The organism is Gaetbulibacter sp. PBL-D1, assembly GCF_050509525.1.
GTDB classification, from domain to species: Bacteria; Bacteroidota; Bacteroidia; order Flavobacteriales; family Flavobacteriaceae; genus Gaetbulibacter_B; species Gaetbulibacter_B jejuensis.
The window spans coordinates 57,672-115,342 of sequence record NZ_JBNWKB010000005.1 but is presented as its reverse complement, the minus strand read 5'-3'; the positions used below and the strand labels follow the sequence as shown (position 1 = coordinate 115,342).

General features: G+C 32.2%; 52 protein-coding genes (2 of these 52 cut by a window edge). 24 read left to right on the top strand and 28 right to left on the bottom strand.

The window, feature by feature from the left end; genetic code table 11:
- A protein-coding gene (locus ACQ0RB_RS05755) for a helix-turn-helix domain-containing protein (protein ID WP_430497136.1) crosses the window boundary here: on the bottom strand, positions 1 to 766 show its 5' portion. 107 nt of this gene lie to the left of the window's left edge; 766 of the gene's 873 nt are visible here — the first part of the coding sequence; it begins with the start codon at positions 764 to 766; its stop codon lies beyond the left edge, outside the window.
- A 92-nt stretch (positions 767 to 858) separates the two neighbouring features.
- On the opposite strand from ACQ0RB_RS05755, the gene ACQ0RB_RS05750 reads away from it, so the two are divergent.
- Positions 859 to 1,215 (top strand): DUF983 domain-containing protein, encoded by a 357-nt coding sequence (locus ACQ0RB_RS05750; RefSeq protein WP_430497134.1) that lies wholly within the window; start codon positions 859 to 861, stop codon positions 1,213 to 1,215.
- On the opposite strand, the gene ACQ0RB_RS05745 is transcribed toward ACQ0RB_RS05750, so the two are convergent.
- The 13 genes from ACQ0RB_RS05745 to ACQ0RB_RS05685 all read right to left on the bottom strand — a co-directional run bounded on the left by ACQ0RB_RS05745 (position 1,216) and on the right by ACQ0RB_RS05685 (position 14,508).
- A complete protein-coding gene (locus ACQ0RB_RS05745) occupies positions 1,216 to 2,472 on the bottom strand; it encodes a S41 family peptidase (protein ID WP_430497132.1) in 1,257 nt (418 codons plus the stop codon).
- 5 nt (positions 2,473 to 2,477) lie between these two features.
- A complete protein-coding gene (locus ACQ0RB_RS05740) occupies positions 2,478 to 3,602 on the bottom strand; it encodes a serine hydrolase domain-containing protein (protein ID WP_430497130.1) in 1,125 nt (374 codons plus the stop codon).
- 36 nt (positions 3,603 to 3,638) lie between these two features.
- Complete coding sequence (locus ACQ0RB_RS05735; protein WP_430497129.1) at positions 3,639 to 4,283, bottom strand: hypothetical protein; 645 nt, start codon at positions 4,281 to 4,283, stop codon at positions 3,639 to 3,641.
- Between the two features lie 111 nt (positions 4,284 to 4,394).
- The gene (locus tag ACQ0RB_RS05730; RefSeq protein ID WP_262732919.1) at positions 4,395 to 5,369 is read right to left on the bottom strand and encodes an alpha/beta fold hydrolase; all 975 of its coding nucleotides are present in this window, start codon (positions 5,367 to 5,369) and stop codon (positions 4,395 to 4,397) included.
- Between the two features lie 166 nt (positions 5,370 to 5,535).
- The gene (locus ACQ0RB_RS05725; RefSeq protein ID WP_430497127.1) at positions 5,536 to 6,153 is read right to left on the bottom strand and encodes a CatB-related O-acetyltransferase; all 618 of its coding nucleotides are present in this window, start codon (positions 6,151 to 6,153) and stop codon (positions 5,536 to 5,538) included.
- A gap of 3 nt (positions 6,154 to 6,156) precedes the next feature.
- Positions 6,157 to 7,017, bottom strand: coding sequence for an SDR family oxidoreductase (locus ACQ0RB_RS05720; RefSeq protein ID WP_430497126.1), 861 nt, complete (start codon positions 7,015 to 7,017; stop codon positions 6,157 to 6,159).
- Between the two features lie 9 nt (positions 7,018 to 7,026).
- Positions 7,027 to 8,109: a serine hydrolase domain-containing protein gene (locus ACQ0RB_RS05715; protein ID WP_430497124.1), complete on the bottom strand. Its 1,083-nt coding sequence runs from the start codon at positions 8,107 to 8,109 to the stop codon at positions 7,027 to 7,029.
- 110 nt (positions 8,110 to 8,219) lie between these two features.
- Positions 8,220 to 10,016: a helix-turn-helix domain-containing protein gene (locus tag ACQ0RB_RS05710; protein WP_430497123.1), complete on the bottom strand. Its 1,797-nt coding sequence runs from the start codon at positions 10,014 to 10,016 to the stop codon at positions 8,220 to 8,222.
- A 78-nt stretch (positions 10,017 to 10,094) separates the two neighbouring features.
- Positions 10,095 to 11,240 carry an aspartyl protease family protein gene (locus ACQ0RB_RS05705; RefSeq protein ID WP_430497122.1) on the bottom strand — a complete coding sequence of 382 codons (1,146 nt, stop codon included), beginning with the start codon at positions 11,238 to 11,240 and terminating at the stop codon, positions 10,095 to 10,097.
- A 130-nt stretch (positions 11,241 to 11,370) separates the two neighbouring features.
- Positions 11,371 to 11,775, bottom strand: coding sequence for a hypothetical protein (locus ACQ0RB_RS05700; RefSeq protein ID WP_131507497.1), 405 nt, complete (start codon positions 11,773 to 11,775; stop codon positions 11,371 to 11,373).
- A gap of 21 nt (positions 11,776 to 11,796) precedes the next feature.
- Entirely contained in the window at positions 11,797 to 12,393 is a 597-nt protein-coding gene (locus tag ACQ0RB_RS05695; RefSeq protein ID WP_131507495.1) for a hypothetical protein, read from the bottom strand.
- A gap of 22 nt (positions 12,394 to 12,415) precedes the next feature.
- Positions 12,416 to 13,855 (bottom strand): SDR family oxidoreductase, encoded by a 1,440-nt coding sequence (locus ACQ0RB_RS05690; RefSeq protein ID WP_430497119.1) that lies wholly within the window; start codon positions 13,853 to 13,855, stop codon positions 12,416 to 12,418.
- 80 nt (positions 13,856 to 13,935) lie between these two features.
- Positions 13,936 to 14,508, bottom strand: a complete 573-nt coding sequence (locus tag ACQ0RB_RS05685; protein ID WP_430497117.1) for a sugar O-acetyltransferase — start codon at positions 14,506 to 14,508, stop codon at positions 13,936 to 13,938.
- A gap of 302 nt (positions 14,509 to 14,810) precedes the next feature.
- On the opposite strand from ACQ0RB_RS05685, the gene nhaA reads away from it, so the two are divergent.
- The 10 genes from nhaA to ACQ0RB_RS05635 all read left to right on the top strand — a co-directional run bounded on the left by nhaA (position 14,811) and on the right by ACQ0RB_RS05635 (position 22,730).
- Positions 14,811 to 16,115, top strand: a complete 1,305-nt coding sequence (gene nhaA / locus ACQ0RB_RS05680) for a Na+/H+ antiporter NhaA (RefSeq protein WP_131507490.1) — start codon at positions 14,811 to 14,813, stop codon at positions 16,113 to 16,115.
- Positions 16,116 to 16,178: 63 nt separating this feature from the next.
- Positions 16,179 to 17,273, top strand: a complete 1,095-nt coding sequence (locus ACQ0RB_RS05675) for a sensor histidine kinase (RefSeq protein WP_134200174.1) — start codon at positions 16,179 to 16,181, stop codon at positions 17,271 to 17,273.
- 7 nt (positions 17,274 to 17,280) lie between these two features.
- A complete protein-coding gene (locus tag ACQ0RB_RS05670) occupies positions 17,281 to 18,612 on the top strand; it encodes a sigma-54-dependent transcriptional regulator (RefSeq protein ID WP_430497115.1) in 1,332 nt (443 codons plus the stop codon).
- Between the two features lie 187 nt (positions 18,613 to 18,799).
- On the top strand, positions 18,800 to 18,976 hold the full coding sequence (locus ACQ0RB_RS05665) for a hypothetical protein (protein WP_161566744.1): 177 nt from the start codon (positions 18,800 to 18,802) through the stop codon (positions 18,974 to 18,976).
- 22 nt (positions 18,977 to 18,998) lie between these two features.
- Complete coding sequence (locus ACQ0RB_RS05660) at positions 18,999 to 19,130, top strand: hypothetical protein (RefSeq protein ID WP_262732930.1); 132 nt, start codon at positions 18,999 to 19,001, stop codon at positions 19,128 to 19,130.
- Positions 19,131 to 19,171: 41 nt separating this feature from the next.
- Complete coding sequence (locus ACQ0RB_RS05655; protein ID WP_430497112.1) at positions 19,172 to 20,476, top strand: Glu/Leu/Phe/Val family dehydrogenase; 1,305 nt, start codon at positions 19,172 to 19,174, stop codon at positions 20,474 to 20,476.
- A gap of 22 nt (positions 20,477 to 20,498) precedes the next feature.
- A complete protein-coding gene (locus tag ACQ0RB_RS05650) occupies positions 20,499 to 20,918 on the top strand; it encodes a GreA/GreB family elongation factor (protein WP_129760651.1) in 420 nt (139 codons plus the stop codon).
- A gap of 8 nt (positions 20,919 to 20,926) precedes the next feature.
- Entirely contained in the window at positions 20,927 to 21,346 is a 420-nt protein-coding gene (locus ACQ0RB_RS05645) for a hypothetical protein (protein ID WP_129760652.1), read from the top strand.
- 16 nt (positions 21,347 to 21,362) lie between these two features.
- Positions 21,363 to 21,749 carry a hypothetical protein gene (locus ACQ0RB_RS05640; RefSeq protein WP_129760653.1) on the top strand — a complete coding sequence of 129 codons (387 nt, stop codon included), beginning with the start codon at positions 21,363 to 21,365 and terminating at the stop codon, positions 21,747 to 21,749.
- A 150-nt stretch (positions 21,750 to 21,899) separates the two neighbouring features.
- Positions 21,900 to 22,730, top strand: a complete 831-nt coding sequence (locus tag ACQ0RB_RS05635) for a universal stress protein (protein WP_129760654.1) — start codon at positions 21,900 to 21,902, stop codon at positions 22,728 to 22,730.
- A gap of 20 nt (positions 22,731 to 22,750) precedes the next feature.
- Here ACQ0RB_RS05635 and ACQ0RB_RS05630 read toward each other — a convergent pair whose 3' ends face one another.
- From ACQ0RB_RS05630 to ACQ0RB_RS05590, 9 genes are all read right to left on the bottom strand, one after another.
- On the bottom strand, positions 22,751 to 23,140 hold the full coding sequence (locus ACQ0RB_RS05630) for a DUF6122 family protein (RefSeq protein ID WP_430497109.1): 390 nt from the start codon (positions 23,138 to 23,140) through the stop codon (positions 22,751 to 22,753).
- A gap of 95 nt (positions 23,141 to 23,235) precedes the next feature.
- Positions 23,236 to 24,075 carry an NmrA family NAD(P)-binding protein gene (locus ACQ0RB_RS05625; RefSeq protein WP_430497107.1) on the bottom strand — a complete coding sequence of 280 codons (840 nt, stop codon included), beginning with the start codon at positions 24,073 to 24,075 and terminating at the stop codon, positions 23,236 to 23,238.
- Positions 24,076 to 24,087: 12 nt separating this feature from the next.
- Positions 24,088 to 24,573, bottom strand: a complete 486-nt coding sequence (locus tag ACQ0RB_RS05620) for a DUF1772 domain-containing protein (protein ID WP_430497105.1) — start codon at positions 24,571 to 24,573, stop codon at positions 24,088 to 24,090.
- A 142-nt stretch (positions 24,574 to 24,715) separates the two neighbouring features.
- The gene (locus ACQ0RB_RS05615) at positions 24,716 to 25,567 is read right to left on the bottom strand and encodes a helix-turn-helix domain-containing protein (protein ID WP_430497103.1); all 852 of its coding nucleotides are present in this window, start codon (positions 25,565 to 25,567) and stop codon (positions 24,716 to 24,718) included.
- Positions 25,568 to 25,643: 76 nt separating this feature from the next.
- Positions 25,644 to 26,531 (bottom strand): helix-turn-helix domain-containing protein, encoded by an 888-nt coding sequence (locus tag ACQ0RB_RS05610; protein WP_430497101.1) that lies wholly within the window; start codon positions 26,529 to 26,531, stop codon positions 25,644 to 25,646.
- Between the two features lie 15 nt (positions 26,532 to 26,546).
- Positions 26,547 to 27,575, bottom strand: coding sequence for a hypothetical protein (locus tag ACQ0RB_RS05605; RefSeq protein WP_430497099.1), 1,029 nt, complete (start codon positions 27,573 to 27,575; stop codon positions 26,547 to 26,549).
- A 21-nt stretch (positions 27,576 to 27,596) separates the two neighbouring features.
- Positions 27,597 to 28,052, bottom strand: a complete 456-nt coding sequence (locus ACQ0RB_RS05600) for a DUF1348 family protein (protein ID WP_430497097.1) — start codon at positions 28,050 to 28,052, stop codon at positions 27,597 to 27,599.
- A gap of 48 nt (positions 28,053 to 28,100) precedes the next feature.
- Positions 28,101 to 28,550, bottom strand: coding sequence for a hypothetical protein (locus ACQ0RB_RS05595; protein WP_187347853.1), 450 nt, complete (start codon positions 28,548 to 28,550; stop codon positions 28,101 to 28,103).
- Positions 28,551 to 28,618: 68 nt separating this feature from the next.
- Complete coding sequence (locus tag ACQ0RB_RS05590) at positions 28,619 to 29,164, bottom strand: carboxymuconolactone decarboxylase family protein (RefSeq protein WP_131507464.1); 546 nt, start codon at positions 29,162 to 29,164, stop codon at positions 28,619 to 28,621.
- A gap of 348 nt (positions 29,165 to 29,512) precedes the next feature.
- Here ACQ0RB_RS05590 and ACQ0RB_RS05585 point away from each other — a divergent pair, with 348 nt between their 5' ends.
- From ACQ0RB_RS05585 to ACQ0RB_RS05555, 7 genes are all read left to right on the top strand, one after another.
- Positions 29,513 to 33,067: a PAS domain S-box protein gene (locus tag ACQ0RB_RS05585; protein WP_430497095.1), complete on the top strand. Its 3,555-nt coding sequence runs from the start codon at positions 29,513 to 29,515 to the stop codon at positions 33,065 to 33,067.
- 191 nt (positions 33,068 to 33,258) lie between these two features.
- Entirely contained in the window at positions 33,259 to 33,672 is a 414-nt protein-coding gene (locus ACQ0RB_RS05580) for a hypothetical protein (protein WP_129760664.1), read from the top strand.
- Between the two features lie 3 nt (positions 33,673 to 33,675).
- Positions 33,676 to 34,095, top strand: a complete 420-nt coding sequence (locus tag ACQ0RB_RS05575; RefSeq protein ID WP_129760665.1) for a hypothetical protein — start codon at positions 33,676 to 33,678, stop codon at positions 34,093 to 34,095.
- Positions 34,082 to 34,885, top strand: coding sequence for a PAS domain-containing protein (locus tag ACQ0RB_RS05570; RefSeq protein WP_430497092.1), 804 nt, complete (start codon positions 34,082 to 34,084; stop codon positions 34,883 to 34,885). The genes ACQ0RB_RS05575 and ACQ0RB_RS05570 overlap by 14 nt, the downstream gene beginning before the upstream one ends.
- A 32-nt stretch (positions 34,886 to 34,917) precedes the next feature.
- Complete coding sequence (locus ACQ0RB_RS05565) at positions 34,918 to 35,391, top strand: response regulator (RefSeq protein WP_262732942.1); 474 nt, start codon at positions 34,918 to 34,920, stop codon at positions 35,389 to 35,391.
- A 33-nt stretch (positions 35,392 to 35,424) separates the two neighbouring features.
- Entirely contained in the window at positions 35,425 to 37,389 is a 1,965-nt protein-coding gene (locus ACQ0RB_RS05560) for a T9SS type A sorting domain-containing protein (RefSeq protein ID WP_430497090.1), read from the top strand.
- Positions 37,390 to 37,391: 2 nt separating this feature from the next.
- The gene (locus ACQ0RB_RS05555; protein ID WP_430497088.1) at positions 37,392 to 38,825 is read left to right on the top strand and encodes a cell wall anchor protein; all 1,434 of its coding nucleotides are present in this window, start codon (positions 37,392 to 37,394) and stop codon (positions 38,823 to 38,825) included.
- 50 nt (positions 38,826 to 38,875) lie between these two features.
- Here the strand turns inward: ACQ0RB_RS05555 and ACQ0RB_RS05550 are convergent, their stop codons facing one another.
- The 5 genes from ACQ0RB_RS05550 to ACQ0RB_RS05530 are packed head-to-tail and all read right to left on the bottom strand — an operon-like array spanning position 38,876 to position 45,664.
- Positions 38,876 to 39,478, bottom strand: coding sequence for a TetR/AcrR family transcriptional regulator (locus ACQ0RB_RS05550; protein WP_430497086.1), 603 nt, complete (start codon positions 39,476 to 39,478; stop codon positions 38,876 to 38,878).
- A gap of 2 nt (positions 39,479 to 39,480) precedes the next feature.
- A complete protein-coding gene (locus ACQ0RB_RS05545; RefSeq protein ID WP_430497084.1) occupies positions 39,481 to 40,878 on the bottom strand; it encodes an efflux transporter outer membrane subunit in 1,398 nt (465 codons plus the stop codon).
- 5 nt (positions 40,879 to 40,883) lie between these two features.
- Positions 40,884 to 44,018, bottom strand: coding sequence for an efflux RND transporter permease subunit (locus ACQ0RB_RS05540; RefSeq protein WP_430497082.1), 3,135 nt, complete (start codon positions 44,016 to 44,018; stop codon positions 40,884 to 40,886).
- A gap of 19 nt (positions 44,019 to 44,037) precedes the next feature.
- Positions 44,038 to 45,162, bottom strand: a complete 1,125-nt coding sequence (locus tag ACQ0RB_RS05535) for an efflux RND transporter periplasmic adaptor subunit (protein ID WP_430497080.1) — start codon at positions 45,160 to 45,162, stop codon at positions 44,038 to 44,040.
- Positions 45,163 to 45,181: 19 nt separating this feature from the next.
- Positions 45,182 to 45,664, bottom strand: a complete 483-nt coding sequence (locus ACQ0RB_RS05530) for a GbsR/MarR family transcriptional regulator (protein WP_430497078.1) — start codon at positions 45,662 to 45,664, stop codon at positions 45,182 to 45,184.
- A 196-nt stretch (positions 45,665 to 45,860) separates the two neighbouring features.
- On the opposite strand from ACQ0RB_RS05530, the gene ACQ0RB_RS05525 reads away from it, so the two are divergent.
- From ACQ0RB_RS05525 to bglX, 6 genes are all read left to right on the top strand, one after another.
- Positions 45,861 to 48,674, top strand: a complete 2,814-nt coding sequence (locus ACQ0RB_RS05525; protein ID WP_430497076.1) for a triple tyrosine motif-containing protein — start codon at positions 45,861 to 45,863, stop codon at positions 48,672 to 48,674.
- 241 nt (positions 48,675 to 48,915) lie between these two features.
- Positions 48,916 to 51,942, top strand: coding sequence for a SusC/RagA family TonB-linked outer membrane protein (locus tag ACQ0RB_RS05520; RefSeq protein WP_430497074.1), 3,027 nt, complete (start codon positions 48,916 to 48,918; stop codon positions 51,940 to 51,942).
- 12 nt (positions 51,943 to 51,954) lie between these two features.
- Positions 51,955 to 53,433, top strand: a complete 1,479-nt coding sequence (locus ACQ0RB_RS05515; RefSeq protein WP_430497072.1) for a RagB/SusD family nutrient uptake outer membrane protein — start codon at positions 51,955 to 51,957, stop codon at positions 53,431 to 53,433.
- A gap of 11 nt (positions 53,434 to 53,444) precedes the next feature.
- Positions 53,445 to 55,553: a hypothetical protein gene (locus tag ACQ0RB_RS05510; RefSeq protein WP_430497070.1), complete on the top strand. Its 2,109-nt coding sequence runs from the start codon at positions 53,445 to 53,447 to the stop codon at positions 55,551 to 55,553.
- Between the two features lie 11 nt (positions 55,554 to 55,564).
- On the top strand, positions 55,565 to 57,196 hold the full coding sequence (locus ACQ0RB_RS05505) for a glycoside hydrolase family 16 protein (protein ID WP_430497068.1): 1,632 nt from the start codon (positions 55,565 to 55,567) through the stop codon (positions 57,194 to 57,196).
- A gap of 3 nt (positions 57,197 to 57,199) precedes the next feature.
- On the top strand, positions 57,200 to 57,671 hold the 5' portion of the coding sequence (gene bglX, locus ACQ0RB_RS05500; protein WP_430497066.1) for a beta-glucosidase BglX. 1,832 nt of this gene lie beyond the right edge of the window; the window shows 472 of its 2,304 coding nt (coding positions 1-472); its start codon is at positions 57,200 to 57,202; the stop codon falls past the right edge of the window.

Genomic DNA, 57,671 nt, shown 5'->3' with positions numbered 1-57,671 from the left:
CTAAGTTATCATGAGAATGCACAATTAATCGTTTGGCTTCTAGGATAATTCGCTCTGAGATAAGCTGACTTGTAGTTTTGTTAATGGTTTTTTGAACTACTCTATTAAGATGCTTGGTAGTTATATTAAGTTCTTGTGCATAAAACTTTGGTAGTTTTTCTTTAAGGAAATGGTTGTTTATTAAATGCTCTAGCTTCTCTAATATTTGCGAATACTGAGATGTTTTAAGCTTTTCTAAATTAATATTAGTGGTATATGCTCTAGTAAGTTCAATATAAATGTCACTAAACAAGTTTACTATTTTTAATTCTCTTAAAAGGTTAGGTTGCATATATTCGGTGTAAGCCTCTTTAAACTTAAGTTGTAGTAATGAGAGTTGTTGGCTTGTTAAATCTACTACAGGAGGATTTTGATAGGAGTAATAAAACGGAAATGAATGTAGGGTATGATTTAAAAACTTTAGGTCATAAAATTCTTGCGAATGAAAAAAGATATACCCTTCGGGTTGTGTCTTAAATTTCCAAAAATGAGTTTGTCCTGGTTTTAAGAAAAACACTCTACCTGGATTAATCGTATAAGAATCAAAATCTATTTCATGAGTACCAGTACCTTTGGTAAATAGTACACAAAGATAGAAATTATGACTGTGTGGTTTATTTATTAAATCTTTATTACGCTGTATATGTTTTGAAAATGAATTGATATACACTTCATTAAGAGGTGCTGATTCTTTAAACTGACTAATATTTAAAACAGGAATTTGCATAATATGTCCTAAAAGTACAAATAATAGTGCAAATTCTATATATGTAAAAAGGATTAGAGGTTTTACTTTTGTTGCTAATAAAATAGTTGCTTATGCGTAATGTCATTGCTGCGTTGACTTGTAAATGTCCTAAATGTAAAAACGGTAAAATTTTTAGTAATAGAGGTAATCTCTTATTGTTGAATATTCCTAAAATGAATGATAAATGTCCTGTTTGTAACTATAAGTTTGAGCGCGAAACTGGTTTCTTTTTTGGAGCTATGTTTGTGAGTTACGGACTTGCCGTAGCGCAAATGATTGCGAGTCTTGTGGTGTTCTGGTATTTTATTGATTTATCACCTTTACGAGTTTTTGCTATTATTGCTACAATAGCTGTTTTGTTAGGGACAATTAACTTTAAATTGTCGAGGTCTATTTGGATTTATATATTTTACAAGGATAAGGCATAATTATTCCTTCTTTTTAATGTCTTTTATAACCCATAGGAGCATAGTGTCTAAACCATTTTGATAGTCTTTCCAATTGTAATTTAATATTACATCTGGATAAATACCTTGGGTTATCGTTTCTGATAAATTGAATCTTCGTTTAGAATACGTAATAACAAGTTTAGAGTTTGGTAATTCAAACTGATCCATGTCTTGATAACCAGTTGGGTTGGAACCTGTTGGTTGTCCAATTATTTTTGCATTTAGTAACTGTTTAAAAAGAGCAGAATTACTAGTTCCTGCTGAAAATGTTACAGCGTCAGTCATAACATAAACGCCTTGTTTCCAATCTACAGTATCAGACAAATTTAGAGCATAGGCTAGTGCTATGCCAACATACAAATCGCCACCACCATTATTGCGCATGTCAATTACAATTTTTTCAATTTTATTTTTAGAAATAAAGCCTAACAGTTCTTCGCTAAAACGTTGCATTTTTTCAAAAGAAGGGTAGCTATCAAATCGGATATAAACCGCATTTGTGTTTTGAATAGGAGCATACCATAAATACTCAAAAGAGAGGTTTTCAGGCTTAATGATTTCAGGAATACCGATAACAAGTTCTTGAAAAGAATCAGAGTTTGAAGTTGTTTGATTTAAAGCGTCAAGTCTTAAATCTATACTTTGATGGTTTATGTCTTGAAAAGTAAATGTTGCTGAGTTTGATTTTTTTGTAATACCAAGAGCATATAACAATTCGCTTATGGTTGCATAGTTTCCAGTTCTAACTAATAATGAATGTTCGTTTTCGACAAATTGAGCAACTTTTGAAACCTTAGACATAACCTCGTCTATTGGAACACCATCAATAGCTACAAGTGTAGATTTTAATAGGTTTTTGTTAGTATTATTAATTTTTACAACGCGCCATTGATTTTCTATATGTTTTATTTTTAAGGGATAGTCGTGGATATCATAGTTACGAAGTGATACAGCTGTATGCCCATCATTTATAAGCCTTGTTAATTGCATTAATTTTAAGGTAATTTCAAAATCGTTTAATAAACCAATGCTGTCATAAATTTTACTCCATTCTGCATTAAATTTTTCTTCAGTTACAGAATGGTAAAGGTCTATATGTTTGTCTTCTAAAGATGCTTTGTAAATTTGTAAGTCTTCTTTCCAATCTATTTTGTTTGGTGTTTGAGCTAACATTGTACTTAACATCGAGACAAAAAGAATTAAAAGACAGGTTGTTTTTTTTTGAAATGTATTCATGAAACTTATTTTCTTTTTACTGCTTTTAGTAAATCAATAACCAAAAGTAAAGCATTTTTTGAAACTTCTAATTGATTATAAGTACCCGAAATATATGTATCTAATTGTGGGCAGTACCATAAGAAGGAAGCTGTAGATCCTGAATGTCCAATGAGTTGTAAGTCGCTTTCTGTATTAGTTAATTCACCAACAGAAACTTGTCTTATCCCATAACCGTATTCCATACCTTTAGTTTCAGTTACCCAATTTTGCATAGCTAAACGTGTGTCTTTTTTTACAATTTTATAGGTATTAAAGGCTTTAAAAAATGCAATTAAATCGTGAGTGGTTGATACTAAACCGCCTCCGCCCCAATCGGCACTCAGACTTTTAAGAGACGATAATTCATATTGACTAGCATAAAACTTAACAACAGGAAGTTTGTTTTCTATAGAAGACGATTTTAAGTTGACATAAGAACTATGCATGTTTAAAGGTTGAAAAATATGCTGCTTAAAGAACTTATCTAAAGATAAACCACTCACATTTTCAATAATCAACGCTAAAAGCACATACTCTGTGTCTGTATAATGATAGTCTGTCCCGGGAACAAAATGTGGTGTCATCTTGTCTTTTGAAAACTGAATCAGTTCTTCTGCAGACCACAATTTATTAGGATTCATTAATAGTTGATTAATGATATTTGGACTTCCGTCTTTAGTTTCGTCTGTGAAATAATCAGGTAAGCCAGAGGTGTGTTGCAATAAATGTGCAATGGTTAACTCTTTTGAATAGTTTTTACCATCCAATACATGAAGATTATTTACTAATGAATCTGGTAAATATTGAGCAATTTTATCTTCAAAATTTAATTTATTCTGATCCTTTAAAATACCAATTGCTGTTCCGGTGAACATCTTGGTAATGCTAGCTGTGTAAAATGGGTAATCTATTGAAATAGAATCCTCTTTACTTTCCGCAATCTGAATGTTAATACCACGAGATTCAGAATATACGTGCAGTATTCCACTTTTTATATTCTCTTTTTCTAATTCAGTTTCAAAGCGTTGTTTAATTGTTGTTTCTGTTGTTTGCTGAGCAATAGCTGATAATCCAACTAAAAATATTAAACTTAGAAATAGATGTTTCATAATGTTAGTTTTAGAATTTTAAGATGGTCTTATAGGTTAAAATTTTATACCAATATAAAGATTAGGCTCAAATAGGAAATAAGAATCCCATTTGTTGTCGAGTTGCTTAAATGAATCTGGCGTATTGGTGTCAAAATGCCAAACATTACAATGAAATTGTGGTTCTATAAAAAACTGTTTCTTTTTACCAAAAGCAAAATGGTAGCCTACATGATACGAGTTGTAAAGTTTAAATCCGTTGGCTATTTTCTTATCATCAAGATCTAAATAGGTTTTATACAACGGTAAAACTTCAACCGAAGCAAATAGTCCTTTCCAAAGCATGCGCTGATAAGATATACCAACACCTGTTTCGCGTAAATAACCAGGATAAAATTCGGTTTCCGAATCTATTTTGTCTCTAAGTCCATCCCACCATTGTATACCCATAGGTTGAAATAAGCGCCAAGTGGCTAATTTAACACCAATAATGTTTTTTGCATCAAGCTCGCGTTTAACATGTAATTCAATGTGTTGCGTGTTGGTTCTTTCACCACCTTTTCCTATATTTCCTATAATAATGGCAGGAAAACTGACTCTATATTTTAAATCAGCGTTATTGTGTTTTTCTGGTTCTGAAATCTGTTGAGCAAAACCATGAATTGTGAAAAGTGTTAAGCAGATAATTACTAATTTTTTCATTGTGATTGATGTTTAAATTGTTCGTTTTTTGATTGATTATTTGATGTGACAAAGATGAGACAGAAGTGAATGTCAATCGTCCTGAATTATGATTTGAAACCTTTTAAATATTTAGTTGTAGTTTCCTTTAAGTAGAACTTTAAGAAGTAGCTCTTGCATACTCTTGGATGCTTCCATCGGTATTTGATGACCTACATCTTTAAACCTATAAATTTCCTTTTCTTTAGATTTTATACCCTTAAAGAACTTTTTGGTTAACTTATAGTAAGCAGTATAGTCTTTATCTCCATAGAAAATAATCGTTCTACCTTGTATTAAAGGTTTGTTTTTTAGTTTGTTTATCTTATAAAGTTGGCTGTATAATAAACTCCATTTGGTGTACCATTGCTCGAAAAACTGTAAATATTGGCTGTAGAGAGTATCATTAATTGACTCGCCTTGGTATTCAGAGAGCCATTTGAACTGAATGGCCATATCTTTTGCATTATGATAAGGTATATTAATAGTTTTTAGTTGCGTAACTGCTTTTTGGTTTTTAGATTTCCTAAAATGTCTAATAAGCATCTTATTCAGACTTTTTTGACTTGACAAAAGATTTACAATCGGGCTTATGGCAACCAATGTTGAAATTTTGTCAGGATGTGTTTCTGATAAATGAAAAGCTAATGAAGTACCCCAAGAATTTGCCACTAAAATAATTTGTTGACGATGAAACGTATTTAAAATATAATTAAGTAACTCTTCAGCATCTGATTGCATTAATGCTAATGTTGGTCTTTGTTTTATATTATTTTGTTTTAAGGTTTTGCCTGCGCCTCTTTGATCCCAATGAATCACTAAAAAATCTTGTTCTAATGATGCTGTTATTTTTTCACTATGAGCAGATGACGCTGCACCAGGACCACCATGTAAATACAATACTATTGGTTTGTTCTTAATCCCTTTAAGACTAATGTATTGGTCTATATCTCCAATCTTTACAAAGTAGGATGTGTCTATTTTTTGATGAACGTTTTGTATATTTTGTGCATTCATTTTATATATAAACACACTTATAATTATTAAGATATTTGTTTTAAAATTCATTTTTAATTGTTTTTAGTTTATTGATACAAAGGTGCTTTGAAAAGTATTTTTTTTCGTTTTAGATTATAATTCAGTACCTATTTAGTCTATCCATCAAGTTTTTATAAACAAAAAAAGGCTTAACACAATTAGTGCTAAACCTCTTATTCGTTCTTAGGGTAATATTTTATAACAATGTTTCAGGATGAGATGAAAGTTTATCTACATGTTGAGTGATTTTCTCGATATCCCAATCCCACCATTTAAGTTCTAATAGTTTTGAAATGGTATCTTCAGAAAACCGCTTTTTAATAGGTTTTGCAGGATTTCCACCAACAATAGTATAGGGTTCTACGTTTTTTGCAACCACTGCTTTTGTGGCTATAATAGCGCCATCACCAATGGTTACACCAGGCATAATGGTAGCATCGTGACCAATCCACACATCATTACCAATAACGGTATCACCTTTGGTTGGATAGCTTTTACCATCCATAGCATGTTGCCACGCACCACCAAAAATGGCAAATGGATATGCTGATGTGGCTTCGGTTAAATGGTTGCCGCCATTCATAATAAAAGTTGCACCAGAAGCAATCATACAAAACTTACCAATGATGAGTTTATCTCCTATAAAATCGAAATGATATTTCACATTTTTTTCAAAGTTTGAAACCGTTTCAAAATCGTCGTAATAGGTGTAATCACCAACCTTAATGTTCGGATTTTTAATGTAGTTTTTCAAAAAACAAAGCTTATTGTAATTGGCCAACGGGAAAACGGTATTTGGATCTGGAATATTCATAATTTATAGCGTTTTAGCTTCTTCTCTAAAATAGTCTTTTAAATGGTATCTTCCATAGGTAGGTGCCACATTATCGTCTGCCATTAATGTTAAGAAAAATTCAATCGGACCATAGATTTTAACGCTGGTAAAAGTTCTTAAAGTCCAAATAGTGAATCGTCTTATCCAATCTGGTAAATGTGTTATTTTTATAGGCTTGTTTAATGAAGTCAGAGCGAGTTTACTAATATCATTTAAGCTTAATATATCAGGACCTCCAACGGTTAATTCGTTATTGTAATCTTCTAAGTTATCGACAATAGCTTTTGCTAAATCCTCTCCATGAATTGGATTGAATTTTTGATTTCCTGATCCAAATAAATACACACGACCCGATTTTGCCATTTGTAAAAAGTCTTTCATATCAGAGAAAAAACCATTAGGTCTAACAATGGTATAATTTAATCCTGATGTTTTTAAAGCATCAACAAACTTTTCTTTGGCTTCAAAAATTTTCAAATGTCGATGTTTATCGCCATTAATAGCAGACACATAAACAAAGTGGCTTACACCAGACTTTTTAGCTTCAGCAAGTAAATTCATATTTGCTTGATAATCGACGTCCATATACGTTAAACCATCCTTTTGTCTCGTAATACCAACGGTTGAAATGACCGTGTCTATGCCCTTACAGATGTCTCTTAAAGTTTCTGGTTTGGTGACTTCGGCGTGTTTAATTTCTAGATAGTTTTCATTAGGATTATCTATCTGATTTGGCTTACGGACAATAGCAACGACCTGGTTTTGTTTTTCAATTAAAACCTTTAATAAATGTCTGCCAAGATAACCAGTAGCACCTGCCAATAAAACGTTGGTATGTTGCATATCTGTAATTTATTGGTTAAACTCGTTTGTTAATAGTTGTTCAATAATGGTATTACGCTGTATGCCTGTATCATCCTGCTTATTGCTTAATAGCACAATGGTAGCGTTATGCTCTGGCACAAAACCAATCATACTCCAATACCCATTGATATCGCCACCATGCCAATAGAGTGTGGTATTGCCTTCTTGTGTAGTAAACCAACCTAAACCAAAATCTACATAGCCACTTGGTACATCTTGAACGAATATGTCTTCTTTTTCGGTAGTCGTAAACCAGTTTGTTTTTACCGCATTTGTCCACGTTTCCATATCTCTTGGTGTGCTACTAAAATCGCCTGCGCCAAACGCTAAATTCATCGGGTAAACACTGTTTACATTACCATTGTTGTAGCCTTCTGCATGTGTATTTGGGTTAATATTGTCTGTGCCTCTGTACGTGTTTGTCATTTGCAAAGGGTTAAGAATATTTTGCTGAATGTACTCGTGGTAAGACATATCTGTAAGTTCTTCAACCAACAACGCAGCGATAAGGTAGTTGGAATTACTGTATTGTTTACTTGCGCCTGGTGCAAAGTTGAGACCGTTTTCTGTAATTAGTTCAATAATAACTTCATAGATATCTTCTTCATCAAAAAAGTTTCCTTGTGTTGCAGCATCTTCAACAACAAATTGATAATCTGGAATACCGGATTGGTGTGATAAAAGTTGAGTAATACTAATTTGATTACCGAAAGGAAACTCAGGATCGAATTCGTTTAACGTTTGGTTGTAATTAGAAATATAGCCATCGCGTTTTAGCTGAATAATTGCTGCTGCAGTTAAGGTTTTTGATACTGAACCAATACGATATGCTATTTCGTAATCTTGAGGAAGTGCTGTGTTTTCATTGGCTAAGCCAAAACCTTGTCGTACCAAATCGTTTCCATTTTTTGTGATAATAGCATAACCTTGAAAGTTGATGTCGGTTAATAAATTTTCAGCAGTTGTGTAATTAATGGAAGCTGTGTTGTTGTCATCATCGGTTGAACATGATGTGAAAAGCATTAAAATTGCAATTATAAATGCCATTAAAAGTTTGTGTAAAGTTGTCATAACTGTTCGTTTTTAATTGATTATTTGATACTGCAAAATTGAAGTATAAACAGTTATGCGTCGTGCTAAATTATAATTTAGAACGTTCTGAATTTATAAAAAGAAGCGGTTTATTGAGAATGCTGTTGCACCCATTTACTAGGTGTAATGCCTTCAGTTTTTTTGAAAAAAGTATTAAAAACGCTTTTAGAATTAAAGCCACTATCGTAAGCTAAACCTAGGATAGTTATGTGTTTAAACTCAGGTTTTAGTGCAATGGATTTAAAATATTCTAAACGATAAGTATTGATAAAATCGTTGAAGTTTTTCTTGAAACTCGCATTAAGCAACCATGATAAATGATTTGGATGAATATCGATTTTATCAGCTAATGTTCGTAAAGACAATGTGGTGTCCAGAAAACACTCTTCGTTTTTCATTAGGTCCAAAATAGCGGTTTTACAGTGTGCTATTTGGTCTTTAGAAAGTAGTTGTTTTTCAGTGGTTTCTGTTTGTGGTTTACTTTCGTTAGACAAAGCGAAAATAATTTCAAGTTGATTTTTGAAACGCTCAAGATTACGCAAAGGCTCTAATAAGGGATCAACTTTAACCAAAGTCATTAAAGGTTCTTTGTGCAAAATGCCTTCATCAATTAAATCTAAAGCCTTGTTATATTGCTTCAAAAGCGTGTAAATATAAATCAAGAAAAAGCGTACTCGCTCACGACTATCAGAATTTAGTAAAGGCTTTAGTTTACTTATGTTAGACTCAACTTTTGCTTTGTCTTGCATTACTGCATGCGCTAAAGATGTCATTATTAATTGCTCCATTTTAGAGCCTTCCATTTCTGGAATACTCTGTGCAACTTCAATAATGTGTTCTGGTTGTTTGTGATACGCTAAGGCCAATGCATAAATGCCATAACCAACAATGAATTTGTTGTTGATTTCAAAACACCTTTTAAAATGCCTTTTTACAGCGTTTTCATCTTTATTGATATAGGCATTATAGCCCATAAAATAGTTGTTTAAATCGTTAAGCGGATCTAGTGTGTATGCAGTATTTATATGTGTGTTTGCTTCTTCTAGATTTCCTTCTAAAATTAAGGTTATAAAAAGCTTTTGATGTGCATCGGAATAACCAGGTTTTAATTCTAAGGCTTTTTTAAGATGGCAAGCAGCCGCTTTAAAATCCCATTTTTTATTAAGGGCGTCCCAACCTAATGAATGATGTACTTCAGGTAAATCTACTTTTAGGTTATGTGCTGTTTCAAGATAATTCCCGCCAATTTCAAAAGCTTCTTTTACAGGCATTAATCCACCAGCAGCAAGTATATTGTATGCGTAATGGATATTAACATGTGCTAATGCGAAAGTAGGATGCTGTTCTATAATTTCTTTTAAAATCGAAATTCCTTTAAACACATCGACCTTATTAAAGCGAGAGATAAGTTTTTTAGCCCTTAAATAATTGTGATATGATTCTGTAGAAATATTATGATGTGTTACCAGAGAATCGTCAACATTGAAATGCCCAAAGTTTTCTCTTATTTTATCGGCAATTAAAAGACTAATTTCATCTTGCAACTTGAAGATATCATCAAGCTCGCGATCAAAATTTTTAGACCAATAATGCGCACCATCTGATGTGTCAATTAATTGTGCAGAAATACGAACACGATTATTGACTTTTCTTACACTTCCTTCTAATATGGTTGAAACATTGAGTTCTTTTCCAACTTCTCTAACATCAACTTGTTTTCCTTTAAAGGCAAAAGAAGACGTTCGCGCAATCACTTTTAGTGCTTTAATATTAGATAAAGCATTAATGATTTCTTCAGTTATACCATCACTAAAATATTCATTATCAATATCATTACTCATATTGACAAATGGCAGAACAGCAATAGATTTAGAAGATGCTTTCAACTATAATGGTGTAATTAAATGTTTTACACTTCGAAAATAAATAATTTGATATAATCAGAGTAAGAATATGTTAATATTTTAATCACTTATGGCAACTGGTAATAGTTGTTTCTTATTAAGTTTAAACTCATGGGTTTTGTCATTTCGCATTACAGTTATTATAATACTGTCTTGTTTTTCATAATCCCAATCATTGTTTTTAAAAGTGGTGCAAATGGTGTCGATACTTAAGTTTTTAAATTCTTGATTATTGATTTTTAGTATTTTATCGCCTATTTGTAAATTATTTGTAGCATCAGAGTTTGTATAAATAGAGCCAATGTATATACCATCGTCTTGCCAATCAATACCAAAGCCAAAATCGATTAAGGAGTCGTGTTGGTAATTTCGTAATTCTTTCATGTAAATTTTTTCATTTTTCCAATCTAAAACTACATTATAATTCTCAAAGTACTTATTTCCAATATTATCGCTATGAGTGCTAAATTTTATAATTTTCTTCTCAAGATTTAAATTTCCAATTTTAATTGTATCTATAACACCATAAAAGAGAGTGTCATTTTTAGCTTTTCCGCCAACACCATAAGTTGTTGAGCCTATTGAATACGTTGAACTCACAGTTTTAGTTTTTTGTAGCGCTTGTAAAGCACTTGTGGGTATTGACATTTGACCATTTGATCCTGTATCAAATGTTAAGTTTTTGACTTTTACACCATCTATATCTAAATCTATTAAAGGTGTGCCTTGAGTTTTGGTCTTAAAATTAATTATTGAATATTCGTTTGTTAGTTCAAAACGATTTAAATCGTCAGTGATTTCAATTTTTTTGTTTTGGTAATCAATTCTCCAAAAGGCATTTCGCATTAAATTAGCACCAATAATTCCATCAATATTTAAGCATTTCATAGCCTGTGATGTTCCTAAGTCTTGAATAATTGCTCCTGTGTTTTTAAAAGTAACCTTACCTAAAGTAATAGTTTCAATTTGTATAAAAGCTTGATTGTTTAAAACATTCCCTCCAGAATCGCCAACACTACCATAGGCTAATTTTTTTAAATTAAGTTTTTGGGAAAACTCTTTTGATAGCACATTTGGTGCTCCTGTATCAAAAAGAAATCTACCTTTATGCCCATTTATAGTGGCTTCTACAATAGGAAGTTTAGCACCATAGTCAAAACTGATGCGTTCCATAAAGTTACTATTACTAACTTCGCCAGATTTCATTAGTTGTATTTTTTTTAACGAGCTACAGCTTACTAAAACTACTAATACGAAGAGCATTAAAATATTTTGTTTCATAGATATTTATTGGTGTTCTCTTGTTGGAGGATTAAAGATAGTGTATTTGTAATTGTTAGTTCTCAATTTTGATAACCTCAGGACCATACGAATACATACATATTTTTTTGTTGTTTGCTATAAATGTAAGTTTTGCTAAATGATAGTTGTTGTTTTCTTCAGGTAGAATACTAATAGTGTCTAAAAAAATGTTAGTATTTATTTTTAGTGTTTTGTCTATGGTTTTTAATTTTTTCTGAAAATGAGCTTTTATGTTAGTGTTTGGTGTTTCAAAAAAAGTAATTGTTTTTTCCTCTTTTTCAGTGGCATCATGAATAAATGAAGCGATGATACTTTTAAATTGCAACAAAGCCATTTCAGGATAATCTTCTGTTTTTTTACCAATATAGTCATCGTAATGCATAATAGGTTTTTCAGCAAATTCAGGGACTATAATAAATGAGTCAAATTCTCTAGGCATGTTTATAATGTTTGAAAAATCTTAAATCTCATTATTTACTTGATTAATAAATTCAGTCAATTTTTCAGGTTGAGTTTTAGCTTTTTCTAGTATTCCAATATTATTAATTATAAAACTTGTCAAAATTTCATTTGGTTTTTCAGTTCGATTATTTTTTTTCATTTTTGAGTTAAATATAAAAGACCTTATTGTGTGAATTGGTCCCCAAGGAATTCCCCACCAACCCAAAAGTGCAGATTTTGTATTTGCTTTATTGTGCATTTCATCAAGACAATTGGAACAAGAAACTTTTAAAGATTTTTCATAGTTTGTAATAATTAAAATACTAACAACTTGTCCAATAAAAGTAGCGTTAATTTTTTGTGTTCTAGATTTACAATTCGGACAAGGAAGGTTTCTTAAAATAGTATAGTATTCAATAAATTCAGATTCAGATAATTCTCGTCTTTGAGAATCAATACTATCAATTAAATTTAGGTTTAAATTTCTTTTTGTTATTTCGGATTTTAGGATTTCAATCACTTCAGGTTTTAGAGCGCTAGCTTCTTTTGAAGCTATTTTTTCGATTTCCCAATTATCATAATTTTTATAATTTTCTTTTATGCTGTTTAAATCCATTTGGTTTTAGATAATTAAATCATTAATTATTTTTTGCTGCATCATTTTTAGTTAACTCGGTTATTAAGCCTTTAAAAATGAATCCGTGAAATGGTAATACTAAGTACCAATAGAGTCGACCTAATAAGCCTTTTGGGCGAAATGTAGCAGTTTGAATAAGTGTGTTGTTTTGTATTTTAAATTCTAACCAAGCTTCACCTGGTAATTTCATTTCAGCAAATAATAAGAGACGTTTTTCAGTTTTATCAGCATAAAGTACTCTCCAAAAATCTAAAGTATCACCAGAGTTTATGTCGTAAATATTTGTGCGTCCTCTTCTTAAACCAACACCTCCAAATAGTTTGTCAAAAAAACCTCTAAGTTTCCATAACCAATTGCCATAATACCATCCTGTTTTTCCACCTATTTTCCATATTTTTTCAAGGCATTTTTCTTGATTTTCAACTGGTCTTTTTCGAACATCAATAAAGCATCCAAATTGAGGTACTTTTATATAGTCAGATATTCTGTAATTTATTCTTCCGCTTACTGTGGAATCTTTCCAGCTAGAAACCACTTCATTTTGCTCTATTTTACTAAATGCTTTTTTGATAGCCTCTTCATAACTAAGAGGTGTAATGTTGAGCAATTTTATGATGCTGTCATCTTTAGCAATAACTTCAACCTTCATACTGTCAACTAATGAAACAGCAAGTTTGTAAGAAGTAGAGGTGATAAAATACAACCAGTATGAAGATAGCTTAGGTGTCATTACTGGCACTGTCCAAATCATTCTTTTTAAACCACGCACTTTAGCAAAGCCTAATAACATTTCTTTGTAAGTAAGTATTTCGTTACCTGCAATATCAAAGCTTTTGTTATAGGTGTGGTTATGCCCTAAAACACCAGTTAAAATTTTAATAACATCTGAAATTCCTATTGGTTGACATCTGGTTTTTAGCCATTTGGGTGTAACCATTATTGGTAGTTTTTCTACCAAATCTCTAATAATTTCAAAAGAAGCGCTACCAGACCCAATAATTATTCCTGCACGTACAGTAGTTTGTGCATAATTGCCTTTGCTGAGTTCAATTTCAACGTTTTTTCTAGATTGTAAATGTTTAGATAGAGAGTTTGAGTTTACTATACCACTTAAATAAATTACTTGTTTTGCACTTGTAGTATTTATGGCTTCTCTAAAATTTATGGCTGACTGCTTTTCTAATTCAAAATAATCATCTGAAGTTGACATTGAATGCACTAAGTAGTAAGCAGCATCAATATCTTTAGGAATATTGTTAAAGGTATCTTTTTTAGTGAGGTCTAATTCAATTACTTTAATGCTGTCTTTAATAGAATCTTCAATATGAAATTTATTTTTGTCTCTAACACAACATACAACAAAGCATCCTTTTTCTATTAGAACAGGTAATAACCGTTTTCCAATATATCCTGTAGCTCCAGTTAATAATACTTTATTCATTAATCACAGCAGATTAGTTGCGGTATTAAAGATAATAAATCTGATTGGTAATTAATTTTATTACAGATTGTATGTAATTGCTATAGTTGCTTAACAACTTTACAAGGGTTTCCAAAAGCTAATACGTTATCAGGAATATCTTTAGTAACAACACTGCCAGCTCCAATGGTTACATTATTGCCAATGGTTACTCCAGGAAAAATTACTGAGTTTCCACCAATCCATACATTGTCTCCAATGGTTACAGGTTTAGTAGAGGTAAGGTAACGAGAATTATCTTCAGTTTCAATTATACGATCAGAAGCTTTTAAAGGGTGTGTAGCTGTGTATATTTGAACATAAGGTGCAATCAAACCGTTTTTACCGATAGAAATTTTGTTGTTATCTAAAAACATACAGTTGGTGTTTACAAATGTGTTTTTTTCTATTGAAATATTAGCACCATAATCACAAAAAAAAGGAGTTTCAATCCAAACGTTTGCACCTTTAAACTCAAAAAGCGTGTCTAAAATAGTATTGCGTTCATCAAGTAATTTAGAGTCTAGATTATTGTATGCTTTTAATAATTTTCGGGCATTGTGATACATTTCTATTAATTCAGGATATCTAGAGTTGTAAAAATCTCCATTCAGCATTTTTTCTTTTTCAGTCACGAGTTATTGGTGTTTTTTTATGATTTCTAAAAAATTATGGAATAAAGATACAGCTTTTGGCATTTTACTTAAAGAGCTGTGAGGATAATTATAGTCAACAAATTTTAAGGTTCTACTGAGTGAAATTTACTCTAGTGGGTAAAATTTACCCAGTGCGATTTAGTTGAGCTAAAAAGTTTTTGTAAAGAACCACTTAAATATAAAGTATTTGACGATAAGCGTTCAGTTTTTAAAACGAATTTGGTATATTATCTGTGATAAAAAGAGAGTCAAAATTTAATCGTTTATAAATATAATTGCCTATGCTTAAAAGAGTATTTCTTTCACCATTTCAAAAATTCATAAAAATTGAAGGATTGAGTGGTATTTTATTGTTATTAACGACTGTAATCGCTTTGGTTTGGGCCAATTCGGGTTATGGTGATTTGTATAAGTCAATTTGGGAGTATAAAATTGGAATTGCTTCTGAAAATTTTGAGCTTAAAAAACCATTGTTACTTTGGATTAATGATGGGTTAATGGCAATATTCTTTTTCCTTATTGGGTTAGAAATAAAACGAGAAGTATTAATAGGCGAGCTAAACTCATTTAAAAAGCTAGCTTTTCCTTTATTTGGAGCTTTAGGAGGTGCAATAATACCAGTAGCGTTATTTGTGCTGCTTAACAATAACCCAGAAACATTTTCAGGTTGGGGAATACCTATGGCTACTGATATTGCATTTTCTTTAGCAGTATTAAATGCTTTAGGTAAACGAGTTCCTTTAAGTTTAAAAGTGTTTTTAATAGCATTTGCTATTGTTGACGATATTGAAGCTGTTTTGGTAATTGCCATTTTCTACAGTGGTACTATTAATACTGTGTTATTGTTAATAGGGTTAGCCTTACTTGGTTTTTTATACATACTGTCTTTTAGAGGGTTTTACTCTAGGTTTGTAACCTTTTTTACAGGTGTTATTATATGGTTATTGTTTTTAAAATCGGGAGTGCATCCTACAGTAGCAGGTATTTTATTAGCATTTTCAATTCCTATAAGACAAAAGATTGATACATCAACGTTTTTAACTCAGTTGGAAACTATTTTCAATGACATAAAATCAGCTAGTGTTTTACAAAAACCTATTTTATCAAAAGAACAAATTGAACACATGGATGATTTAGAAGATTGGTCGAGCAAATTTCAGTCTCCATTACAGCATTTAGAACATAATCTTCATGGTTGGGTAGCGTATTTTATCATTCCGCTATTTGCACTTGCTAATGCTGGTGTGGTTATAAATAGTTCAGTCGAGCTTGATGTTCCTTTAATTGTAAATATTGTATTGTGTTTGGTACTTGGTAAAGGTTTTGGAATTCCGCTTGTTGTGTTTTTAGCTCAAAAACTTAACTTAATACAAATTCCAAATGATATCACTACAAGACATATTTTTGGTGTGTCTTTTATAGCAGGAATAGGGTTTACTATGGCTATTTTTATTGCTAGTTTAGCATTTGCTTCAACACCAGAATTTATTTCGTCTGCTAAAATTGGCATTCTTATAGGTTCTTTAATTTCAGCTGTTTTAGGATATCTTATTTTAAGAAAACGAACAGTTAAATCTTCAAATTGAGTAAATTTGTTTGTGTAATAAGAGGTTGAATTTAGAAGGATATAAAAATAGAAGTAGTATATGATGAATGAAACAGAATCAGCCTTAAAAGAGCGAATAAAAGAATTAACTTGCCTATATGAGGTGTCTTCAATTATAGCAAATTCTGATTATGAATTGGTTGAAGACACCTTAAAAGCCATAGCGTTTAGTTTAAAAAAAGCGTTTCAATACCCTAAAAAAACTAATGTTTTAATTGATTGCGAGTCTATAAAAATCGCAACAAATGATTTTCTTGATAAAGATTTAAAGATAAGCTCAACTATCAATATTTTTAATACTGAAAGAGGGAAGCTAGAGGTTTATTTAGAGAAGTCTAAAGCACAGCACATTAATTTTTTAAGAGAAGAAAAACAACTATTAGACAGTGTGGCTTTAAAAATAGGAAGCCTTTTGGAGCGTATAGAAATTCAAAAAAACGAGATTTCATTAAAGCGCCAAATGGAGCATGCTGACCGTTTAAATATTTTAGGAAAAATAACCGCAGGAATATCACATGAACTCAATACACCTTTAGCTAACATTCTAGGATTTGGTGAGTTACTTAGAGAAGATTTAAAGTCTAATAAAAAAGCGGTTTCCGACTTAGATAAAATAATTCAAAATGCTATTTTTTCGAGAGAAGTAGTTAAAAAGCTAATGTTTTTTGCATGCGAAATGCCTCAGGAAATGAAACTGATAGATTTAATTCCAAGTATTCATAATGCCATTAAACTTTTAGACGCAACTTTTAAAAAAGAACAAGTTAATTATGAATTGAAAATTTTTGAAGACGAATTGTTTTTGCGCGCAGACCAAATTCAAATGACTCAAATCCTTTTCAACTTATTAATTAATGCTATTTATTTTTCACCAAAAAATAGCATGATAACGATAGAAGCTTACAGTACAAAAAGCGATATAGTTTTAAAAATTTCTGACCAAGGTATCGGGTTTAAAAAAACCGATTTAGATAGAGTCTTTCAGCCTTTTTTTACGACCAAACCTCATGGAGAAGGAACAGGTTTAGGGCTAAGTGTTGTGCATGGTATTGTTGCGTCTCATAAAGGTTCTATAGTAGCTAAAAACAATCCAGATAAAGGAGCATTATTCATTATAAAATTGCCTATAAACAAGTAGCAGTATTATGAAATTAAGAAAGGAAAATATACTTATAGTTGATGATGATATTCATATTTTAGAATTATTACAACGACATTTACAATCTTGGAATTATCATGTCTTTAAGGCTGTGTCTGTAAAAGAAGCTGTAATGATTTTGAGAGATACACATATACATTTATTAATTACAGATTTAAAAATGCCAGAGGTTGATGGTTTTGAGCTTATTAAGTTTGCTTCAGAGCATTATCCTAAAATGCCAGCATTGGTAATAACAGGTTATCCTTCGGTACAAGGGTCGTTGCAAGCTATAAAATCTGGTGTTGTAGATTATCTTACTAAACCATTTACAAAAGAAGAATTAAAAGAAGCTTTACAAAAAGCGATAGGAACTTCTGAAACCACTGCAGACGAAAAAAACACAATCACTACAGAGCAAAAGCAAAAGGCTTATGGAGATATTATAGGAAATTCTGAAAGCATAAAAACTGTTTTTGAAATTATTGATCGTGTAAAAAACAATAAAGCAACAATCTATATACAAGGTGAAAGTGGAACAGGTAAAGAGCTTGTCGCAAGAGCTATTCACTATCAAGGGAAATTCTCAAGAGCACCTTTTGTAGCAGTAAACTGTGGTGCAATTCCTGAAAATCTTTTGGAAGCTGAGTTATTTGGTTATGTAAAAGGTGCGTTTACTGGAGCAGAAACTAACAAAGACGGGTTTTTTCAAGCAGCACATGGAGGTACAATTTTTTTAGATGAAATAGGTAACGCTTCATTGGCAGTTCAGTCTAGATTACTACGCGTACTTCAAGAAAAAGAAGTAATTAAAGTAGGAACAACCAAAGCCGAAAAAATAGATGTGCGTATTATAGCTGCTACAAATAATGATTTGTTGAGTATGATAAAAAATCAAACCTTTAGAGAAGATTTGTTTTATCGATTATCAGTAGTAGAAATAAGTATTCCTCCTCTAAGAAACCGTAAAGATGACATTGGTTTATTGGTAGATAAGTTTCTTTTAAAGTATGGTATTGAATATAAAGATAGGTTTTTAAAAATAACTCCAGAAGCACTACAAATACTAAAACGATACGATTGGCCAGGAAATATTAGAGAGTTAGAAAACATTGTTCAACGAGCAGTAATTATGAGTGACAAAATAATTGATGTTGAACATATTCCTGAGCGGTTAAAATATACAATTGACACACCAACTGATGAGCTTGTACCACTTCGTGTTATGGAGAAAAAATACATAGAAAAAGTGCTAAGAGCTACAGGAAACAATAAAACTAAAGCAGCAGAGATTCTTCAAATAGATAGAAAAACTATCCGACAAAAACTTATGGATTAAAATTTAGCTGATACGTTTTTACACATTAGGGGAAATAAGTACCAGTGTAAAAAAGTGAAAAGCAATTTTTAAAACCTCAAAACACCTTGTAAATAAAGGGTTTTGAGGTTTTTTATATACCTGTGTAATTCGTTTGGCACATGCATTGCCTATAGTGGTACATAATAAATACTAAATCATTTTTTATATGAATCACATTAATATTTGTCCAAGTTGTTTACACATGTCTAGTTGTGTTTTAACAACTCAAAAGGATAAGGTATGGTCTTGTAGTGAGTATGATGAAAAAGGTTTTGAAGAAAACCATTTACCAGAGAACGAAGTTTTAAATAAGACAGCAAAACTCGAAACAGAATTAGTTTAATTTTTTTAAAAAGAAAGAGAAGATGAACTTAAATACATTAATAGCAGCTGTTATTCCAAAGCAAGCAATAAGCAGTAAAAAAGCCTCTAGAATTAACAAGTATTTAAACGAGAAATATCACGAAAGAAGCATAAGCAACAGATATTTTAAATAACAATTAAAAAAATAAATTCAATAAAAGAAGTAGCAAAAAGAATGACAACATTAACAAAAGAAATAAAAAAAGAAGAAAAGAAAGTGCCTGTAAGAGGCATGATGGATAATGTTATGGAGCAGTTTGAAAGTGCTGCAAGCCAAATAAAACTACATCCTAACATCAAAAAAATATTAAGCATTACCAATAACGAAATTATTGTGAATTTCCCTGTAAAGATGGATAATGGTGATGTTGAGGTTTTTACAGGTTACCGTGTGCAACACAATAATGCTTTAGGTCCATATAAAGGCGGACTTCGTTATCATCCAACAGTTGATATTGATGCAGCTAGAGCATTAGCAATGTGGATGACTTGGAAAACCTCTTTGGCAGGATTGCCTTATGGAGGAGGAAAAGGAGGTATTAAATTAGACCCTTCAAAATATTCTCAATCAGAACTAGAGCGTATTACAAGACGTTTTACTTATGCGTTAGCAGATAATATTGGTCCAGAACACGATATTCCAGCTCCAGATGTAAATACTAATAGTCAAACAATGGCGTGGATGGCTGACACGTACATGAGTACGCGTCCGCCAGCGCAACGTTCGGCAAACCAGCATGTAGTAACAGGAAAACCTGCAGGTAGTGGTGGCTTAGAAGGACGTGACAGAGCAACTGGTTATGGAGTTTACCTTTCTATAAAGTTTTGGGCCGAAAAAAATGCTCAAGTATTAACCGATAAAAAATTTATTGTACAAGGCTTTGGCAATGTTGGTTATTGGGCAGCTTACTTTTTAGAGCAAGATGGTGCAAAATTAGTAGCAGTACAAGATGCAAACGGAAGTATACAAAATCCAAAAGGAATAAAGGTTGAAGACTTGTATAATTACAGTCAAATTAACGAAGGAAGTATCGTTAATTTTCCTCAAGCTCAACCTGTAGATAACGATAAATTTTTTGGACTTGATTGTGACATCTGTATTCCTGCTGCATTAGGCAATCAAATTACCAAAGACAATGCTTCAAAAATTAAAGCACAGTTAATTGCTGAAGGAGCTAATGGACCAACTAATGTTGAAGGAGAGAAAATTCTTTTAAAAAGAGGTATAACTATAATACCTGATATTTTATGTAATTCAGGTGGAGTAGTAGGAAGCTATTTTGAATGGTTGCAAAACCGAAACGGAGAATTGTGGCAACTTAATGAGGTTATGGCAAAACTTGATAAAAAGCTTAAAGAGTCGTTTGATAAGGTGTATGACTATTCAAGACAAGAAGGTATTGATATGCGTACAGCTGCTTACTGTATTGCTATTCAACGTATAGAAAGAGCTTATGTTCAAAGAGGTATTTTCCCTTAATTAATTTTAAATAGAAAAGAAGATGAAATATGGAAGTCTAATACTAGAAAAAAAAGAGTATGTGTATTTAAAACGCATACTCAACATATCAGGATATGCTGAAGATCACGAAACACAGAAGTGCTTAATGAGTTTTTCTGAAGAGTTAAAGACTGCTCATATTGTTGATCACGAATTAATGCCTACAGATATAGTAAGGTTTAACAGTATGGTTACTGTAGCTTTTAGTAATGACATACAAAGAACAATACAAGTAGTTACTCCAATAGAAAAAGACTTTAAGAGCAATAAAATTTCTGTTTTAACGCCTTTGGGTTCAGCGCTATTTGGTTATTCTGAAGGTGATACGGTTCTGTGGGATTTTCCAAATGGTAAGCAAGAAGTTAAGATTGTAAAAGTTGAACAAGAAGAGACGCTTAGTGACGTAGGTACAGTAATTTAAGGTAAACTATGAAAAAAGTAGAAAACGAAATTTATAATCATGATACTGATGTTGATTTAACACACAAAATCAATAGTGTAGAGTTAGATAACTGGATAGCTCATCTAGAATACATAAAAAAAGAGCTTGCTAATCTGGTGTCTATTTGTACACACAATATGGATGATAAAATAAATAATATAAACGTTTTAGCACATTTTAAGAAAAAACAAAAAGAAAACGATACACTTCTAAATGCTTTAGTGAAATACTCTGTATCTCGAAGTCATATTGTTGAGTGTGAAGACACACAATGTGATATGGTATATATAACAGAACACGAAAGTTACCGAAGAAGTTACCTCTATCATTTAGATAAATATAGACGTTTAAAAGATGATTTTTTTAAAAAAGTGAAAGGCAAGTTTGCGCTTTTAAAAATGACTTAATTCCTCAGTTTGTTTAATGCAATTTCAACAAACAATAATAGATGCCTATAGAAGGCTTTGTATAAAAAAGGATATTAAAGAAATAGAGCAGTGGCTTGAAGTTTTAGAAAATAACAATGAAGATTTAACCTACTTAAATACTATAGGTACTCAATTAATAAAAAGCTTAGCTGTTGTAAATCATGTAAAGTCTATAAGGCGAAAAAATGTTTTAATGGTTGCTGCTTTGTGTAAATATGAGCAATCGTTAAAAACCGAGTTTGAATATGGTAAAGTGCCTTATGATGAAGTTAGAGCAAAACAGCATGAAAATAAAAGACAGCAATATCAACAATTGATAAAAGATTACAATGAGTTGAAAACAGCTATTTATAAAACATTGATAACCTATAAGAGAAGGTAAGTTAAAAAAGAAAAATACTTAGGCGGTTTTAACATCATTCATTAGTTAATAGTGAGTTATAGTGTTGTTAGTTTTGTTTTTATAACCGCAAAGAGATTGACTTTGCGGTTAGCCTAAGTATAAAGAGTAATATTTAAAACTGAAGAAAAGATGAAAAAAATTTTAATTCCAACTGATTTTTCGACTGCAAATGAAAAAGCTATTGACGCTATTTTAAAACTCTTTAAGCACGAAGTATGTGAATTTTATTTTTTACATGCCTACTCATTTAGTGTTAATGGATTAGATGCTTTAGAGTTGCTGCATGCCGATGAAGAGTGGTATGAAAAACCTAAACAAGAGTCTGAGAGTAAATTAGGCAAACTAATAGAACGTTGTATTTCTTTAAGTAAAGTAGAGTCTCATAATTTTCATGCAATAACTGAATGTTCTAGTTTAGTTAATGCTGTAAAAAAACATCAAGCTCATTTGGGTGTCGACTTAGTTTTATTAACCAGTGGAGGAAACAAAAAAGTAGAAAAAACTAATGATGAAATTTTAAACAGTGTTAGAGACTGTCCAATTTTAATAATTCCTTCAAATGTTAAGTTAGGCAAACGCTTAAGTTTAACCATAGCTTCAAATTTTAAGCAAAAACTAAACAATGAGCAACTTGATCAATTTAGAAAAAGCCTTGGAGGTTTAGAAGTTGAAATAGGAATACTAGTTTTAGAAGAAGAACATAAACTTTCAGAGCAAATCAAGGATAACTTAGAAGCCTTTATGCTGTATTTAAGTAAGTTTCAAAATGCACATGTTGATTTAAAATATGCTAAAACTAATAATCAGCTTAAGGCTTATGCACAATCTCATCGCAATGAAATAATGTGTGTTGTAGATAAAAAACCAAACTTTTTTAGAAAAATAGGACTTTTTAAGTCTGATGTTATTTTAAAACTAAAACAGTTAAATACAAACACTGTATTAACATTGCATCAGTAATTTTATAACAATCTTGTTTTTCAGTTTAATCCAATTATTTTAGATATACCTTCAATAAGTTTAATAGCAGGAGCATTATTTAAACAAGATTTGCAGCTACTATAAGTAAAGACACAATCAATCAAGTCAGTTAATAAATGCAGCAGTAAACCAATGCCTATAATATTTAGTGGTTTTTTAAGAAACAGCAATACAAAGTAACCAATAGCAGCATAGTAGGTGTGTAGTGGATGAAAATTAATACTACATCTATTGTCTTGAAATATTGGGTTTGCAAAAAGATGATCTAAATCAATAAGCATTGTCGCTAATAAAATAAAGTATACTCTTTTCCAGTCTTTCCTAAAGAATATAAAGGCTATTAAAAACGGAAACACTAAGTGTAAAAAGTAATGTGTAAAGTGTTGCATATTTTTGCGCTAGCTCATTAAAGCGTTTTAACTTTTAGTGAGCGTTGAAAAAGCAAAGATAGTGTAATAAATAGTATACCTTTTTTTGAAAAAAATTATTTGATAATTTCAGCAGTACTCCAAACTTCGGTATCAGCAGTTTCTCTAGCGTATTCCAAAAATGTTCTAGCTTTTCTACCTAATACTTGTTCTATATCATTGCTGATTTTTTGATTATTTGGATTAGTAAGTACATTACTAAATAAATACTCAATTAGCCAAATTACATCTTCAGGTAACTGCATTTGCCTCATGCCTTCAATATACTGTTCTAAAGTTATCTCATGAAAGGTTAAATTTCTATTTGTAACTGTAGAGATTGTGTGAATAATGTCTTTAAAAGTAATTAGTTCAGGACCTGTTACTTCAATTGTTTTTCCATTGTAATCATTATCTAATAGTACTGTTGCTGCTACTTCAGCAATATCGTTAGCATCTACAAACGGAATTAAAACATTAGACATTGGTAGAGCCACTTCTCCTGAAAGTATTGGGTCTAAAAAGAAGCTTTCGCTCCAATTTTGGTTAAACCAAGATGCTCTTACAATGGTATAATCTACACCAGAATTCTTTACAATGGTTTCGCAAGCTTCAGCTTCAACTTCGCCTTTTCCTGAAAGCAAAACAATTTTTTTTACACCAAGTTCTTTAGCTAAATAAGTTAAACTTTCTATTGCTTCTTTAGCTCCTGGTACTGCTAAATCAGGGTAATAGGTGATGTACATTTTTTCAATGCCTTTTAAGGATTCAATCCAAGTGTTTTTATCGTTCCAATCAAAGCTTGGTGTTGCTTGTCTTGATCCAATTCTAGGTTGTATACCTTTCTTTTGTAATTGCTCTACTACTCGACGACCAGTTTTTCCTGTTCCTCCGATAATTAAAATGTTACTGTTCATAATTTGATTGATTTAAAATAGTTTTTGAATAAAAATTGAAATAAGTAAAAGAATAAATGAAATCATATTTGATAGGGTTCTTATGTTATGATATTGGTTCCAGTTACTTTCGTAATAGTCTCTGAAGTTTTTTATTTCGTTTATATTTAATGCTTTGATGTCTAATGCATCTAATTCATTGTTTAAGGGCACATTTCCAAATGCAGTAACACCAAAAGTGCCTATGAGATATATAATTGCAGAAGTTAATAAGAGCCAAAACATTAGTTTATTATTGTTTTGTAGAGCTGCATTTAAAATTAGAGTGATTAAGCTCCCGAAAAAAACGATAAAAAATACAGGATTAAGAATTTCTTTATTAATGCTTTGCATGGTTTCTAGATAAGTGAAATCTCCAACTTTTTTTGTTCCTAAAATCACCGAAACTGACCAAGCAAAGAAGAATCCAACAGAAAGTGCATTTAGTAAAACTGTGATAAAAAATACTGAAGTTTTCATTGTGCTTTGCTTTTTATTGAATGGTTACCGAAATAGAGTATTGCTAATCATAATTTTTGATTTTTTAATTATGATACAAATCTATAGCTATTGTAAATCAGCTACTTATTTAAAAAGCATTAAGATTTATTTGAAAAGCATTTTAGACTTGACTGGGTCTGTAGCCAAATTTTTTTTCAAAAGCATTTGAGAATGAGCCTAAGCTGTCATAACCTACAGCCCAAGCAGCTTCTTGGATGGTTGTGCGTTCTTTTTTTATGAGATTGTGTGCCTTATTTAAACGCTCATTTTGTAAGTACTTAAAAACAGGAACACCAAATTGGGCTTTAAATTCTTTTTTTAGAGTGTTAGTGTTGGTGCCTATTTTATGAGCAAGTTCGGTAAGTGAAGGTGGGTTTTCTAAATCAGATAATAGGATTTCTTGCGCAAGATTAATTTTTTCAAGTTGTTCAACATTTATTTTTGTTGATTGTTGACTTGCTAATTGTCCGAAGTAATGTGAAAGTAAAGCCGTCATATGGCTTTTGTAAAACATCATTTTAATGCCTCCTTCATAAGTGTTGCTAAAAAACTGTTCAACTAATAGAAACATTTCAGGGCTCATTTTAAAAACAGGACCTTCAACATAATGATCTTTTGGATGTACTAGTTGGTGTAAAAATTGTTCTAGAAATTGACCTTCACCATTAGGTAGCTTATCTAAATTTCTTAAACTCGTTGCTATCACCAAGCATTGTAATGGTTTTTGTGATGAAACTAGGTGCTCAAATTCTACTTTTTCATCAGCATAAAACGAAAGCACCATACCTTTTGTATGATGAAATGTTTTAGTTTTTTCGTTGTATTTTACATTTAAACCAACATCGCCAGCACCATAAAAAGCTATAGCTATTACTGGTTCGTCAAAAAAGCAGGAATCAACTAAAGTAGTATTAGTTGAAGCTTCTTCTAATAAAATTGTGTAGTCGTTTATGTCTATTATTTCACGATTCATTAACTTTTCAAGGTTGCCCAAACACCAATAGTAGTAATTGAAATAGTTTGAATAAAGATACTATTTTTGAGTTATATTATTGTAAGGCAGATATTCTATCAAATCCTACAGTGTCTCTATACAATTGAGGAGATACTTCGGCATTTTTCTTAAAAAATCTACTAAAGTAATATTCATCATTATAACCTAATTCAAAAGCTATTTCTTTTACAGTTTTGTTAGTTAAATAGAGTTCTCGTTTGGCTTCTATAATTATACGTTCAGAAATTAAATCGGTTAGTGTTTTGTTAAAGTGGGCTTTGGTTAACTTGGTAAGAGCTTTGGGTGTTATTGCAAGCATATCAGCATATTCACTAGCAGAGTGCTTGGTTTTATAATGTGTTTCAATGTAGTTTTTTAAATTTTGAAGTATAAATGGTTCTTCTGTATCACTACGTTCTTTTTGTATTTCAGACTGTTGCTCGGTTTTTAATCTTGATGCAGTAATTAAAAAAATCTTTAAGTAAGAAACCAATAATTCATATTGTGCTAGAGCAGGATTTTGCATCTCAGTTTTAATTTGTTCTACTACCATATTAAAATTGGCTTGAGCTTTAGCATCTACATCTACAAAAGGAGGATTGTAAATATTATTAAATAATACACCATGACAAGCTACTTCTTTATGGTGTTTATGAATACAAAAAAAATCTGGATGAAAATTTATGACTAAACCACTCAAAGGACTTTCAGCTTCAAGTAAAAAAGGTTGATGAGGTGAAAACGACAATAATGTGTTTGACGTAAAATTATAAGCATTAAAATCGGCTTTTATAATTCCGTTACCTTGTTGTATCCAAATAAGGGAATAATAGTTGTGTTTGTCTATATGGTCAAAAGGATTGTTACGTTCAAAATGACATAGTTTGAATGCTAAATTACCTGTTTGTGGGTTTGTGAGCGTAAAGCTATCTCTTTGTTCCATAATTATTATTGCTTGTTAGTGTACTTTTAGAATTACTCTATCTATAATTTGTTTTGCTGTGCTAATGTGCGAAAGATCCTTGTAAAGGTTGCCATTTTTTCCTGAATGATGTCCATGACCTATAAGTTGCATTATTTTATACGTATTGTCTTTAATGTTGAGAGGTGATACCTCTGTAGCATAAATTAATGATGGTTGACCAACTTGACCAGAACCAGAATATATGTCATCATTAGGAAATTTATCTTTGGTGTAATAGTTATTCCAATCGTAAGATTGATTTACTTCTAGCATTACTTTATGGTGTTTTAAATCGTTCAAATCACTTTTAGATTTAATAATAAAATTCCCTGTAGGTGTTGCACCCGAAACAGCATCAATATCTGTAGCGTTATTAAGCGGCACATATAAACCATCTGATGCTTTTATACCTCTTTTATGAGACCAATATGGTAAAGCTTCAGGACGTCTTTTTACTGAAGATTGCCATTTACCGTCAACGTTTTTACCATAATCAAATGTACTTGATGCTATTACTCTAGAAATATAAAGCGTTTCTATATAATTACCAAGACTATCCTCTAACCATATAGCGAACAAAGGATATTGAAAAGCATTGCCTTTTTTTAATTCTATTTCAAAATTATGATGACCATTAGCATTAGAGAGTTCTATGACTTCATACTCAAAAGGTGTTTCAACTTTCCCTAGTTTTTTATTTCTTAACTGATTACCAAAATTATAAACGCCATTTAATAAAGGTATATTAAAATATAGACCAAAAGCTAGAGCTACAATAATGCTAAAAATAAATGGCGCTTGAAGTTTTTGAAAACGTGGTTTTCTATTTCCTGTGATGTAGTTAAAGAGTGGTTTTTTGTTATTGATTATATGGAATACCATAGTTAATACAAACAAGAAACCAAAAACTGTATGCAAAGAAGCAAGACCTTTGCTAAATGGTATGATGTACATAGCTATACCTGAACCTAATAAAACAAGGAGTATAGCAATTAATACATTTCCTAAAAGCCTTCTATTCATTGTGTTGTTGATTGTTAGGTTTTATAATCGTCTGTCGCTTTCTTCAATTTTTAAATCATTTATGCTTGCGTAACGCTTTTGCATAAGCCCATTTTTGTCAAATTCCCAAAGCTCATTTCCGTAGGCTCTATACCATTGGTCGTTATTATCTTGAAATTCATACTCAAACCTCACAGCTATTCTATTGTCTTTAAATCCCCAAAGCTCTTTTTTTAGTTTGTAGTGTTTTTCGTTATTCCATTTTTTGGTTAAAAACGCAACAATTTCAGTTCTTCCGTTAATAAACTGAGTTCTATTTCTCCATTCAGAATCTATAGTATATGCTTTAGATACTTTTACTGGATCTTTAGAGTTCCAAGCATCTTCAGCCATTTGTACTTTTAATCTTGCCGTTTCTTCATTAAATGGAGGAATTGGGTGTTTTATTTCTGTATTCATTTTTAATGTGTTTTTGGTTGTGTTAACAACCTTCTTCATTTTGATTTTAGAATGAAAAAGGTTGTTTGTGTATTGGATTAATTATCATTAGGCTTTTATTGTGGCTTTACTGCTTAGTTCTTGTTGTTGAAATTTATGAATAAAAAACCATAAAGGAACACCATATGCTAAGTGCCTTACCATTGAAAGTATTGGTAGCATTGCTCCAGCTTCTAAACCAGCAACACCAGCACCTAAAAGCGGAAACATAAAAAACCAAACAAGTGCTATGGTTTCTGCAATTACAAAAATTTGAGCTCTTAGCCAATTAGGACCAATTAATGATGGTGCTATTCCTGCGTATAAAACAGCTAATAATATACCGTTTGAGTAATGACCAAATACACCATACGCTAAACCTAGTCCTGTTTTTTCTCCTATTATTCCTGCAATGTCCCACCATGTTCCTGTGAATAAAAGACCTATCAAATCAAAAGCTAAAGTCCCTGTGATACCTGCTAAAATGGCATTTCGCCAATTAATACTATGTGTTTTCATTGTGTTTTGTTTTAATGAGTTATAAAGAGCCTCTTCAACAAGAAAAGACTCTGTTTTTTTAGGATGTTTTAAATACTTTCAGCAATTGGAAAGTCTACTGGCACTTTAGTTAGGTTGTGTAAATAATTCATTGCTGTTTTGTCACTTACTTGAAGAATAACATCCACAAGGTTTTCTTTTGTATAACCTTGAGCAAAGAAATCAGCAACATTTTCATTACTAGCTTTTCCTCTGTTTTCAGTGATATCAGCTGCTAATTTTACTAAAGCGTTTAGTTTAGCATTATCACTTGTTCCTTTTCTAATATCTAGTAATTGCTCGTCGCTAAATCCGTTCATTTTACCAAGTACTAAATGTGCACTTTGGCAATACACACATTCGTTTACCTGACTTACAATAAGGTTTACAGCTTCTTTTTCTTTGTTGTTTAAAGAGGTTTTAGCGTTTTGGTAGTCTAAAAAACGTTTCAAACCATTATCAGAATATGCTATTGTAGCATAAAGGTTTGGAACAAAGCCTAGAGCTTTGTTTAAATTGTCAAAAATTTCTTGATTGTTTTGAGATACTTCTTCTCGTGTAGGAACTTTAAATTCCGTTGCAGTTAAATTTTCCATTTTTTTATATTTTAAATTGTTTGTCATTATTGACACTGCAAATTTGAAGAAGAAAACAATGTGTTAAAATGGACAATTTTCGCCTATGAATGGATAATTTTCTTTTAAGATAATTTTAACTGTTTTGTTTTGATTAACAGTTCTTTACGTTTTTTTTAAGTTGCTAACTTATTTGTTGGGTGGATTAAAAAAGACCTATAAATATTTCTTTTGTCCTTTTATCGATTAAATTAGTTTTTTTATGATAAAAGAAGTACTTTAATTTCTTAAATACTTTCTTATATAGTAAGCAGTATTTTTTCAGGTGTTAATTCAACAAAGCGCATTAGAGGGATTAAATATGTTTTTATGAGCAACACAAAGAAAAAATTACTTCTAGAGCTACAGAATTCCTATGGGTTTTCTGAAAATTTTATTGAATCCTTACAGGATGGACTTTTAATTACTGACACCCAAGGGGAAGTTTTAATGGTCAATGCTGCGGCTTGTAGTATAACAGGATTTAATAAAAACGAGTTACTAAATATTAAAACTCCATTTCCGTTTTGGCCAAAAAAATATATTAATGAGTTTAACCAGAGGTTTAAAGATTTTCAAGAGGATCATTTAAAACGTGAATTTGAAGCTGTTTATAAGCATAAAAAAGGAGAAGAATTTCCTGTTTTAGTTTTTTTGGCTGCCATAAAAAATACTAAGTCTAAAGTAATAGCTTATCTTAAATATTTTCAATCAATTTCTGATCATGATTATGAAATAGAGTCACTCGAGCTATCTAATAAAGACATTTTTTCGGTTTTAAATTATAGAAAAAGATATCTTAATTTACTGATTGAGAGAAACATTTCCTCACAACTCGAAAACACATTAAATAATATTTCTGATGGATTAGTATCGTTTGACACCAATCTTTGCTACACTTATGCAAACAATAGAGCAGGAGAAATTCTAGGTAAATCACCTAAAGAACTAATAGGAAAGCACGTTTGGACAGTATTTCCTGAAGCTGTAGGTTTGCCAACTTACAACGCATTTTACAAAGCTATTGAGACAAAAGAAACCCAATATTTTGAGGATTATTACGAACCTTTAAATAAATGGTTTGCCAATAAGGTGTATCCTCATGCTAATGGATTGACCTTATATTTTATTGACATAACACCACAAAAAATTGCAGAACGTTTAATAGCTAAAAGTGAAAAATACTTAAACAACATTATTAATAAAATAGGAGATCCTGTTTTTGTTAAGGATGAGCATAGTAAAGTTATTTTAGCTAACGATGCATTTTGTGAAATGTTCAACTCTCCAAGAGAGTATATTATAGGTAAAACACTTGTAGAAGATGTTGAGCCTGAAGAGGCCGAATTAGCATTAAAAATAGATAGACATGTTTTAAAAACAGGAGAAGAGAACGTCAATGAAGAAACCTTAACATTAAGAGGAGGAGAAACACAATATTTATCGACTAAAAAAACTCGCTTTTTAGATGAAGAAGGTAATAAGTTTCTTGTTGGAATTATTAGAGATGTTACCAAACAAAAAAAGGCTGAATTAGAAATAAAAGAAGCTAGAGACTATTCTGAATCTTTAATAGAATCAATGAACGAAGGGTTAATTGTGTTCAATATGGAAACCGAAATAACCAAAGTAAATCCTTCGTTTTGTAAGATGTCTGGTTTTACTGAAGAAGAGTTGATTGGTCAGCAATGTCCATATCCTTTTTCGCCACCAGAAATTGAAGATGAGTCCAACCTTCGTCACGAACAAATAGAAAGAGGAGAAGAACTAAATAATTTTGAAACTATATACATGCGTAAAGACGGAACCCGTTTTAATGTTGATGTAATGGTTTCTAGTATTGAAGACTCTGATGGAACTATAAAATCTTATTTTGGAACAATAATAGATACTACTGAACGAAAAAAAGCAGAACTCGATTTAAGAGCAGCCAAAGAGTTTACTAGTAACCTTGTTATGTCTATGCAAGAAGGTTTAATTATAACTAATCTTGAAGGGGAAGTTATAATGGTTAACGACTCAACTTGTAAAATTTTAGGATACTCCAAAGAAGAATTGGTTGGAATGCAATTACCTTACTCATTTACTAAAAAAGAGGACTACAATAAAATTCTTGTTGATAAAAAAAGAATAGAAGCAGGAGAGTTTCCATCACTTCAATATGAAATTATAAGAAAAAATGGGGAGCAGTTTTTAGCATCATTTTTAACGGGAGCTATTAAAAACGAAACTGGAGAAATTACAGCTTTATTTGGAACAATGAAAGATATTTCAGAGGAAGAAAAAGCTAAAAAAATATTAGAAGAACGTGCAATACAGTCTTCACAAAAAAAAGATGTAATTTTAAAATTAGCTGAACTTGTAGGACACGATTTTAAATCTTCATTAAAGACAATTACTAAACTATCTGCCGAAACATTAAATGTTTGTCGTGTAAGTGTTTGGAGTTTTAATGATAATAATAATGCGATACATTGTGAGCAATTATATGAATTAAAATCAAACTCTTATGAAAAAAACTTCACCATAAATTATGAGGACAACCCAAACTATTTTAAGGCTTTAGAAAGCAATAAGTCTATTTTAGTGGTTGATGCCCAAAACGATAACATCACCAAGCAGTTTTCAGAAAACTACCTTAAACCTAATAAAATTAAATCGTTAATGGATGTCTTTATAAATAGCACAACTGGGTATTATGGTATAATTTGTTTTGAGCATGTTGGTGAGGAGACTAGAGATTGGACTATTGAAGAACAAGAGTTTGCAAGTTCTATAGCCAATGTGGTGTCCTTAATGTTAGAGAGTTATGAACGTAAAATAGCTGAAGAAACAATAGCGAAAACAAATACTCAGCTTTTAGAGGCTAATAAAGAGTTGAATGAATTAAAAAAGCAGTTAGAACAAGAGAACGTTTATTTAAGAAATGAGTTAGACCTTGTCTTCAATTATGAAGAAATGGTATATGGTAGTGTTGAGTTTAGTAATGTGTTGACAGAAGTAGAGCGTGTTGCTCCAACAAATGCTACTGTATTATTGTTAGGAGAATCTGGTACAGGTAAAGAGCTATTAGCGAGAGCAATTCACAATACAAGTAACCGAAATAATAAACCGTTAATAAAAGTAAACTGTTCAGCAATACCAAGGGAGTTGATTGAGAGCGAGTTGTTTGGACATAAAAAAGGGTCGTTTACAGGAGCGTTTAGTGATAAAGTAGGAAAATTTGAACTTGCTGATGGTGGAACGCTTTTTTTAGATGAAATAGGAGAACTTCCCATAGACATGCAACCTAAAATTTTAAGATTTTTACAAGAAGGCGAAATTGAGGTAGTAGGAGGAGTTGGCTTAAAAAAGCTAGATGTTAGAGTTATTGCAGCTACAAACAGAAATCTTAAAGAAGAAATTGAGAAAAAACAATTTAGGGAAGACTTGTATTTTAGGCTTAACGTGTTCCCTATTAGTATTCCGCCATTGAGAGATCGTAAAGACGATATTCCTTTATTAGTAGAGCATTTTGTAGATAAATTCAATAAAGCTTATGAAAAGCAAATAAAGTATATTTCTGATGAAGCTATGGCTCAAATGAAGACTTATAATTGGCCTGGGAATATTAGAGAGCTAGAAAACTTAATAGAAAGAGCTGTAATACTAACAAGCACAGAAACTTTAATGATACCAGGTTTTGAAACTTCAACGCAAAAATCAAAACAACGTATCAATAGTAAGGACTTATCTTTAAACTCTGTTTTAAAAGCTCACATACTTGAAGTGTTAGAAAGTTGTAACTGGAAAATTAGTGGTCCAAAAAGCGCTTCAGATGTATTGGGACTAAAACCTAGTACCTTACGTGATAAAATGACCAAACTAGGAATACAAAAACCTTGACACAATACTCACGGTATTCCGCGAGTGTCTTTTCTTCTTATAAAAAAAACACGGTATTCCGACACGTTTTATTTTCACTGAAAAAAGTTCAATATTTTTAAGTATTTGAAAATCAACGAATTGCGTTTATTTTTCTTCTTGAGGTCATTTTTTGGCATTGGTATTGTCTTAAATGATTCAAATTCAGAATAATGAAGAGTGAAATACGAATAGATGATTTTAGATTTAAGGTTGAAGACAATATTATTTATTGTGAGGTAAGTAATAGTTATGACTCTAACCAAACGGAAGCTGCTGTTGAAAAAATCTTCTCTAAAGTAATAGCTTCATTATCAGGAGGAAAATATATGCCTATTATCATAAATATTGAAAATGTAGAGTTTTTTAAAGCTATTAAGATATTTAAGTTTTTAGTAAATAACTCAATACTTAATTCTTTAGTGCTTTCTAAGACATTTTTAGTTGATAGTTATCTTTTAAAAGGAGTGTTAACTGTTTATAGTTTTATGTATAACCCTATAATTCCAGATAGAGTATTTAAGACGTTAAGGATGGCAATAAGGCATTGCGATAAAAACAATATTATTTTCAACGGATTAAGTTAAAGTATGGATAATCATAAAGTTGTGAAAGTAGGCAATACTAAATTTTGGATTGAAGATGGTATACTTTTTTGTCAATTTTTAAGCACTAATAATTACAGCAAATTAGATTTGAATAAAGTAGAGGAATATATAAAAGCAATTGAAAAAATGTGTCAGGGTAACCCAATGCCTTTTGTTGTAGATATAAGAGGTGTTAAAGGAGCCTTTACACCTGAAGCAGGAAATTTAATGGCTAATTCCCCAATTTTAAAAAGTTTAAGAATTTCTGAAGCTTTTATTCTAAATTCTATTGGAGCAAAACTTTTAATTGCTTCTTATAAAAGAATATACGATTCTACTACACCTCATGGCATTTTTGGTGACATAAGATTAGCAAAACAATACTGTATAGAAACTAAAAATGATTTTTATGGGAGAGAATAAGCTTAAAAATTTAATATTATCTCAATTAGAATCTAACTCTATGGTTACCATAACAGACGACTTAGGAAGAGTAGAGTATGCCAATAATGTTTTTTGTAAAACACTAGAGTATGATAGTGATAAAGTAGTAGGAGAATCGCATACACTTTTTAAGTCTCATTTACATTCAGATCCTTTGTATAAAGGGTTATGGCGAACTTTAAAAATGGGAAAAACATGGAAAGGTACTCTAAGCGAAACCTTATCTAATGGTAAAGAAATTTGGTTAGATGCAACGATAATTCCATTTAAAACTAAAAAAGAAAAACATACAAGGTATTTAGCAGTATATAATGACGTTACCCAATATAAATTAGACAATAAAAACTTAAAAGAAGAAAACATAAAAAGCAAAACACTTTTTAACAATATGCCTGTTTATGTTTTTACAATTACCAAACACGGAAAAATATTAAATGTTAGTAAAAAATGTTACAATAAAAGCATCAAAGACTTGATTGGCACCTATATTTATGACTATATTAACATTGATTTTTTTGAAGTTTTTAAGAGAAATATTGATTACGTATTCATTAACAAGGCTTTAAGTGAATTTGAAAGTTATGACCTTGATGCAAATGGAAAAAAAATAAACTATTCTACACTAGTTTCTCCAAATTTTAATGAACTAGGAATTGTAGTTTCGGCAACTTTAATTATAAAACAAAACCTTAAAAAAAATATTATAAATGAAATAGAAAAATTAGGAGTAAGTACTTTAAAAACCCCAAAGGAGTACTCATCTCTTTAACCCTAAATAATTAACTTTAAAACTACCTACTTATGAAGTTGAACATTATGTTAATTGACGATAATAAAATTGATTTATTTGTTAGTCAAAAAACAATTGAAAAGGTTGTGCCAGATTGCAATGTACGAACCTTTGTAAACGCAAATTCTGCGCTTAAGTTTTTGCAAATTCTAGACGGTAAAACTGTTTACCCAACGCTTTCCTTACCAGACATCATTTTACTAGACATTAGTATGCCTTTTATGGATGGCTTTCAATTCTTAGAAGAATTTAAAAAACTAAAGAAGCCTAAAAGGAAAGAGATAAAAATTTATATGCTCTCAGCTACAACTAACCTAAAAGATGTTATAAAGGCAAAAAACGAATTACTCTGTGAAGATTTAATCTACAAGCCTTTAAGAAAAGATCATTTATATAAGGTGTTTTCAAAAATTGAAACCTATTCAAGTAACTGCAAATATCACAAAGAAAATTATAACTCTGATGCTTTAAGAATTACACCCTAACCCAATCTACTTTATTAACTATAGCCTTTTTTTATGAAGAAAAACTACACTAAAATATGTTTTCTTGCTCTTTTTTGCTTTTCATTTGGGTACTCGCAAATCTCAAATGAAGGAGTATTTGAAATCTCAGCATCAACTGATGTTTATTTTGAAAATGAATACACTAATAAAACAACAGGAACTCATAACAACGATGGTAATTTATACCTAAACAACAACTTTGTAAACAACGGAACTACAACCTCCACTTCAGGAACTACTTATTTTAAAAGTGCGAGTAATCCTTTGTTAAGCATTTCTGGATTATCTAATGAAATTAACTTTTACAACTTAGAAGTTGATGTAACAGCAACTAACACTAAAGGACTTTCAGTAAACGATGGATTTGCTTTAAATGTAGAAAATGCTGTAAATTTTACAAGTGGAGATATTAGACTTGTAGGAGAAGCACAACTAATCCAAGCGCACTCTGGTGTTGATGCTAATACAATAACATCAGGAAAGTTGTTAATTGACCAACAAGGATACTCATCAGCCTATAAGTTTAACTATTGGTCGTCTCCAATTAACAATGGTGGTACATTTTCACTATTAGGCGGAAAGTTTGATGGTACAGATTCTAGTATTAATTCATTTAATCCACAACAAGCTTCATTTAATTCTGGTTCGCCATACAATGGTTTGCCATCGGTTGTTGATGGATCTGATAATGTAATTACACCTTTGACCATTAATACCTATTGGTTGTATCAATACATGCAAGGTACAGGAGCATATTCTGATTGGGTAAGTTTAGATGAAAACAGCACTTTAAACCCTGGACAAGGTTATACCATGAAAGGGACAAACACTCTATTGTCAGAACAAAATTATGTGTATTATGGAGCGCCAAATAATGGAGATTATTCGTTTGCAATAAACTCAGGAGAGCAATCATTGTTAGGGAATCCGTATCCTTCTGCACTTGATTCTGAAAAGTTTATTAATGATAATATTTTACTTCTAGATGCGCTTTACTTTTGGGTTGATGGAGGATCAACTTCTCATGCTTTAACCGATTATTTAGGAGGTTATGCAATAAGAAATTTAACAGGAGGTACACCTCCTTCAATAGCATCACCTTTAATAAGTGGACTAGGTAGCTCAGGTAGTGTTACACCTCCAAAACAATATGTGCCAGTTGGTCAGGGCTTTTTTGTTGAAGCTTATGGTACAGGTTCTATTGTGTTTAATAACTCTCAAAGAGCATTTAAGTCTGAAGTAGTTGAAGAGTCTATTTTTTATAGTACAACAGATAGTAACCAGCAAGAATCAGTTAAACAATACATTAGACTAGGTTACGAAGATCCAGAAGGATTTCACAGGCAATTATTACTTGGTTTTTTACCAAATTCACCAGCTGATATAAACTATAACTTGGGTTATGATGCACTGATAAATAGACATAGAGAAGATGATATGTTTTTTATTATTGATAACGACTTAACTAAAAAATATGCAATTCAAGGTTTAGATGATTATCAAAATACGTTAGAGTTCCCTATAGGTATTTTAATTTCTGAAAATGGAACACATAATATCATGATTGATGCTCTTGAAAACTTTTCTGATAATGTTTATTTAAAAGATAATGTATTAAACACTACTCATAATTTAACCGAGTCTAGCTACAGTGTTAATTTACCAATAGGCGAATATTTAGATAGATTTTCAATAGTATTTATGCCGCAAGCAACTTTATCTAATAATGACAACGATATTGAAAATGTCAAAATTTATTATGATGGTAATGAGCATATAATTATAAGTAATGCAAATAGAGTAGAGCTTAAATCTATAAAAGTATTTAATGTATTAGGTCAAGAAATATTAGCCTTAAATAAGAGCCTTAATAATAAAACAAACATATCAATTCCATTTAGCGAAAGTGATGGAGTTTATATTGTACAGATAGAAACAATTAATAGCAAATACACCCAAAAAATCTTAAACTACTAGTTATGAAAAAAATAAAATTTATAATCTCTATTATAACCTTATGCATAGGTTTTAATTACAACGGTTTTTCTCAAGTTGGAATTGGAACAACCAATCCAGATCCTTCTTCAATGTTAGATATAAGCTCTACGGAAAAAGGAATGTTAACACCACGAATGACCACTACTCAAAGAACTGCAATTTCTAGTCCAGCTGAAGGGCTTTTGGTATTCGATACCGATGAAAATGTGTTTTATTTTTATAATGGAGGAAGTTGGTTGCCATTAGAGGGAGCAGAAACTAGAACTAATTATAAGTTGGTTAAAAGTGTTGCTGATTTATCTGATGAATTATCAGGTGGAAAATATGTTTTAAACGAAAATTACTTATATGAAATTAACGGAACAATACTAATAGATAACCCAATAGATTTAAATGGAGCATATATTGAAGGACATGACACAGGAGAAGATATTCTTGTAAATAATACAGGTTCAGCTTTGTTTAGTGGTAGTAAAGGTGGACGTATTAAAGATGTTGTGATTAGTGGTAATGGACAACAAGTTTTTGATATCACAGGGTCTGGAGCAGAAAGTGTTGTTGGATATAGTGTAATTATTAATGGAGCATCTTCAATAGGAACATTAAGTAACTTAGGTTTAGTATATTTTGAGGTGTTTCAGCTCATTAACTCTAGTGATGGTATTGATGCTTCAAATATCACGTCTTTGTATATGGATAAAGTATTTTGGACTGATACTAATTCAGGTACTTTTTTAACTCTTTCAGGGACATTTGATAATTTGCAATTGGCTAATGGAAGAGTTGTAGCAGATTCTGGAGAAACAGGAATTGATTTAAGTGCAAACCCTACAATTAATATTTCTGCTTCGCTTTCTGAAATAAGTTTTACAGGAGCAGGAACAAGAGTAAACCCATATACAGTAGGAACATATCCTGGTTATAACTTCACTACAGCTTGGGATGTGGATTGTCCAGGAATTCAATTAGAAACTGATAATGTAGCAAGTGGAGATATACACCTAGATGCACCAATTGGTAGTGGCTTTGAAACAGATTTTGGATCAATAGGATCAGGAGTTGAGACAAAGCTTGTAGGAACCTCAACATCTAATAACTTATTTAGATTTAGTGCTCCTGTTGATAATAGAATTGTTTATGATGGTGTTAAGACTAGAAACTTTCACATATCATCTAGTATTTCTTTTCAAGGTGATAACTATAACTCAATTTATATCTTCTATATAGCAAAAAATGGAAGTGTTTTAGAAGACACCAAAGTTTATAGAGAAATTGGAGCAAATAATGATGTAGGAGCTGTGTCTGTTGTGGGTTCAGTTGAATTGTCTCAAGGCGATTACATAGAGGTTTGGGCCGAAAAATTCTCTGGAGGAGGTAGTTTGCTTGTGGTTTCTTTAAACCTAATAGCTCAATAATAAAGTAAGTGTTTTTTTGAATTGATTAGTAGAGAAGTCTCCTTTTTGTATTAAAAGGAGGCTTTTTTAAAATGAGGATTTTCGTAATCAGAATTAATAATTCCTTTTAAACTAAAAATCACAAAATGATTTAAAAGCTCATCATTACTGTAAGTGTCAAAAAGCGTATTGTCTTTAAAAGCAATTTCTTCAAACCTCTTAAAATACAACTCGCAAAACAATTTTATATTCACATCACTACTAATAAACTTAAATACTTGAGCTTTTTGTAGTAGCCCATAAATAATTTCGTTTACAAACTCATCTCTAAAATCATCAAAGACTTTATTGGCTTCAGGGTAGTATTTTTTTAAGCCAAAAATAAACGAAGGTTTAAAGTGTTTTAAATACTCAAACCCTCGTTTGTACAATAGTATAATACAAGAAAGAGGGTCTTGTTCTTTAGCTATTATTTCCTTTATATTTTCATTAAAAGAGTCTATCAAACACGTAACACTAGCTATAACAAGCTCCTCTTTACTACTGTAATATTTGTAAATAGTTTTTTTGGAAATACCCAAACAGTGCGCCAACTCGTCCATAGTAAAACGCTTGCTTCCAAAGGTGGTAAAATTAGCCACCGAACATTCCAAAAGTTCTTCTTTACTTATCATTATTATTTCCAGCCACCACCAAGTGCTTCATACAAATTAACAACACTTAATAACTGCTGTAGTTTATTATCAATAACATTCAATTCAGCATTTAAAGCGCTTTCTCTTGCAGTTAATAGGTCTAAGTAATTAGCATAACCATTTTTAAGTAATTCCTCAGAATTAGCTTCAGCTTGTCGTAGCGCTTCAACTTCATTTTGTCTGTATTCAAATTTTTCAGTTTCAGCATCATAATCGTATAATGCATTTGATACTTCGTTACCAGCTGTTAATAAAGTCTTTTTAAAGTTTAATAAGGCTTGTTCTTGTTGAGCTACAGCTACTTCATGCTGAGTTTTAATTTGTCTCTTGTTAAATATTGGCTGTGTTAATCCTCCAACAAGAGTAGCGAACAATGAATTGGCATTAAATAATTCATCTAATTCTAAACTTTGAAATCCGCCACTTGCTGTTAAGGTTAGCGATGGGTAAAAATTACTTCTAGCAACATTGGTTAATTCAAAGGCATTAATTAAGCTGTATTCGGCAGCAATAACATCAGGTCTGTTGCTAAGTAGAGTAGCAGGAACACCTAATTTAATATCAGCATTTAACTGCTGTTGAGTTAATGCACTTCGGTTAACAGTTTCTGCTGGTCTTCCTAATAATAAATTAAAAGCATTTTCAGTTTTAAAAATAGCAGCTTCTAAATCTACTTTTAGTGCTTTTGCATTATTGTATTGTGCTATATTTTGGTCCACTGCAACTTGAGTCACTTGTCCAGCATCTTTAAGTGCTTTAATGGTGTACACACTACTATCTCTTGTTGCAATAGTTTGATTTGTAATTTCCAATTGAGCATCTAAAGCTAACAATTGGTAGTAGGTTGAAGCAATAGCTGAAACTAATTGTGTTTTAACAGCTTGATGAGCTGCAACTGTTTGTAAATAGCTAGCTTCGCCAGCACGTTTATTACTTCTTATTTTTCCCCAAATGTCAGCTTCCCAAGATAAGTTTGCTGAAAGTTCATATTGGTCTAAAGAAGAAAACAAACCACCAAACTGACTGTTTTCAGATAACTCTTGATGGGTTACCTGTGCATTTGCGTTTAATGTTGGAAAATAACTAGCTTTACCTTGTTTCATGTAAGCTTCAGCAGCAGCTATTTGTTGAATAGCCACACGAACGTCCAAGTTGTTTTGAAGACCTTCTTCAATATATTGTTTTAAGTAAGTGTCAGAGAACATATCTTTCCATGATACATCTGCCATAGACAAACTATCTTGTGGTAAGTTATCAGTTCTGTACAAATGTTCTGTTTCATCTAATTCAGGACGTGTATAGTCCTTTGCAACAAAACAACTTTGTAAAGTTGTGGCCATAACGACCACAACTAAGGTTTTATTTATAATAGAATTCATATTAATTAAGCTTCTTTAGTTTCAATAACAGGTTTACGTGATATTTTTTCTTGTAGCCATTGGAATAGTATAAACAGAATAGGAATAATGAAAACACCTAAAATTGTTCCAATAAACATTCCACCAGCTGCTCCTGTACCAATGGAGTTGTTTCCTTCGGCACCTACACCTTTAGCCAATACTAATGGCATTAATCCTAAAATAAAGGCAAAAGATGTCATTAAAATAGGACGTAAACGTGCTTTGGCTCCATTTATAGCTGCATCTACCAAACTTTCACCATGTCGTCGACGTTGTACAGCGAACTCCACGATAAGAATCGCGTTTTTAGCCAAAAGACCAACTAACATAATTAAGGCAATCTGGAAGTAGATGTTGTTTTCTAATCCCATCATTTTAGTAGAAAAGAATGCTCCAAATACACCTAAAGGCAGTGAAAAAATTACCGATAATGGTAATAAATAACTTTCGTACTGAGCTGCTAATAAGAAATACACAAACACTATTACTAATAAGAAAATAACAACTGTTTGGTTTCCTGCACTAACTTCTTCACGAGATAAACCTGAGTAGGCAACTTCATAGTTACTAGGCAGATTTTTGATTTCTTCATTTACAATGGCAATGGCATCACCTGTACTAAATCCAGGGTTTGAAGCACCACTGATTTTTGAAGAGTTATATAAGTTGAATCGTGTTACCGATTGTGGTCCGTACACACGTTTCAAATTCACAAACTGTGTAATTGGAGCCATATCACCACTTCCTGTTTTGATATACAATTCGTTTAGGGAATTGGCATCGCTTCTGTCTTCAGGAGAGGCTTGAACATACACTCTATATTGCTTTCCAAATCTCGCAAAATCTGCAGCATACACACCACCTATATAACCTTGTAAAGTTGAGAATATACTGCTAATTGTAACGCCATAACGCTTGGCTAATGGCACATTGATGTCCAGTTCATACTGAGGATATTTTGTGTTGAATGATGATTGTCCATACTGAATTTCAGGATGCTTCATTAAGTTACCAATGAATTCTTGGGTTGTAGCATCTAAATCTTCAAAACTACCACCAGATTTATCAAGTAAGTTCACTTCAAATCCACCAGAGAGTCCAAACCCTGGAATACTCGGAGGCGCAAAGAAAATAATGTTAGCATCTGGAATAGTTGCTGCAATACCAAATAACTTACCAATAATGGCATTAGCCGATAGGTCTTCGCTTTCACGTTCATCCCAATCATTCAGCTTAACAAATCCCAATCCATAGTTTGTTCCAGCTCCACTAATCAAACTTCTACCGTTAATAACCGTTACACCTTTAACACCTTCAAGCGCACTGGCTTTTTCATATAATTCTTCGGTCACCATATTTGTTCTGTCCATTGAAGCACCAGCAGGTAACTCAATATTCATGAATATGATTCCTCTATCTTCATTTGGTACAAATCCAGTAGGAGTAGTGTTTGCAGCCCACCAAATTCCAACTCCAGAGAGAATCAATACAAAAGCTGTAATCCATTTGTTTTTGTATAGGAATGCCAATGATTTTCCATAACGTTGGGTTGTGGCATTAAATCCAGCATTAAATTTATCGTAGAATTTCTGTAAGAAACTTTTGTTTTTGTGCTCTTCTTCGTCATGACCTTTTAAAAACAAAGCACAAAGCGCAGGACTTAAAGTTAATGCGTTGACAGCTGAAATTAAAATGGCAACAATCAATGTAACACCAAATTGCTCATAGAATACACCTGTTGGACCTTGAATAAAGGTTACGGGAATAAATACAGCAGCCATAACCAAGGTAATAGATATAATTGCTCCTGATATTTCATGCATGGCATCTAGTGTAGCTGCTTTGGCATCTGTTGCACCTTCATCTATTTTGGCATGTACTGCCTCAACAACCACAATGGCATCATCAACCACAATACCAATGGCCAGTACCAATGCAAATAAGGTTAATAGGTTAATGGAGTAACCAAATAAGTTCAAAAAGAAGAACGTACCAATAATAGCTACTGGAACTGCAATAGCAGGAATTAATGTAGAACGAAAATCCTGAAGGAATATAAATACTACCAAAAACACCAATAAGAAGGCTTCAATTAAGGTATTACGTACCTTGTTCATGGAAGCAGTTAAGAAATTGTTGGTGTCGTAATTAATCACATACTCGATACCATCTGGAAAATCTAGAGATAAACGATCTAATTCTGTTTTAATGGTTTCAATAATTTCCTGAGCGTTAGAACCAGCTGTTTGATAAATACCCATATTCACACTTGGGTAACCTTCGGTAAATCCATAACCATCATAACCCTGAGCATCTAACTCAATTTTTGCTACATCTTTTAAATGTAAATATTCACCATTATCTAAAGCTTTTATGATAATGTCTTCATATTGTTTTTCAGTTTTAAAACGACCACTATACTTAATATTGTATGAAAATGCTTGTCCATCGTTTTGCCCTAAAGAACCAGCAGATGCTTCTAAACTTTGTTCTTGTAAAGCTGCTGTAACATCGCTAGGAACAAGATTGTAAGCTGCTAGTTTTTCTGGTTTTAACCATACTCGCATAGCATAATCTTGGTTGGAGAATACTTGTACATTACCAACACCATTAACCCTTTGTAATGCAGGAATAACGTTGATTTTTAAATAATTCTGAACAAAAGTAGCATTGTAATCTTCATTTTTTGAAAATACGGACAAGAACATTAAAGCAGATGTCTGCTGTTTTTGAGTAGTTACACCTGTTTGAATTACTTCACTGGGTAATAATGGATTTGCACGTGCTACACGGTTTTGAACGTTTACAGCTGCTATGTCTGGATCCATTTCCTGATCGAAATAAACAGTAATGTTTGCTGTACCATTATTGTCAGCAGAGGAAGTCATATAAGTCATTCCTTCAACTCCGTTTATTTGTTCTTCAATAGGAATGATAACACTCTCCAAGATTGTTTCGGCACTTGCTCCAGGGTAAGTTGCATTTACTTGAATAGTTGGAGGTGCAATGTCTGGATATTGTTCTACTGGTAAGGTTGAATACCCTAAAACACCCAGAATAACTATAATGATGGAAATAACGGTCGATAAAACCGGTCTTTCTATAAAGGTTTTTAACATGATTTTTGTCTTCTAAATATTATTGAAACAAAGTTTTTATTGGTTTTACGATGCTATCAAAAGCAACTTTTTGTGGTTGAATAGGTGTTCGGTTTCTAAGTTTACCAATACCCTTAACCACTATTATATCTCCTTTTTGTACGCCTGAGTTTACAATATAAAGTTCATTGGTTTTATCTTGAATTGAAATAGGAGTTGAAACTGTAGTGTTATTTTCAACTTTATAAACAAATGTTTGTCCTTGTTGCTCAAAAGTAGCAGTTTGAGGTACTACAGCAACATTTTCATAATGCTTAGGAATTTCAATAGTACCACTGTTACCATTGGTTAATAAAAGGTTAGGGTTTTCAAAAATAGCCCTAAAACTTACCGTTCCTGTATTAGCATCTATTTGTCCTGTTACTGTTTGGATAATTCCTTGTTGGTTGTAGGTTTGACCATTAGCTAACAGCAATTCAACCTTTGGGAAGTTGTTTATTTTGTCCTGAAGTGTTTTACCTTCTGTTTGTTGTAAGAAGTTTAAATATTCAGTTTCATTCATAGAAAAATAGGCATATACTTTTTCTATACTTGCAACAGTAGTTAATGGTTTAGCACTTGTAGCACTTACTAAAGACCCTTCTCTGTAAGGAATAGCTCCAACATAACCATCTACAGGGCTTACTACTGTTGCATAACCAATATTTGCAACAATACTATTATAAGCGCTTTTGGCTTGTGCTAAATTAGCTTTAGCAGTTTCTAATTGTACTGAGCTTATTATATTTTTTTCTACCAAAGGCTTTAGTTTGTCAACTTCTACCTGAGCTACATTAACACTAGCTTTAGCAGCTTCAGCATCTTGACTTAAAGATTGAGTTTCCAATTTAAAAAGAGCTTGTCCCTTTTTAACTTGCTGGCCTTCATCTACCAAAACTTTTTGAATGTAACCAGATACCTTTGCACGTACTTCACTGTTTATGGTTCCTTCAATTGTTGTTGGGTAGGTTGTATAGGCAGTAGCGCTTTTTTGAGGAACTTCAGTTACTGTAAATGGTAAAGCTTGAGCTTGCTGTTGTGTTTGTTGCTGTTCTTGTTTACACCCTGTAAACACTAATGTGGCAACTCCCAAAACTATCGTACTATATATTCGAAATTGTTTCATTTTTTGATTTTGATTAGTATTAATTATTTACAATTGTTTCTTTTAATTTATTTATTGATTTTATGGCTTCATCATGAAATTCTACAAAACTTTCATGAAATTGTAGGTCAAATTTGTTTTCATCGCTCAAGTTTTTGTTGGCATCTCTTTTAAAATCCATAATCTCTAGGTGAAGTTGTTGTTCAGATTTCCACTCTTCAACTAGATTTCCTATATCACGAATCATAGTGTCATGATCCATAATGAAGTATTTTTTTCTGTCACCTGTTTTGGTGAAATAGGTTATTTTTTTTAAATCTTGTAAATGATTAAGATGCGTTGAGATTGTACTCTTGCTAGCACAAAGGTTCGACACTAAATCTTCAAACGTAGTGCCCTGTTTTCCTGTTAAAATTACATAAGAAAAAATTCTTGCAGCTACAGGAGCCATTTGCTTTTTTCTTTCAAAATGAATCCCTAGTTTTTCTACTAACTCACACTTTTTCCCATCCATTGTTTTCATCTTATTTAAGTTTTACGATGCAAAAATATTAATTGGTTCGGAACAATCCGAACTAATCGAAGTTAAACAATTGTTAAAAAAAGTTAGGGTTGTTAAAATAAATTGATAAGTATAGTACTGACCAATGATTGTATAATTTGAGAGTTGTGTTTTTTTATTTATTTGTATACTTGTGTAACTAATAATTTAACATTGAGTGAAAATTAAAACTTATATACTTTCTTTTCTTTTTATAGCGATACAGTTTAGTGTTTGCTTTTCTCAAGACGAGTTGCCTCCAATTGAAGTATTTACTACTAAAGATTACAATGCAGGAAATCAAAACTGGTCAATCACCCAAGCAGAAAATAGATATGTATATGTAGCAAATAATAAAGGTCTTCTAGAGTTTAATGGAGCAGTATGGACACTTTATAATTCACCTAACGAAACTGTTATGCGTTCAGTAAAAGCTATTAATGAGCGTATTTATACAGGTTGTTATATGGAATTTGGTTATTGGTCGTATAATCAATTTGGAACTTTAGATTATACCTCAATATCTAAAACTTTACAGCAACCACTTATTGAAGACGAACAGTTTTGGAACATCATAGGAGTTGATGATTGGGTATTGTTTCAGTCTTTAAATAGAATTTATATTTATAATATTTCAAACCAAACAATAAAGGTTATTGAATGTGAAACTGAAATTGTTAAAATGTACAAGGTAGGTAACAGTATTTACTTTCAGAAGTATGGCAAAGGTTTATTCAAGTTAGAAAACGGCTTACCTAAATTAGTAAGTAACCATGAAGTATTGAAGAGTAGTAGGATAGTAAATGTATTTCAACAAGGGCAATCATTGTTGATACACACGCAATCTGAAGGGTTATTTGTTTACAATAATGATGAATTAAGAAAATGGAATATTCCTGCCAATGTTCAATTATTAAATTTCACGATTTACAGTAGTATTCAGCTTAAGGATAACAGTTTTGCTTTAGGAACAATATCAAACGGTTTGTTGCATTTAACCGAAGATGGTATAATTAATTATTCTATAAATCATGAAGATGGCTTGGGCAATAATACTGTATTATCTTTAATGGAAGATGTGGATAACAATATATGGCTTGGTCTAGATAATGGTGTTAACTGTGTTAATATTACTTCTCCGTTTAGAATTTACAATGATATAAAAGGCGATTTAGGAACTGTGTATTGTTCAGCAGTTTACAACGGAAACCTTTATTTAGGAACTAATCAAGGGCTTTTCTACAAAAAAGAAGATAGCAGCGAAGCGTTTAAATTTATTAAAGGTACTAAAGGACAGGTTTGGTGTTTGAGAGTTGTAAATGACCAATTATTTTGTGGTCATAATATGGGAACTTATGTAGTAGAAAATGATTCAGCACAATTAGTTTCCAATGTTCAAGGTACTTGGGATATTCAATCTATTAAAGATGCTGAAAACCTACTGTTACAAGGAAATTATAATGGGTTGAACATTTTAGAGAAAACATCATTAGGTTGGACTTTCAGAAATAAAATAGAAGGATTTAATAATTCATCTAAGTATTTTGAGCAATCACAAAATAATGAGATTCTAGTAAGTCATGAGTACAAAGGAGTTTTTAAAATAAAAGTTGACGATGCCTTAACCAAAGTTATTAAACTCACAAAAGATAGTACTGTAGATAAAGGCTATAATTCTAGTCTAGTAAAATTTAACAATTCAATTTATTATGCCTATAAAAAAGGGGTTTTTAAATATGATTCTGAAAACAGTACATTTCAAAGAGATTCTATATACAGTAAGTTATTTAATGAGCAAAGCTACACCTCAGGTAAGTTGATTGCGCATCAAAACTCGAATAGGCTTTGGAGTTTTTCTGATAAGGAACTTAACTATCTTACACCTGGGAAATTAAGTCTTATCCCAGAAATACATTCAATTGCTTTACCAAGTTCATTGAGAAATGAAATGACAGGTTATGAGAATATATCTTACTTGCATGGTCAAAAATACCTTTTAGGGTCTTCATCAGGATATATTGTAGTTGATTTAGAAAAGCTTAAAGAACGAAAGTTTAAAATAGACATCAACACAATAAAAATGAGTGCTCTTGATGGAGACCAAAGTGCTATAGATAAATCTGTGTCAGGAAATTTTGAAAATAAAGAAAACAACTTAACATTCTCGTATAGTATCTCTGAATTTAATCGCTATTCTGAGGCAGAGTATCAATATCAGCTTAAGGGAATTTACGATAATTGGAGTTCGTGGAGTAACCATTCTGAAGAATCTTTTAAAAATTTACCTTACGGAAACTACACTTTTAAAGTAAGAGGAAGAGTAGGTAATACTATTACAACCAATGTAGCATCTTATAATTTTGCTATAGCAAAGCCTTGGTATATAACCAATACAATGATAATTTTATATGTGTTGGGAGTTGCGCTCTTTTCATTCTTTATGCATAATGTATATAAAAACTATTACAAAAAGCAACGTGAAAAACTACTAGAAAGAACTCAACGCGAATTAGATCTTAAGAAGTTGGAAAATGAACAACAGCTTATGGCTTTTGAAAACGAAAAGCTACAACAAGACATTGATAATAAAAACCGAGAGCTGGCTATTTCTACAATGAGTTTGATAAAGAAAAATGAGTTTTTAAATAGCATTAAAGATGAACTTAAAGCTGCCCAAGAAGGAAAGGGTTTAAAACCTGTTATTAAAATCATTGATAAAAACCTTAATAATACAGACGATTGGAAACTCTTCCAGGAAGCCTTTAATAATGCTGATAAAGATTTTCTTAAGAAGATTAAAGCTAAACACCCATCACTTACTCCAAACGATTTGAGATTATGTGCTTATTTGCGACTAAATTTAAGCTCAAAAGAAATTGCTCCTTTACTAAATATTTCTCCTAGAAGTGTAGAAGTAAAACGATACAGACTTCGCAAAAAAATGGAATTAGAGCATGATGTAAGCTTAACAAATTATATCTTGGATTTATAACACCCAAACAAATAGTTAAAACACCTATACATTACCACAACATTTTATGCAAATAGCTAATCTACAACGATGTAGTTTGGTGTTTTGTAATGCTTCTAAAACCTAACAACAGCAGGGGTTTTTTATCAAATTCGTAAAAAAATGTGATTTTTTTTGATTTGTATGTTTTTTGTAGCGTGCGTTTTTGATAATTTATTATTGTAATGTAATAGTTTTACTGTACAACTAATATTCAATCTATATGAAAAAAACATACTTCATTGCTTTTATTGCCTTATTTATGTTTTCCGCATTTTCTTATGCGCAAACAATTAATGTAAAAGGTAATGTAAAAGATGTAGCAACAAATGCACCACTACCTGGTGTAAATATTGTTGTTAAAAACACTGCAAAAGGTGCTTCGACCGATTTTGATGGAAATTTCTCAATTAACGATGTGCCAATTAATTCAATTTTAGTAGTTACTTATTTAGGGTATCAAACTCAAGAAGTAACTGTAACAAGTAGTCAAGAAATCTCAATCCTTTTAGTTGAAGATGCCGAATCTTTAGACGAGGTAGTAGTTATTGGTTACGGAACACAAAAGAGAAAAGATGTTACTGGAGCTGTGTCTCTAGTATCATCTGAAACTTTAGAAGATTTAAAACCTGTAGATGCAGCAATTGCACTTCAAGGTACATCTTCGGGTGTTACTGTTAACTCACCTTCGGGTTCTCCAGGAGCTGAGTTTAATATTATAATTAGAGGTATTAGCTCTAATGGTAGTAACAAACCACTTTACATTGTTGATGGTTATGAGGTGTCATCCTTTAACACTATAAGTCCAAATGATATTGAGTCAATGACTATATTAAAAGATGCCCAAGCTGCAATTTATGGTATTAAAGGAGCAAATGGTGTCGTTTTAATTACTACAAAGTCTGGTAAGAAAAATTCAGCACCAAAGTTTTCATATAATGCATATACAGGAACTCAAGAGACAACACGTACACTTCCTTACTTAAATGCTACAGAGTATGCATTATTACTTAATGAGAGTTATGCTGCTAATGGACAAGCACTACCTTATCCTGATGTTTCAGGATTAGGAGCCGGAACTGATTGGCAAGACGAAGTATTTAGTAATGCACCTATTACTAACCATAATGTTAGTTTGTCTGGTGGTGGTGAAAAAATTACTTACTATGTTGGAGCTTCGCGTTTGGAGCAAGATGGTATAGTAGCTAGAGATAAATCTGATTTTGTTAGAAACAACATCAAGATTAACTTAGGAATAGATATTTCTGAAAAATTCAAGTTTACAACTAATGCCAATTACTTTACTGCATCAAGTAGAGGGTTTTCAGAGAACGCTTTAGGTTCGGTATTATTTAATGCTTTAAACTATGCGCCAACTTTTAACGTTGACGAAGAAGATTGGAATGGTACTTTAGGAAACGAAGTAATTAACCCACTGTCACAAATAAGAAATACTTATAACAGTTACAACGGAACTAATATTGAAGGTAATTTTCAGTTAGAATACAAACCTTTAAAAGAATTGACCGTAACCTCAAGAATTGGATACAAAGTATATTCTGATAAAGGAAAATCGTTTGCTCCAATTGTTGAGTATGGAACAGGAAAAGTATTTAACAATCCTAGAAGTAGAGTTGACCAATCGAGAAACCATTACAACTCTTATACTTGGGAAACATTCATTAATTACGATAAAACATTTGCCGATAAGCACCACGCAACAGTAACATTGGGTACAAGTGCTCAAAGAAATTGGGGAGATGGTTTAAGCGCAAGCGGATTTGATGTACCAAACAACTCTTGGGAATTTGCAGATATAAGTTTAACACCAGGATTAAGTGATGCAAAATCAAATGCTTCTTATGTTTACGATAACAGGCTAACATCTTACTTTGGAAGGCTGCAATACGATTATATGGGTAAATATTTATTATCTGCAATGGTTCGTAGAGATGCTGCTTCAGATTTTTCTCCAGAAAATAGAGTAGACTATTTTAAGTCTGTAACTGCTGGTTGGAAAATTTCTGATGAGCCATTTATGGAAGATTCAGAAGTAATAGATTTCTTAAAATTAAGAGCTAGTTATGGTACGCTTGGTAATAACGTTGGAGCCGATTTATATAGAGCTTTATTAAATGGAGAAGCTACTTATGTAATGGATGGTGCTTTAGTAACAGGAGTTGCAAATGGTAGGTTGCCAAACCCTAATGCACAATGGGAAACAGCAGAAAAGCTAGATGTAGGTTTTGATATTACATTACTTAACAATAAAGTAGACATTACAGCAGATTATTTTGTTGAAGACAGAGAAGATCTGCTTATAGGAGGTTTACCAGTTTCAGGTATTTTAGGAACTGCTGCTCCAGGAGGAGGGAACCCAACGGTTAATGCTGGAACAACACGTAGTAAGGGGTTTGAATTTAGTATTGGTTATAAAGATGACTTTTCTGATAACTTAAGTTTTGCTGCTAATTTCAACTTTACTAATGTAAAAGGAGAAGTAATTTCAATCAATGGAGATGTTATTCCTGAAGGAGGCGCTTTTGGTGTGGGCCAATTAGCACCATCAAGAATGGAAGTAGGACAACCAATAGGATATTTTTACGGATTAAAAACAGATGGAATATTTCAAAACCAAGCTGAAGTTGAAGCACATCCTTCACAATTGGCATTAGGAGCCGAAGCTGCTCCAGGAGATATTCGTTATGCTGATGTTAATGGTGATGGAGTTATCGATTTTGATGATAGAACCTATTTAGGAAAACCGCAAGCAGACTATTATATGGGATTGAATTTAAGTGTAAACTTCAAGAATTTTGATCTTGCAACCTATATGTATGCTGAAGTTGGAAAAGAAATGGTTAGAAACTATGAGAGGTCTCAACCTAATGTAAACCGTTCTAATTTATACCTTAATAGATGGAGAGGTGAAGGTACTAGTAATACAGTACCTAGAGTTACAACTGCCTCAACTACAAACAGATTATTCTCTGATTTTTATGTGGAAGATGCATCATTCTTGAGAATTCAAAACATCCAATTAGGATACTCATTACCTGATAATGTTTTAGAAAAAATAGGAATGAGTAAATTCAGAATTTATGCAGCGGTAAACAATGCATTTACATTTACTGAATACTCAGGGTATGATCCTGCAGCTACTTCTGGAGATGCAATTGGAGGAGGAATCGACTATGGGTTTTATCCAATATCAAGACAGTATTTATTAGGGTTAAATCTTTCACTATAAAAAATGATTAAAATGAAAACATACTTAAGAAAAATTAAAAAACTGTCACTTTTAATCGTTATGGGTTTAGCCATTAATGCTTGTGGTGACGACTATTTAGAAGATGTATCGACATATAACATAGATTCTGAAAACTATTTCAATTCAGAAGACGATTATTACAATGCCTTAATAGCAGTTTACGATATACTTCAATCTACCTATGCCAATGTTATTCTAGGAGAAATAGCTTCTAATAATACTTTATGTGGAGGAGAGAGTGCTACTGACGTTGTTGGGTGGCAACAAATTGACGATATGATTCATACACCAGTAAACAGTAACCTAAGAGATATATGGAACTGGATGTATGCAGGTGTTAATCGTGCAAATTATATTCTAGAATTTCAAGATAAAACCGATTTTGAAGGTAGAGAAACAATAATTGCTGAAGCAAGATTTTTAAGAGCTTATTTCAATTTTGAATTAGTAAAATGGTTTGGTCCAATTCCAATTAAGGAATCAAGATTTCAATTAGGTGATGAAACCATAATACCAAGGTCACCAGTTGAAGATGTCTATGCGCTTATTGAAACCGATTTAATCTACGCAGTAAATAATCTTACTTACACTGCACCACAAACAGGAAGAGCAACTAAAGGTTCAGCACAAGCATTATTAGGAAAAGTGTATTTATATCAAGATAAGTTTCCAGAAGCAGCAAATGTATTAGACCTTTTAATTATGGATGGACCGTATGATTTGGTTACCGACTATGATACCATTTTTGAGATGGAAGGCGAAAACGGAATTGAGTCAGTATTTGAAGTTCAATATACTGATGTTGAAGGAGCAGGATTCGATTGTTTACAGTGTAGCGAAGGTAATGTAGCAGTTGGTTTTAGCGGAGTAAGAAACTATAGTGGCCCACTGTTTACACCTGGATTTAGCTTTAATGTTCCTGTTCAAGAAGCTGTTGACGAGTTTGAAGATGGTGACTTAAGAAAAGACGTTGCAATTTTAGATATCCAAGCATGGGCAGATGAAACAGGAGCTACTTATGGTACTGCTTATGAACATACAGGATATTTCAACAGAAAGTATTTACCAAGAACTAGAAGTACTGAAGCTGCAGGAGATTTAAACCTAACAAACCCTAATAATTACAGAGCAATTCGTTTTGCTGATGTGTTATTAATGGCTGCTGAAGCTTTTAACAGAGGAAATATCAATGATACTAAAGCTCAAAATTTCCTAAATAGAGTAAGACAAAGAGCCTTTGGTGATACAGAGCATAATGTTACAGCAACAGGAGACGCTTTAACACAAGCTATTTATCATGAAAGACGCGTAGAGTTAATAGGTGAAGGTCATCACTTCTTTGATTTGGTAAGAACAGGAAGAGGTACTGAAATACCAGGATTTACAGCTAATAAGAACGAATTATTTCCTATTCCATTACAAGAGATTCAATTCTCAAACGGAAATTGGGAACAAAACCCAGGATACTAAAATATAAGACTATGAAAATTTTAAAGTACACACTTGGCTTATCGCTCATTGTCCTTACATTATTTGGATGTACTAGTGATGATGATAACACAGATTTTGTCAATCAAATTGAAGCACCAACAAATGTTTCGGCATCTGTAAGAGTAACACAAGACAACACTGGCTTAGTTACTATAACGCCTTTGGCAGATGGAGTAACAACCTTTAATATTGGTTTTGGTGACAATTCAGAACCATCTGGAGTTATTCTACCAGGAGGAAGTGTAGACCACATTTACGAAGAAGGAACTTATGAAGCAACAATAACTGCTAACGGACTTAATGGCTTATCAACTACTATCACACAACAAATTGTAGTGTCATTTCAAGCTCCAGAGATTTTAGAAGTTATTATAGAAAACGATCCAGCATTATCAAAAACAGTTAACGTAACTGTTACTGCAGATTATGCAATGTTTTATGAAGTTGATTTTGGAGAAGATGATTCAATTGAGCCATCTTCAGCTAATATAGGTGAAACTATTTCTTACACTTACCAAGAAGCTGGTATTTATACCATTACTATTGAAGCAATGGGAGCAGCTATTGAAACAACTACATATTCAGAAGACTTTGAAGTTACAGCTATTTTACAACCATTAGCATCGGCACCAACACCACCTTCAAGAGCTGAAGAAGATGTAATATCAATATTTAGTAGCGTGTATAATGATGTTCCAGATACTAACTATTTTCCAGATTGGGGACAAGGAGGTCAAGGCAGTGGTTGGGCTATGTTTGATTTAGGAGGAGACCAAATGCTACAATATGTAAATTTAAGCTATCAAGGTATTGCCTTAGCAGATGGAACTTCGGTAGACGTTTCTAACATGGAATCTCTTCATTTAGACGTTTGGACTGCTGATGCAGTGACTGATATTGAAGTATCGCTAATTAATAACGCATCAGGTACAGTTACTGAAGCTCCAGTAACAGTAGCATTAAATGCTAATAGCTGGACAAGTATTGAAATTCCTATTTCAGATTATATTGATCAAGGATTAACAGTAACTGAGATTTTTCAACTAAAGTTTGTAGGCGAACCATGGGCTGCTGGAACAGTGTTTATTGATAATATTTATTTCTGGAAAACACCATCAGCAACACCAACAGGTGTTTTAGGAACTTGGAAGTTATCTACTGCTCCAGGATCATTAGGAGTTGGTCCAGCACCTGGAGATACTAGCTGGTGGAACTGTGATGCAGCTTGCGTAACTGATAGAGCTTGTTACTATGATGATGAATATATTTTTAATGCTGATGGAACTTTTAGTAATGTTCTTGGTGCTGATACTTGGGTTGAAGGTTGGCAAGGTGGAGGAGATGCATGTGGAGCTCCAGTAGCACCTCATGATGGATCTAATCCTGCAACTTTTGTTTACAATGATATAGATGGTACAATAACATTAAATGGAGTAGGAGCTTATATTGGAGTGCCTAAAGCCAATAACTCTGGTGAATTGAGTAATCCAGCTGATGCACCAGCATCTATTACTTATAATGTAGAGCTTTCTAATTTCGACACTGAAATGACAGTATCTATTGAAGCTGGAGCAGGCGTATTCTGGCAATTTCATTTAGTAAAAGAATCAGAGCCAGTATCTCCATTAGCTGGAACATGGCAAGTCGCTCAGGAAGCAGGAGCTTTAGGAGTTGGTCCAGCACCTGGAGACACTAGCTGGTGGAACTGTGATGCTGCTTGTGTAACTGATAGAGCTTGTTACTATGATGACCAATATGTTTTTGGAGCTGATGGATCGTTCAGTAATGTTCTTGGAGCAGATACTTGGATTGAAGGTTGGCAAGGTGGTGGAGAAGCATGTGGAGCTCCAGTAGCACCTCATGATGGATCTAACCCAGCAACTTATACATATGATGAAGGAGCAGGAACTGTAACACTAAATGGCGTAGGTGCTTTTATAGGAGTGCCTAAAGCAAATAATTCAGGTGAGTTAAGCAATCCAGCTGATGCACCATCATCAATCACATATAGTGTAACGTTTATTGACAGTAATACAATTAATGTTTCTATTGAAGCTGGAGCTGGAGTTTTCTGGCAGTATAAGCTTGTAAAAATTTAAAAAATAAGACTATGAAGAAATTAAGATATATTTTCGCATCACTTTTGGCAATAGCTTTTGTAGCTACTTCTTGTCAAGATGATGATGCAAGTTTTGGAGATATAGTAGCTCCATCAAATATTGTTGTAACTACCGAAATTGTAGGACAAGATGCCGATAATCCTTATGGAGATGGTAGTGGTGTAGTTAATTTTAAAGCTACAGCAGATGATGCTATTAACTTTAAGTTTGTTTACGGTTCGGTTGCTGCAAACTCACCAATTGGAGAGGTAGCAATGAATTTTTCTAACTTAGGAATAAACACTTATGATATTGTTGTTATAGCTTATGGTACTGGCGGAACATCAAGTTCTACCATAGTCACTGTTGAGGTTTTGGCAACTTATGCACCACCTGAAGATTTATTAGAGCTATTAGTTGGTGATGGTTCAAAAACTTGGAGAATGAAGTCTGAAAAACCAGGACATTTTGGTTTGGGTCCAGTAGGAGGACAAATTCCAGCGGAATGGTATGGAGCTGCAGCTAATGAAAAAGTTGGAGTAGGAATGTATGACGATCGTTTTATATTTAATGCAGATGGAACTTTCACTCATATTACCAATAATACTAATGATGATCCTACAAACGATCCAACAGGAACCATTTTTGGTCGTGATGGTCTTGTAAGTGAATTAGGAAGTGGTACAGGAACAATTAATGGAGCTGATGTTGAAAACTTCCCTTATAATGATTATTCTGAGACTTGGACGCTTATTGCTCCTGGAGGACAAGAAACTTTAAGTTTATCAGGATTAGCATTTATAAGCTATTACTGTGGTGGTAACCATAATTATCAAATTGTAGATCGCTCTGTTCCTAATGAAATTTTATTAAAAACTACTGATGGAAATGGAGAGTTCGATTGGTGGTTCATTATTACTTCAGAAGAAGAAGGAGCAGGACAAGATCCTTTCGAAACGGACTTTGATAATTTAGTTTGGGAAGATGCTTTTGATGTTAATGGAGCTCCTGATGCTACAAAATGGACCTATGATTTAGGTGCTGGTGGCTGGGGAAATGGCGAATCCCAAACTTACACAAACGCATCTGATAACGTTATTGTTGAAGACGGTTTGCTAAAAATAACTGCAAAAGCCGATGGAGGAAGTTATACTTCTGCTAGATTAAAAACCGAAAATTTATATGAGTTTACTTATGGTAGAGTTGAAGTAAGAGCAAAACTACCTGCTTCACAAGGGACTTGGCCAGCAATATGGATGTTAGGAGAAGATTACCAAACTAATACATGGCCAGCATGTGGTGAAATAGATATTATGGAACAAACAGGACAAGACAAAAATGTAGTTCTAGGAACTGTTCATCATCCTGCAGTATCTCCTGGAGCTGGAGATTCTTCAAGTACAAGTGCGCCAACTTCAACAACAGAATTTCATAATTATACTGTTGAGTGGAGAACAGACGAAATTATTTTCTTAGTTGATGATACTGTCTTCCATACTGTAAGTAATAATGCAGGTTTACCTTTCAACAGTGATTTCTTTTTGATTTTAAACGTTGCAATGGGAGGAACTTTAGGAGGAACAATTGATCCTGCATTTACCGAAGATACTATGGAAGTTGATTATGTAAGAGTATACCAGTAAGAAATGAAAAACTATATAAAAACGTATCTGCAGCTTGTCTGTATAGGACTATTATTGGTTTCATGCAACCAAACTGATGAGAAAAAATTGGCAATAAATACTGTCAATACTAATCTTAATACTACCATCGAGTCTAAAGTAGATAGCCTTTTAGCTATAATGACTTTAGAAGAGAAAATAGGTCAAATGAACCAGTACAATGGGTTTTGGGACGTTACAGGTCCAGTACCTGAAAATGGTGATGCAGCAAAAAAATATGACGATTTAAGAAAAGGGTTAGTAGGGTCAATGCTTAATGTGAGAGGCGTAAAGGATGTGAGAGCTGTTCAAAAAATAGCCGTTGAAGAAACACGTTTAGGTATTCCGTTAATTATTGGGTTTGATGTTATTCATGGTTATAAAACGATTAGCCCTATTCCATTAGCTGAGTCAGCTAGTTGGGATTTAGAAGCCATAAAAAAATCAGCAGAAGTTG

Bases quoted from the DNA above. Each gene is read 5' to 3' on its own strand.
- ACQ0RB_RS05650 (WP_129760651.1), top strand. From the start codon at position 20,499: ATGAAATATGGAAGTCTAATACTAGAAAAAAAAGAGTATGTGTATTTA.
- ACQ0RB_RS05570 (WP_430497092.1), top strand. From the start codon at position 34,082: ATGGGAGAGAATAAGCTTAAAAATTTAATATTATCTCAATTAGAATCT.
- ACQ0RB_RS05735 (WP_430497129.1), bottom strand. From the start codon at position 4,283: ATGAAAAAATTAGTAATTATCTGCTTAACACTTTTCACAATTCATGGT.
- ACQ0RB_RS05630 (WP_430497109.1), bottom strand. From the start codon at position 23,140: ATGCAACACTTTACACATTACTTTTTACACTTAGTGTTTCCGTTTTTA.
- ACQ0RB_RS05740 (WP_430497130.1), bottom strand. From the start codon at position 3,602: ATGAAACATCTATTTCTAAGTTTAATATTTTTAGTTGGATTATCAGCT.
- ACQ0RB_RS05665 (WP_161566744.1), top strand. From the start codon at position 18,800: ATGAATCACATTAATATTTGTCCAAGTTGTTTACACATGTCTAGTTGT.
- ACQ0RB_RS05535 (WP_430497080.1), bottom strand. From the start codon at position 45,162: ATGAAACAATTTCGAATATATAGTACGATAGTTTTGGGAGTTGCCACA.
- ACQ0RB_RS05615 (WP_430497103.1), bottom strand. From the start codon at position 25,567: ATGAATCGTGAAATAATAGACATAAACGACTACACAATTTTATTAGAA.
- ACQ0RB_RS05750 (WP_430497134.1), top strand. From the start codon at position 859: ATGCGTAATGTCATTGCTGCGTTGACTTGTAAATGTCCTAAATGTAAA.
- ACQ0RB_RS05580 (WP_129760664.1), top strand. From the start codon at position 33,259: ATGAAGAGTGAAATACGAATAGATGATTTTAGATTTAAGGTTGAAGAC.
- ACQ0RB_RS05545 (WP_430497084.1), bottom strand. From the start codon at position 40,878: ATGAATTCTATTATAAATAAAACCTTAGTTGTGGTCGTTATGGCCACA.
- ACQ0RB_RS05505 (WP_430497068.1), top strand. From the start codon at position 55,565: ATGAAGAAATTAAGATATATTTTCGCATCACTTTTGGCAATAGCTTTT.
- ACQ0RB_RS05640 (WP_129760653.1), top strand. From the start codon at position 21,363: ATGCAATTTCAACAAACAATAATAGATGCCTATAGAAGGCTTTGTATA.
- ACQ0RB_RS05690 (WP_430497119.1), bottom strand. From the start codon at position 13,855: ATGAATAAAGTATTATTAACTGGAGCTACAGGATATATTGGAAAACGG.
- ACQ0RB_RS05610 (WP_430497101.1), bottom strand. From the start codon at position 26,531: ATGGAACAAAGAGATAGCTTTACGCTCACAAACCCACAAACAGGTAAT.
- ACQ0RB_RS05530 (WP_430497078.1), bottom strand. From the start codon at position 45,664: ATGAAAACAATGGATGGGAAAAAGTGTGAGTTAGTAGAAAAACTAGGG.
- ACQ0RB_RS05590 (WP_131507464.1), bottom strand. From the start codon at position 29,164: ATGGAAAATTTAACTGCAACGGAATTTAAAGTTCCTACACGAGAAGAA.
- ACQ0RB_RS05520 (WP_430497074.1), top strand. From the start codon at position 48,916: ATGAAAAAAACATACTTCATTGCTTTTATTGCCTTATTTATGTTTTCC.
- ACQ0RB_RS05515 (WP_430497072.1), top strand. From the start codon at position 51,955: ATGAAAACATACTTAAGAAAAATTAAAAAACTGTCACTTTTAATCGTT.
- ACQ0RB_RS05725 (WP_430497127.1), bottom strand. From the start codon at position 6,153: ATGAATATTCCAGATCCAAATACCGTTTTCCCGTTGGCCAATTACAAT.
- ACQ0RB_RS05660 (WP_262732930.1), top strand. From the start codon at position 18,999: ATGAACTTAAATACATTAATAGCAGCTGTTATTCCAAAGCAAGCAATA.
- ACQ0RB_RS05670 (WP_430497115.1), top strand. From the start codon at position 17,281: ATGAAATTAAGAAAGGAAAATATACTTATAGTTGATGATGATATTCAT.
- ACQ0RB_RS05585 (WP_430497095.1), top strand. From the start codon at position 29,513: ATGAGCAACACAAAGAAAAAATTACTTCTAGAGCTACAGAATTCCTAT.
- ACQ0RB_RS05540 (WP_430497082.1), bottom strand. From the start codon at position 44,018: ATGTTAAAAACCTTTATAGAAAGACCGGTTTTATCGACCGTTATTTCC.
- ACQ0RB_RS05600 (WP_430497097.1), bottom strand. From the start codon at position 28,052: ATGAAGAAGGTTGTTAACACAACCAAAAACACATTAAAAATGAATACA.
- ACQ0RB_RS05550 (WP_430497086.1), bottom strand. From the start codon at position 39,478: ATGATAAGTAAAGAAGAACTTTTGGAATGTTCGGTGGCTAATTTTACC.
- ACQ0RB_RS05700 (WP_131507497.1), bottom strand. From the start codon at position 11,775: ATGCCTAGAGAATTTGACTCATTTATTATAGTCCCTGAATTTGCTGAA.
- ACQ0RB_RS05715 (WP_430497124.1), bottom strand. From the start codon at position 8,109: ATGACAACTTTACACAAACTTTTAATGGCATTTATAATTGCAATTTTA.
- ACQ0RB_RS05555 (WP_430497088.1), top strand. From the start codon at position 37,392: ATGAAAAAAATAAAATTTATAATCTCTATTATAACCTTATGCATAGGT.
- ACQ0RB_RS05720 (WP_430497126.1), bottom strand. From the start codon at position 7,017: ATGCAACATACCAACGTTTTATTGGCAGGTGCTACTGGTTATCTTGGC.
- ACQ0RB_RS05705 (WP_430497122.1), bottom strand. From the start codon at position 11,240: ATGAAATCTGGCGAAGTTAGTAATAGTAACTTTATGGAACGCATCAGT.
- ACQ0RB_RS05695 (WP_131507495.1), bottom strand. From the start codon at position 12,393: ATGGATTTAAACAGCATAAAAGAAAATTATAAAAATTATGATAATTGG.
- ACQ0RB_RS05730 (WP_262732919.1), bottom strand. From the start codon at position 5,369: ATGAATTTTAAAACAAATATCTTAATAATTATAAGTGTGTTTATATAT.
- ACQ0RB_RS05645 (WP_129760652.1), top strand. From the start codon at position 20,927: ATGAAAAAAGTAGAAAACGAAATTTATAATCATGATACTGATGTTGAT.
- ACQ0RB_RS05575 (WP_129760665.1), top strand. From the start codon at position 33,676: ATGGATAATCATAAAGTTGTGAAAGTAGGCAATACTAAATTTTGGATT.
- ACQ0RB_RS05595 (WP_187347853.1), bottom strand. From the start codon at position 28,550: ATGAAAACACATAGTATTAATTGGCGAAATGCCATTTTAGCAGGTATC.
- ACQ0RB_RS05605 (WP_430497099.1), bottom strand. From the start codon at position 27,575: ATGAATAGAAGGCTTTTAGGAAATGTATTAATTGCTATACTCCTTGTT.
- ACQ0RB_RS05625 (WP_430497107.1), bottom strand. From the start codon at position 24,075: ATGAACAGTAACATTTTAATTATCGGAGGAACAGGAAAAACTGGTCGT.
- ACQ0RB_RS05655 (WP_430497112.1), top strand. From the start codon at position 19,172: ATGACAACATTAACAAAAGAAATAAAAAAAGAAGAAAAGAAAGTGCCT.
- ACQ0RB_RS05510 (WP_430497070.1), top strand. From the start codon at position 53,445: ATGAAAATTTTAAAGTACACACTTGGCTTATCGCTCATTGTCCTTACA.
- ACQ0RB_RS05560 (WP_430497090.1), top strand. From the start codon at position 35,425: ATGAAGAAAAACTACACTAAAATATGTTTTCTTGCTCTTTTTTGCTTT.
- ACQ0RB_RS05675 (WP_134200174.1), top strand. From the start codon at position 16,179: ATGAATGAAACAGAATCAGCCTTAAAAGAGCGAATAAAAGAATTAACT.
- ACQ0RB_RS05635 (WP_129760654.1), top strand. From the start codon at position 21,900: ATGAAAAAAATTTTAATTCCAACTGATTTTTCGACTGCAAATGAAAAA.
- ACQ0RB_RS05565 (WP_262732942.1), top strand. From the start codon at position 34,918: ATGAAGTTGAACATTATGTTAATTGACGATAATAAAATTGATTTATTT.
- ACQ0RB_RS05745 (WP_430497132.1), bottom strand. From the start codon at position 2,472: ATGAATACATTTCAAAAAAAAACAACCTGTCTTTTAATTCTTTTTGTC.
- nhaA (WP_131507490.1), top strand. From the start codon at position 14,811: ATGCTTAAAAGAGTATTTCTTTCACCATTTCAAAAATTCATAAAAATT.
- ACQ0RB_RS05620 (WP_430497105.1), bottom strand. From the start codon at position 24,573: ATGAAAACTTCAGTATTTTTTATCACAGTTTTACTAAATGCACTTTCT.